This is a genomic window from Vreelandella sp. EE27 (assembly GCF_968206495.1).
Window position 1 is genome coordinate 1742704 of record NZ_OZ309109.1, and the last position, 57274, is coordinate 1799977.

At 58.2% G+C, this 57274-nt stretch carries 49 protein-coding genes and 9 pseudogenes (2 of these 58 running past the window's edge); 27 read left to right on the forward strand and 31 right to left on the reverse strand.

Annotated elements, in window-relative coordinates; all coding sequences use genetic code 11:
- The 7 genes from lepA to acpS all read left to right on the forward strand — a co-directional run.
- Positions 1-198 carry the end of a translation elongation factor 4 gene (gene lepA, locus ACWHVV_RS08400; RefSeq protein ID WP_447528648.1) on the forward strand. The gene continues 1617 nt to the left of window position 1, outside the view, so only the last 198 of its 1815 coding nucleotides appear in the window; the start codon falls outside the window, past its left edge; its stop codon occupies positions 196-198.
- Positions 199-213: 15 nt separating this feature from the next.
- A complete protein-coding gene (gene lepB, locus ACWHVV_RS08405; protein ID WP_447928926.1) occupies positions 214-1017 on the forward strand; it encodes a signal peptidase I in 804 nt (267 codons plus the stop codon).
- Between the two features lie 40 nt (positions 1018-1057).
- Positions 1058-1753 (forward strand): ribonuclease III, encoded by a 696-nt coding sequence (rnc, locus tag ACWHVV_RS08410; protein WP_447928927.1) that lies wholly within the window; start codon positions 1058-1060, stop codon positions 1751-1753.
- Positions 1750-2649: a GTPase Era gene (gene era, locus ACWHVV_RS08415; RefSeq protein WP_447928928.1), complete on the forward strand. Its 900-nt coding sequence runs from the start codon at positions 1750-1752 to the stop codon at positions 2647-2649. The genes rnc and era overlap by 4 nt, the downstream gene beginning before the upstream one ends.
- Before the next feature lie 11 nt (positions 2650-2660).
- Positions 2661-3353, forward strand: a complete 693-nt coding sequence (gene recO, locus ACWHVV_RS08420; RefSeq protein WP_447928929.1) for a DNA repair protein RecO — start codon at positions 2661-2663, stop codon at positions 3351-3353.
- Positions 3354-3461: 108 nt separating this feature from the next.
- On the forward strand, positions 3462-4295 hold the full coding sequence (gene pdxJ, locus ACWHVV_RS08425) for a pyridoxine 5'-phosphate synthase (RefSeq protein ID WP_447928930.1): 834 nt from the start codon (positions 3462-3464) through the stop codon (positions 4293-4295).
- 3 nt (positions 4296-4298) lie between these two features.
- Positions 4299-4676 (forward strand): holo-ACP synthase, encoded by a 378-nt coding sequence (gene acpS, locus ACWHVV_RS08430; RefSeq protein ID WP_447928931.1) that lies wholly within the window; start codon positions 4299-4301, stop codon positions 4674-4676.
- Here the strand turns inward: acpS and ACWHVV_RS08435 are convergent.
- A complete protein-coding gene (locus ACWHVV_RS08435; RefSeq protein WP_447928932.1) occupies positions 4673-7387 on the reverse strand; it encodes an ATP-binding protein in 2715 nt (904 codons plus the stop codon). The genes acpS and ACWHVV_RS08435 overlap by 4 nt on opposite strands.
- Positions 7388-7477: 90 nt before the next feature.
- Between ACWHVV_RS08435 and cysM the strand changes: the two genes are divergently transcribed.
- From cysM to rluF, 6 genes are all read left to right on the forward strand, one after another.
- Positions 7478-8374: a cysteine synthase CysM gene (cysM, locus tag ACWHVV_RS08440; protein WP_447929129.1), complete on the forward strand. Its 897-nt coding sequence runs from the start codon at positions 7478-7480 to the stop codon at positions 8372-8374.
- A gap of 62 nt (positions 8375-8436) precedes the next feature.
- Entirely contained in the window at positions 8437-9855 is a 1419-nt protein-coding gene (locus ACWHVV_RS08445; protein ID WP_447928933.1) for a TRAM domain-containing protein, read from the forward strand.
- A 66-nt stretch (positions 9856-9921) separates the two neighbouring features.
- Positions 9922-12195, forward strand: coding sequence for a GTP diphosphokinase (gene relA, locus ACWHVV_RS08450; RefSeq protein ID WP_447928934.1), 2274 nt, complete (start codon positions 9922-9924; stop codon positions 12193-12195).
- The gene (gene mazG, locus ACWHVV_RS08455) at positions 12195-13022 is read left to right on the forward strand and encodes a nucleoside triphosphate pyrophosphohydrolase (protein ID WP_447929130.1); all 828 of its coding nucleotides are present in this window, start codon (positions 12195-12197) and stop codon (positions 13020-13022) included. The genes relA and mazG overlap by 1 nt, the downstream gene beginning before the upstream one ends.
- 150 nt (positions 13023-13172) lie before the next feature.
- Positions 13173-15821: a phosphoenolpyruvate carboxylase gene (gene ppc, locus ACWHVV_RS08460; RefSeq protein WP_447928935.1), complete on the forward strand. Its 2649-nt coding sequence runs from the start codon at positions 13173-13175 to the stop codon at positions 15819-15821.
- Between the two features lie 73 nt (positions 15822-15894).
- Complete coding sequence (rluF, locus tag ACWHVV_RS08465; RefSeq protein WP_447928936.1) at positions 15895-16995, forward strand: 23S rRNA pseudouridine(2604) synthase RluF; 1101 nt, start codon at positions 15895-15897, stop codon at positions 16993-16995.
- 3 nt (positions 16996-16998) lie between these two features.
- On the opposite strand, the gene ACWHVV_RS08470 is transcribed toward rluF, so the two are convergent.
- Genes ACWHVV_RS08470 through ACWHVV_RS08480 form a run of 3 tightly spaced genes read right to left on the reverse strand, consistent with a single transcriptional unit; the run spans position 16999 to position 19330 of the window.
- Positions 16999-17667, reverse strand: a complete 669-nt coding sequence (locus tag ACWHVV_RS08470; RefSeq protein WP_447928937.1) for an anthranilate synthase component II — start codon at positions 17665-17667, stop codon at positions 16999-17001.
- The gene (locus tag ACWHVV_RS08475) at positions 17664-19058 is read right to left on the reverse strand and encodes an anthranilate synthase component I family protein (RefSeq protein WP_447928938.1); all 1395 of its coding nucleotides are present in this window, start codon (positions 19056-19058) and stop codon (positions 17664-17666) included. Before ACWHVV_RS08475 ends, ACWHVV_RS08470 begins: the two co-directional genes overlap by 4 nt.
- On the reverse strand, positions 19055-19330 hold the full coding sequence (locus ACWHVV_RS08480; RefSeq protein ID WP_447928939.1) for a Trp family transcriptional regulator: 276 nt from the start codon (positions 19328-19330) through the stop codon (positions 19055-19057). Before ACWHVV_RS08480 ends, ACWHVV_RS08475 begins: the two co-directional genes overlap by 4 nt.
- Before the next feature lie 146 nt (positions 19331-19476).
- Here ACWHVV_RS08480 and ACWHVV_RS08485 point away from each other — a divergent pair, with 146 nt between their 5' ends.
- The 3 genes from ACWHVV_RS08485 to ACWHVV_RS08495 all read left to right on the forward strand — a co-directional run bounded on the left by ACWHVV_RS08485 (position 19477) and on the right by ACWHVV_RS08495 (position 23757).
- The gene (locus ACWHVV_RS08485) at positions 19477-21372 is read left to right on the forward strand and encodes a monovalent cation:proton antiporter-2 (CPA2) family protein (protein ID WP_447928940.1); all 1896 of its coding nucleotides are present in this window, start codon (positions 19477-19479) and stop codon (positions 21370-21372) included.
- Between the two features lie 183 nt (positions 21373-21555).
- Positions 21556-22959: a tetratricopeptide repeat protein gene (locus ACWHVV_RS08490; RefSeq protein ID WP_447928941.1), complete on the forward strand. Its 1404-nt coding sequence runs from the start codon at positions 21556-21558 to the stop codon at positions 22957-22959.
- A gap of 42 nt (positions 22960-23001) precedes the next feature.
- Entirely contained in the window at positions 23002-23757 is a 756-nt protein-coding gene (locus ACWHVV_RS08495; RefSeq protein ID WP_447928942.1) for a hypothetical protein, read from the forward strand.
- Between the two features lie 47 nt (positions 23758-23804).
- Here ACWHVV_RS08495 and ACWHVV_RS08500 read toward each other — a convergent pair whose 3' ends face one another.
- Positions 23805-24278, reverse strand: a complete 474-nt coding sequence (locus tag ACWHVV_RS08500; RefSeq protein WP_447928943.1) for a DUF2569 family protein — start codon at positions 24276-24278, stop codon at positions 23805-23807.
- Between the two features lie 147 nt (positions 24279-24425).
- Positions 24426-25322 (reverse strand): LysR family transcriptional regulator, encoded by an 897-nt coding sequence (locus ACWHVV_RS08505; RefSeq protein ID WP_447928944.1) that lies wholly within the window; start codon positions 25320-25322, stop codon positions 24426-24428.
- Between the two features lie 132 nt (positions 25323-25454).
- Between ACWHVV_RS08505 and aceE the strand changes: the two genes are divergently transcribed.
- The 3 genes from aceE (at position 25455) to ACWHVV_RS08520 (ending at position 29474) form a co-directional block, all read left to right on the forward strand.
- Positions 25455-28127, forward strand: coding sequence for a pyruvate dehydrogenase (acetyl-transferring), homodimeric type (gene aceE / locus ACWHVV_RS08510; RefSeq protein ID WP_447928945.1), 2673 nt, complete (start codon positions 25455-25457; stop codon positions 28125-28127).
- Positions 28128-28179: 52 nt separating this feature from the next.
- Complete coding sequence (locus ACWHVV_RS08515; protein ID WP_447928946.1) at positions 28180-28371, forward strand: E3 binding domain-containing protein; 192 nt, start codon at positions 28180-28182, stop codon at positions 28369-28371.
- Between the two features lie 389 nt (positions 28372-28760).
- Positions 28761-29474 carry a glutathione S-transferase family protein gene (locus tag ACWHVV_RS08520; protein WP_447928947.1) on the forward strand — a complete coding sequence of 238 codons (714 nt, stop codon included), beginning with the start codon at positions 28761-28763 and terminating at the stop codon, positions 29472-29474.
- A 126-nt stretch (positions 29475-29600) separates the two neighbouring features.
- Here ACWHVV_RS08520 and ACWHVV_RS08525 read toward each other — a convergent pair whose 3' ends face one another.
- From ACWHVV_RS08525 to ACWHVV_RS08540, 4 genes and pseudogenes are all read right to left on the reverse strand, one after another.
- Positions 29601-30035, reverse strand: coding sequence for a tetratricopeptide repeat protein (locus tag ACWHVV_RS08525; protein ID WP_447928948.1), 435 nt, complete (start codon positions 30033-30035; stop codon positions 29601-29603).
- 287 nt (positions 30036-30322) lie between these two features.
- Positions 30323-30706 carry a hypothetical protein gene (locus tag ACWHVV_RS08530; RefSeq protein ID WP_447928949.1) on the reverse strand — a complete coding sequence of 128 codons (384 nt, stop codon included), beginning with the start codon at positions 30704-30706 and terminating at the stop codon, positions 30323-30325.
- 42 nt (positions 30707-30748) lie between these two features.
- A pseudogene (locus tag ACWHVV_RS08535) lies at positions 30749-31066 on the reverse strand (IS30 family transposase); the annotation flags it as partial.
- A gap of 66 nt (positions 31067-31132) precedes the next feature.
- Positions 31133-31261 (reverse strand): annotated as a pseudogene (locus tag ACWHVV_RS08540) (transposase); the annotation flags it as partial.
- Between the two features lie 168 nt (positions 31262-31429).
- Here ACWHVV_RS08540 and ACWHVV_RS08545 point away from each other — a divergent pair.
- From ACWHVV_RS08545 to ACWHVV_RS08570, 6 genes and pseudogenes are all read left to right on the forward strand, one after another.
- Positions 31430-32188, forward strand: a complete 759-nt coding sequence (locus ACWHVV_RS08545; RefSeq protein WP_447928950.1) for a PoNe immunity protein domain-containing protein — start codon at positions 31430-31432, stop codon at positions 32186-32188.
- The gene (locus ACWHVV_RS08550; protein WP_447928951.1) at positions 32185-33000 is read left to right on the forward strand and encodes a PoNe immunity protein domain-containing protein; all 816 of its coding nucleotides are present in this window, start codon (positions 32185-32187) and stop codon (positions 32998-33000) included. The genes ACWHVV_RS08545 and ACWHVV_RS08550 overlap by 4 nt, the downstream gene beginning before the upstream one ends.
- 310 nt (positions 33001-33310) lie before the next feature.
- Positions 33311-33718 carry a DUF2169 domain-containing protein gene (locus tag ACWHVV_RS08555; protein ID WP_447928952.1) on the forward strand — a complete coding sequence of 136 codons (408 nt, stop codon included), beginning with the start codon at positions 33311-33313 and terminating at the stop codon, positions 33716-33718.
- On the forward strand, positions 33708-35108 hold the full coding sequence (locus tag ACWHVV_RS08560) for a polymorphic toxin type 50 domain-containing protein (RefSeq protein WP_447928953.1): 1401 nt from the start codon (positions 33708-33710) through the stop codon (positions 35106-35108). The genes ACWHVV_RS08555 and ACWHVV_RS08560 overlap by 11 nt, the downstream gene beginning before the upstream one ends.
- Positions 35109-35115: 7 nt before the next feature.
- Positions 35116-35421, forward strand: coding sequence for a hypothetical protein (locus ACWHVV_RS08565; RefSeq protein ID WP_447928954.1), 306 nt, complete (start codon positions 35116-35118; stop codon positions 35419-35421).
- Positions 35422-35585: 164 nt separating this feature from the next.
- Positions 35586-35771 (forward strand): annotated as a pseudogene (locus tag ACWHVV_RS08570) (IS481 family transposase); the annotation flags it as partial.
- A gap of 14 nt (positions 35772-35785) precedes the next feature.
- On the opposite strand, the gene ACWHVV_RS08575 reads toward ACWHVV_RS08570, so the two are convergent.
- The 4 genes and pseudogenes from ACWHVV_RS08575 to ACWHVV_RS08590 all read right to left on the reverse strand — a co-directional run.
- On the reverse strand, positions 35786-35929 hold the full coding sequence (locus ACWHVV_RS08575) for a hypothetical protein (RefSeq protein WP_447928955.1): 144 nt from the start codon (positions 35927-35929) through the stop codon (positions 35786-35788).
- A 33-nt stretch (positions 35930-35962) separates the two neighbouring features.
- Entirely contained in the window at positions 35963-36472 is a 510-nt protein-coding gene (locus ACWHVV_RS08580) for a hypothetical protein (RefSeq protein ID WP_447928956.1), read from the reverse strand.
- 306 nt (positions 36473-36778) lie between these two features.
- Entirely contained in the window at positions 36779-37036 is a 258-nt protein-coding gene (locus ACWHVV_RS08585; protein WP_447928957.1) for a hypothetical protein, read from the reverse strand.
- Positions 37037-37085: 49 nt separating this feature from the next.
- Positions 37086-37307, reverse strand: a pseudogene (locus ACWHVV_RS08590) (type VI secretion system tip protein VgrG); the annotation flags it as partial.
- Here ACWHVV_RS08590 and ACWHVV_RS08595 point away from each other — a divergent pair.
- Positions 37304-37447 (forward strand): annotated as a pseudogene (locus ACWHVV_RS08595) (IS256 family transposase); the annotation flags it as partial. The pseudogenes ACWHVV_RS08590 and ACWHVV_RS08595 sit on opposite strands and share 4 nt — an antisense overlap.
- A gap of 129 nt (positions 37448-37576) precedes the next feature.
- On the opposite strand, the gene ACWHVV_RS08600 reads toward ACWHVV_RS08595, so the two are convergent.
- The 4 genes and pseudogenes from ACWHVV_RS08600 to ACWHVV_RS08615 form a co-directional block, all read right to left on the reverse strand.
- The gene (locus ACWHVV_RS08600; protein ID WP_447928958.1) at positions 37577-38203 is read right to left on the reverse strand and encodes a DUF4272 domain-containing protein; all 627 of its coding nucleotides are present in this window, start codon (positions 38201-38203) and stop codon (positions 37577-37579) included.
- Positions 38200-39675 (reverse strand): hypothetical protein, encoded by a 1476-nt coding sequence (locus tag ACWHVV_RS08605; protein WP_447928959.1) that lies wholly within the window; start codon positions 39673-39675, stop codon positions 38200-38202. Before ACWHVV_RS08605 ends, ACWHVV_RS08600 begins: the two co-directional genes overlap by 4 nt.
- Positions 39665-40831: a DUF2169 family type VI secretion system accessory protein gene (locus tag ACWHVV_RS08610; RefSeq protein ID WP_447928960.1), complete on the reverse strand. Its 1167-nt coding sequence runs from the start codon at positions 40829-40831 to the stop codon at positions 39665-39667. The genes ACWHVV_RS08605 and ACWHVV_RS08610 overlap by 11 nt, the downstream gene beginning before the upstream one ends.
- 1 nt (position 40832) lies before the next feature.
- Positions 40833-41678, reverse strand: a pseudogene (locus ACWHVV_RS08615) (bacteriophage T4 gp5 trimerisation domain-containing protein); the annotation flags it as partial.
- Between the two features lie 10 nt (positions 41679-41688).
- On the opposite strand from ACWHVV_RS08615, the pseudogene ACWHVV_RS08620 reads away from it, so the two are divergent.
- Positions 41689-41831 (forward strand): annotated as a pseudogene (locus ACWHVV_RS08620) (IS256 family transposase); the annotation flags it as partial.
- Positions 41832-41917: 86 nt separating this feature from the next.
- Here the strand turns inward: ACWHVV_RS08620 and ACWHVV_RS08625 are convergent.
- From ACWHVV_RS08625 to ACWHVV_RS08685, 13 genes and pseudogenes are all read right to left on the reverse strand, one after another.
- Positions 41918-42397, reverse strand: a complete 480-nt coding sequence (locus tag ACWHVV_RS08625; protein ID WP_447928961.1) for an SMI1/KNR4 family protein — start codon at positions 42395-42397, stop codon at positions 41918-41920.
- Positions 42398-42479: 82 nt separating this feature from the next.
- Positions 42480-42794: pseudogene (locus ACWHVV_RS08630) on the reverse strand (bacteriophage T4 gp5 trimerisation domain-containing protein); the annotation flags it as partial.
- 140 nt (positions 42795-42934) lie between these two features.
- On the reverse strand, positions 42935-43414 hold the full coding sequence (locus ACWHVV_RS08635) for an SMI1/KNR4 family protein (protein ID WP_447895917.1): 480 nt from the start codon (positions 43412-43414) through the stop codon (positions 42935-42937).
- Between the two features lie 12 nt (positions 43415-43426).
- Positions 43427-45109 (reverse strand): HNH endonuclease, encoded by a 1683-nt coding sequence (locus ACWHVV_RS08640; protein ID WP_447928962.1) that lies wholly within the window; start codon positions 45107-45109, stop codon positions 43427-43429.
- Positions 45106-46257, reverse strand: a complete 1152-nt coding sequence (locus tag ACWHVV_RS08645; protein WP_447928963.1) for a DUF2169 family type VI secretion system accessory protein — start codon at positions 46255-46257, stop codon at positions 45106-45108. The genes ACWHVV_RS08640 and ACWHVV_RS08645 overlap by 4 nt, the downstream gene beginning before the upstream one ends.
- A 1-nt stretch (position 46258) precedes the next feature.
- Positions 46259-48454 (reverse strand): type VI secretion system tip protein TssI/VgrG, encoded by a 2196-nt coding sequence (gene tssI, locus ACWHVV_RS08650; RefSeq protein ID WP_447928964.1) that lies wholly within the window; start codon positions 48452-48454, stop codon positions 46259-46261.
- Between the two features lie 144 nt (positions 48455-48598).
- Positions 48599-49186, reverse strand: coding sequence for a hypothetical protein (locus ACWHVV_RS08655; RefSeq protein WP_447528675.1), 588 nt, complete (start codon positions 49184-49186; stop codon positions 48599-48601).
- Positions 49187-49381: 195 nt separating this feature from the next.
- Positions 49382-51091: pseudogene (locus tag ACWHVV_RS08660) on the reverse strand (AMP-binding protein).
- A gap of 35 nt (positions 51092-51126) precedes the next feature.
- Complete coding sequence (locus tag ACWHVV_RS08665) at positions 51127-52032, reverse strand: hydroxymethylglutaryl-CoA lyase (protein WP_447928965.1); 906 nt, start codon at positions 52030-52032, stop codon at positions 51127-51129.
- A complete protein-coding gene (locus ACWHVV_RS08670) occupies positions 52029-54077 on the reverse strand; it encodes an ATP-binding protein (protein WP_447928966.1) in 2049 nt (682 codons plus the stop codon). Before ACWHVV_RS08670 ends, ACWHVV_RS08665 begins: the two co-directional genes overlap by 4 nt.
- A gap of 15 nt (positions 54078-54092) precedes the next feature.
- Positions 54093-54899, reverse strand: a complete 807-nt coding sequence (locus ACWHVV_RS08675) for an enoyl-CoA hydratase/isomerase family protein (protein WP_447928967.1) — start codon at positions 54897-54899, stop codon at positions 54093-54095.
- Positions 54900-54903: 4 nt separating this feature from the next.
- Positions 54904-56511, reverse strand: a complete 1608-nt coding sequence (locus ACWHVV_RS08680) for a carboxyl transferase domain-containing protein (RefSeq protein ID WP_447928968.1) — start codon at positions 56509-56511, stop codon at positions 54904-54906.
- A gap of 10 nt (positions 56512-56521) precedes the next feature.
- Positions 56522-57274, reverse strand: the 3' portion of a protein-coding gene (locus ACWHVV_RS08685; RefSeq protein ID WP_447928969.1) for an isovaleryl-CoA dehydrogenase. The gene runs 417 nt beyond the window's last position; 753 of the gene's 1170 nt are visible here — the last part of the coding sequence; the start codon falls outside the window, past its right edge; the stop codon is at positions 56522-56524.

The following is a 57274-nucleotide window of genomic DNA, read 5'->3' on the forward strand; positions in this document are numbered from 1 at the left end:
ATTGGGGGGCAGGTCGTGGCGCGCTCGACGGTCAAGGCTCTGCGCAAGAACGTGACCGCCAAATGTTACGGCGGCGACGTGAGTCGTAAGAAAAAGCTATTGGAAAAACAGAAGGCCGGTAAGAAACGGATGAAGCAGGTGGGGCGTGTCGAAATTCCCCAGGATGCCTTCCTTGCTGTGCTCAAGGTCAACGACTAGGAAGACGACACCCTCATGGATTTTTCACTACTACTGGTACTGGCCGTCGTAATTACCGGGGTCATCTATTTACTCGATGCCCTGTGGTTTCGCTCGCGACGCAAAAAGCGGGTGGTCAATGCCGAGCAAGCCGCAGACGATGGGCTGGACCCCGCTACCCGCGAGAAGCTCGAAAAAGAGCCCTGGCCCATCGACTACGCGCGCTCGCTTTTTCCCGTGCTGCTGGTCGTGCTGGTGGTAAGAAGCTTTATTGTTGAGCCCTTTCAAATACCGTCGGGCTCCATGCGGCCCACCCTGGAAGTGGGCGATTTCATTTTGGTCAATAAATTCGCTTACGGGCTGCGCCTGCCGGTCGTCCACGAGCGCTTTGTCGAAATCGGCGAGCCCGAGCGCGGCGAGGTGATGGTGTTTCGCTTTCCCGACGAACCCTCGGTGAATTTCATCAAGCGCGTCGTCGGGCTGCCAGGCGACCGTGTTCGCTACGAAGGCAAGCAGCTTTACATCAACGGCGAGCCGGTGGCCAAGACGCTCGTCGAAGAGGGGCCCAGCGCATCGCCCCAGCAGCTCCTATTAGAAGAGCGGCTGGGACGCATGAGCCACGCCATTTATAACAACCCCCGCGATCCGGGTCCGCAAATGGGTGAAGTGATCGTGCCCGAAGGCGAGTACTTCATGATGGGGGATAACCGGGACCAGTCCAACGATAGCCGCTATTGGGGTTTCGTACCGGAAGAGAACATCGTCGGCCGCGCGTTTGCCGTGTGGATGCACTGGGACGGCGGTTTACCCAGTTTCTCAAGCGTAAGGCGGATCGAATGAGTGGGACCACCCAGGTTAACGTCGAAGACGTAGGAGCATCGTGAGTAATTCCTTGAACGCTTTTTGCCGACGGATCGGCTACACCTTTAGCGATGACATGCTGCTGGAGCTAGCCATGACCCACCGAAGTTATGGTGGGCGTAACAACGAGCGCCTGGAATTTCTGGGCGACTCCATCGTGAACTTCGTCATCGCCGAGGCGCTGTTTCAGCGCTTTCCCCAGGCGCGCGAAGGCCAGCTTTCTCGCCTGCGCGCGCGGCTGGTAAAAGGCCAGACCCTGGCCGAGCTTGCCCGTGAAATGGCCTTTGGCGAGTGTTTGCGTTTGGGGTCCGGCGAGATGAAAAGCGGCGGACACCGGCGCGAGTCGATTCTGGCCGACGCGGTCGAAGCAGTGATTGGCGCGATCTATCTGGACGCCGGTATGGAGGCGGTGCGCGAGCGCGTAATGGCCTGGTACTCGGACCGTTTGGAAAGTACCTCGCTACAGGACACCCAGAAAGACCCGAAAACTCGTCTACAAGAGTTTTTGCAGTCGCGTCAGGCGGCGCTTCCGCGTTATGAAGTCGTTTCCGTCAAAGGCGAAGCCCACGCTCAGACCTTTACCGTCGAGTGCTATATCGATCTTTTAAACGAGCATACGACCGGTAAGGGCCCCAGCCGGCGCCACGCAGAGCAGCAAGCCGCCGAGCAAGCGCTCACCCATCTTGAAAAAAATCCTGGAGACCACGCGTCATGAGTCAAACCTGCGGCTTTGTGGCCATTGTTGGGCGGCCTAACGTAGGCAAATCGACCCTCATGAATCGCATACTGGGGCAGAAAGTGTCCATCACCTCGCGGCGCCCGCAAACCACGCGCCACCAGGTCATGGGCATCAAAACCGTCGATGAAACCCAGTTCATCTATGTCGACACGCCAGGCATGCACATCATGTCGAAGGATCGCAACAAGGCGATCAATCGCTTCATGAATCAGGCCGCCACCCAGGCACTGCGCGATGTGGACTGTGTGGTCTTCATCATCGACCGTACGCGTTGGTCTGACGAGGACCAGGCGGTGCTTGCGCGCCTCGAGCACGTCAAGGCGCCGGTGATCCTGGCGGTCAACAAGGTAGACCGCCTACAGGACAAGGCCTCGCTTCTGCCCTGGCTTAGTGAAGTCGGCGCGCGGCGCGACTTCGCCGCCGTCATTCCGATATCCGCCAAGCACGGCACCCAAGTGGATACCCTCGAGGAGGAGGTCGCCAAGTACCTGCCCGAGAGCATTCACTTTTTCCCGGACGATCAAATTACCGATCGAAGCCTGCGCTTCATGGCCGCGGAGCTGGTGCGCGAAAAAGTCATGCGCCAGTTGGGTGACGAACTGCCGTATCAGATGACCGTGGAGATCGAAGAGTTTCGCGAGACCGAGCGCATCACCCACATCAGCGCGTTGATTTTGGTCGAGCGCCAGGGCCAAAAGGTGATTTTGATCGGTGAGAACGGTGACCGGCTCAAGAGCATCGGCCGCGAGGCACGCCTGGACATGGAGCGCACCCTGGGGACCAAGGTCATGCTCAATCTGTGGGTGAAGGTCAAGCGCGGCTGGTCCGATGACGACCGCGCGCTGAAAAGCCTGGGGTACGATCTCGATTGAGTGCAGGCGCGATGGCCGAACCCGCCTTTTTGCTCCACCGGCGCGCGTACCGCGAAACGAGCGCCCTGGTGGATCTACTCACACTCAATCACGGGCGTATCCGGGCGGTGGCCCACGGCGGCCAGCGCCCGGGCTCTAAATCCCGCCAGCGGTTGCAGCCTTTTACGCCGCTATTCGTGGCCTGGCGTGGCGAGCGTGATCTCAAGCGGCTGACGCTAATGGAGTCGCGCGGGCATACCGCGCTATTGGCCGGGGAGGGGCTTCTGTGTGGGCTTTACGCCAACGAGATCGCCACTCGGCTATTGCCGCTGGAGCTGGCCGCCGAAGAAGTATTCGCCTTCTATAGCGCGCTGCTCGATGCGCTGCCTACCCCGGCGCGGCGTGGGCTGGCGCTGCGTCGCTTCGAGTGGTCGCTGTTGGAGGCGCTCGAAGCCACGCCGCGTTTCGTGACACCGGGTGGCGAGGCGCTGGACCCTCAAGGGCGCTATCGCTTCGATGCGCAAAGCCGCGCCTTCGTGCCCTTCGAGCAGGGCATCGAAGGGCGTGTGCTGCGCTATCTTGACCAGGGCGATTGGGAGCCCGAAGGCCTGGCCGGGGCGCTCAAAAAGGTGATGCGCGCCGCGCTCGCCCCGCACCTGGGCAGCAAGGCGCTGCGCTCGCGGGAGCTGATGCTCGATTTGGCTCGCCGCCGGGCGCGGGTTTAACCCGGCTACCTTTCGCCATCAATCGCCATTGAACGCTTTCAACATTTTGTTAATAGATAGCCGCTCAGCGCGGCTATCGAAACGAACGACCTCGCACTGGAGAGCGCTATGCACCCACCGCGGATTTTACTCGGTGTCAATATCGACCACATCGCCACGCTACGCCAGGCTCGGGGGACGCGCTACCCCGATCCAGTACAGGCTGCACTGCTTGCCGAAGAGGCCGGGGCGGATGGCATCACCGTGCACCTGCGCGAAGACCGCCGCCACATTCAGCCCCGTGACGTGCGCCTGCTTGCCGAGGTGCTCAATACGCGTATGAACCTCGAGATGGCGGTGACCGAGGAGATGCTCGCGCTTGCCGAAGAGCTGCGCCCGGCCCACGTTTGCCTGGTGCCGGAGAAGCGCGAAGAGCTAACCACCGAAGGCGGGCTCGACGTGGCGGGGAATTTCGAGCAGGTCCAGGCCGCCTGCCAGCGCCTGGGTGAGGCCGGTTGCGACGTGTCGCTATTCATCGACCCGGATAGCGCGCAGATCGACGCCGCTCACCGCGCCGGTGCGCCGACCATCGAGCTTCATACCGGGGCCTTTGCCGAGGCGGTAATGGGCTCGCAGGCGGCCAATGACGAATACGCGCGCTTGAACGCGGCCGCGGTGCAGGCGGTATCGCTTGGGCTCGTCGTCAACGCCGGCCACGGCCTTCACTACCACAACGCCGAAGCCATCGCGGCGCTGCCCGGCGTCAACGAGCTCAATATTGGCCACGCGATCATCGCGCGGGCGCTGTTCGTGGGCTTGAAAGAGGCGGTCGCCGAAATGAAGCGGCTGATCATCGCCGGCCAGGAGGCCGGGCTGATGGCCGCGCTGGATAGCCACGATCACGAACATGAGCACGCCCATGATCATGACCACGACCATGAAAACGGCTGCTGCGGACACTAGGCCGTGATTGTCGGTATCGGGTCGGACATCGCTCGGGTCGCGCGCTTTGAAACGGCGATCGAGCGTCACGGCGAACGTTTCGCCGCACGTATTCTGGGCACGGACGAACACGCCCGCTGGTTGGAAAAAAACCGCCCGGTGGCGTACCTCGCCAAGCGCTTTGCCGCAAAGGAGGCGTTCGTCAAGGCGCTGGGGCTGGGGCTTCGCGCCGGCATGCAGTGGCGCGACATCCAGGTGCTCAACGACGCCCTGGGCAAGCCCGCGCTTACGCTAAGTGGCGAAGCGCAGCGGCTTTTCGAGCAAAGCGGCGCGCAAACGGCGCATATCACGTTAAGCGATGAGGCCGAGTATGCGCTGGCGTTCGTGGTGCTGGAGCGCTAGCCCGGCGTGTCGCGATACCTCATGAGCGTATCGATCGCGCTTAAAAACGCCTGCACCGACGTTGCGAGGGCGGCGCTGCTTGTCGTTTCCTGAGTCGCCAGGTGATCGCGCAGTGCGCTTTCAAGCGCGTCCGCCGCTTCGCCAAGCGCCGGCGTGCCGCAGTAGCGGCACGCGCCATTCAAGGCATGTGCCTCCTCTAAAAGCGCCGCGTCATCTTGTTGGGCGAGCGCTTCTTCAATACGCGTTTTGGCCGCGGGCAGGCTCTCGATCAGACGCATCAGCTGGGTAACGGCCAGCGCCTCGCTGCCCCCGGCCAAACGTTTACCCCGGGCCAGGTCGACCGCGAGCGGCGCTGTTGAATGGTCATCGGCCGGCGCGTGCCCGGCGCTTTGCAGCGCCGACTGGCTTGTGTCTTCCAGGGTCATGTCTAAAAAGCGCTCGAATAGCCGGTGCAGCGCGGCCTCGTCGACGGGTTTGACCAGTACGTCGTCAAAGCCCTGGGCTAACCAGCGCTGGCGCTTTGCATCCGGGGCCTGGGCGGTCACCGCGATGATCGGACAGCGTGACCAGGCGCCTTTCAAGCGTCTCAAGGCGTGGGTGGTTTCGACGCCGTCCATGCCTGGCATACGAATATCCATTAGCACCAGATCGAAGGGCGCCGCCTGGGCGTATTCAAGCGCTTGCTTACCGCTAGCCGCCAGGGTGATGTGTATCCGCTCGCTCTCTAAAATGGCCTTGAGCAGCGCCCGGTTGGGGGCGTTATCGTCGACGATGAGTACGTCCAGCGCCTGGCGCTCGGCCGGCGGCTCAACCGCCAGGGGCGGCACCGTGGGCGGGTCGAGCAAATGCGCCAGTGCGTTGATCATTCGCTGGCGGGTAATCGGCTTGCTGACGATATCGCCGCCGTAGGGCATGTGCCAGGTCGTGGTATCCGGCGGCGGGCCGAGGGCGAGTATCAGCGTGGGGCACTTTGCCTGCTCGATCACCGCTTGCCAGTAGGCCTGGCGCTCGTCGATGAAGTCGGCAGGGCCCAAAGCGAGTATCAAAAGCGCTTCGTCACCGGCATCGACAAACGAGACCGGCTGCGCGCCCCAGTTCAAAAGCCAGTTCTCCAGCGCAAAGCGGCTAAGGCGGTGGGGCTCGTGTAGACGCACGGCTTTGTGGTTCAAATCGAGCGGGGGAACTTGCGCTGTCGCGGCATGCGCCTGCAGCGCCAGGGTGAACGTAAAGCACGCGCCCTGGCCCTGGGCGCTTTCCACGCCTATTTCGCCGCCCATGCGCTGGACCAGCTGGCGGCATATACTAAGCCCCAGGCCGCTGCCGCCGTACTCCCGGGAGTGGCTGGGCGATGCCTGGGTAAAGGCGTCGAAAAGCCCTTGCTGCTGCTCGTCGTTCAACCCGATGCCGGTATCGGTCACGCTGATGGCGAGCACGACGTGCTGACCCTCTTGGCGCTCGAGGCTGGCGCGCACGATGATTTCACCTTCGCAGGTAAATTTCAGGGCGTTACTGATCAAATTGTTGAGGACCTGCTGGATTCTCAGCGGGTCACCGCAAAGCGGCGTGGGAATATCGTCGTAGGCAAGCCCCACCAGGTGAAGCTCTTTACGCTGCGCCTCCGGGGCGTTCAGGCCGATCGCTTCGTCCACTACGCTTGCGATATCGAGCTCGCGCTCTTCCAGGGTCAACTGGTCGGCTTCCAGTTTGGAGAAGTCGAGCACGTCGTTGACCAGCACCATGAGGTTTTCGCAGGCACAGTGAACCTGGCCAAGCCACTCCTGTTGGCGCGTATCCAGCGGCGAGCGGCTCAGCAGGCGGCAAAACCCGATAATACCGTTGAGCGGGGTACGGATTTCGTGGCTCATGTTGGCGAGAAATTCCGACTTGGCCGCGTTGGCCTTGAGGGCGCTACGGTGGGCCAGGTCGAGCTTGATACTCTGCTCCTCGACGGTTTCTATCGATTCGTAGAGCTCCTGAGTGGCCTGTTCGATCTGGCTTTGCATATCGCGGCTATAGTGCTGAAGATGCTCGCCCAGCACGTTGATGTTTTTTCCCAATTCGTTGAACTCGCTCACCTCGTGCATGGCCAGCGTGCGGCCGTAGTCGCCGTGGGAAAGCCGGTAAAGCGCCTGGTTGGCGCGCTCCAACGGTCGGATGATCGAGCGGCTGATCGAAAGCGCGGCGGAGAGCAGCAAAAGCCCCAGTAAAATGGCGCCAAAGCTTAGGGTAGCGATCAGTTTGTAGCGCTCCAGCGTCAGCGCCCGGGTGTTGACCTCGGCTTCGAGCCAGCGGCCGCTCCCCGAGTCCCCGCCGGTTTCGGGTCCGGCGTAGGCGGTTAGCGGCATCTGCAAACGCCAAACGTCCTGGTCTTGATTGAGACGCGTAGTGCGAGGCACGTTCAAGCGCTGGGCGGCGGGCATCGGGCGGCCAAGCATCAGCACCCGATTGCCTTGCTCGTCGTAAAGCGATAGCGCGCGCAGGTTTTTGTACTCCATCAACTGGCGCGACAGGCGCTCCAGGCGCGGCTCGTCCCCTTCGGCCATGGCATCGTTCAAGTCCGGCGCGAGTATTTCGCTGGCACTCACTAAACGCTCGGTGAAAACGCGTTGCTGAGTCGTACCGTTTTGAAGCACCAAAAAGACCGCCATGGCGGCATAAACCAGTAGCGGAATGCCCAATAGGGCCAGCAGCAAGCGTGTATTCAAGGACATGTAAGAAACTCATTGATTCGATGGGTTGCCTGTCCAGCCACAGGCAGCCCCGATATAATGCCGTATAAAGGTGACGATAAGGAACGCATGATGGACTATCCCACGCTTGAAGATGTAATTGGCAATACCCCGCTGGTGCGTTTGACGCGTATCAGCGCCGGGCGCAACAACACGCTGCTGGCCAAACTCGAGGGCAATAACCCGGCGGGGTCGGTAAAAGACCGCCCGGCACTTTCGATGCTCGCCGAGGCCGAAGCCCGCGGAGAGATCGCCCCGGGAGATACGCTGATCGAGGCAACCTCGGGCAATACCGGCATTGCGCTGGCCATGGCGGCGGCCATCAAGGGTTATAATATGGTGCTGGTCATGCCCGAAAACGCCTCCAGCGAGCGCAAGCAGGCCATGGCCGCTTACGGGGCCACGCTGATTTCGGCCAGCCAAAAGGGCGGCATGGAAGAGGCCCGGGATATCGCCGATGAAATGATCGCCAAGGGTGAAGGCAAGCCGCTCAATCAGTTTGCCAACGCGGACAACCCGCTGGCCCACTACCGAACCACCGGGCCGGAGCTTTGGCAGCAAACCGGTGGCGAGATCACTCACTTCGTAAGCTCCATGGGCACGACCGGCACCATCATGGGCGTATCACGCTATCTAAAAGAGCAAAATAGCGCGATCGAGATCGTCGGCCTGCAGCCGGAAGACGGCGCCAGTATCGCCGGTATTCGCCGCTGGCCCGAGGCGTACCTGCCGGCCATTTTCGAAGCCCCCCGGGTGGATACCGTGTTGGATATCGGCCAGCAAGAGGCGGAAGAACATATGCGCCGGCTGGCGCGGGAAGAAGGCATTCTGGCCGGGGTCTCCTCCGGGGGAAGCCTTGCCGGGGCGCTGCGCATCGCCGAGCAGGTCGAGAACGCGGTGATCGTCTTCATCGTCTGCGACCGGGGCGACCGTTACCTGTCCACGGGGCTTTATGCGCCCGCGCAGTAGCGCTTGGCTTAAGTAAATGTGTAAGGATTCTCTGTTTTTGAAAACCGTTTTGGATAACCAACATGCTGGGTAAAAAGCGGCCACCGCGGCCCAAGTCGGGCCACTCCGGGCTTGCCCGCACGCCACCGGGCGCCCCGACCAAAGGCGCCGAGGGTAACACCTTGATCATCGACCGGCTGGCCCACGATGGGCGCGGTATCGCCCATAGCGCGGCGGGCAAGACCGTGTTCGTCGACAAGGCGCTGCCCGGGGAAGAGGTCGAAGCGGCCGTGCATATCGAGCGTAAGCGCTTTGACGAGGCGCACATAAAGCAGCGCCTTACCAGCGCCGAGAGCCGGGTGACCCCGCCGTGCCCCTATTACGAGCGGTGCGGCGGGTGTGATCTTCAGCACTTGAATCTGGCCGCCCAGCGCGAACACAAGCGCCAGGTGGTCAAAGAGCTCTTCGCCCGCCAGGGGATCGAGCTTGCCCGTATCGACGCGCTCGACGGCTCTTCTGAGCACTACCGGCGCCGGGCACGGCTCGGCGTGCGGCTGGATTCACAGGATAACGTGCTGCTGGGGTTTCGCGCGGCGGGCAGTCATCGGCTGGTGAGTATCGATCATTGCCATGTGCTCGTACCCGAGCTTTCTGCGCTGATCGCCCCGCTCAAGGCATTGCTGGAAACCCTCGGCGCCCCCAAGCAGGTCGGCCATATCGAGCTCATCAAGCCGGCCGGCAAGCCGGTCCTGCTGGTTCGCCAGTTAAAGGCCAACGTCCATGACGCCCAATCGTGGCAGGCCTTCGCCAGCGAACAGGGCATCAATGTAGGCGCCTGGGTAGGCCGCGAAGAGCCGGAGCTCGAGTGGTATGGCGAGCCCCCCACCCTCGAGGACACGCTGAGCCTGCCCGCTGGATTAAAGTCGCCAGATGCGCCCGCGCGCCTGGCGCTGGGCTTCAGCCCCGGCGATTTTTTGCAGGTCAACGCCGAGGTCAACCAGCAAATGATCGACCGGGTGATCGAGTGGCTGACACCGACGCTGGCATCATCAGCCGCGCCACGTGTGCTTGATCTCTTCGCGGGGATCGGTAACTTTAGTTTGCCCCTGGCACTTGCCGGTGCTCGGGTGCTCGCCGCCGAGGGCAGTGCCGCGATGGTCCAACGTATCGCGACCAACGCCGAGCGGTATCGGCTCGATATCGCCGCCCGGCAGGTGGATTTGAGTCAGCCCGCGCGTCTTGGCGAACTTTTCGACGTGGGCGAGGCGATCGACGCCGTGGTGCTCGACCCGCCCCGGGGCGGCGCCGAGGCCATTTGCCACGCCCTGGGCGAGCGCCGAGTCGCACAGGTGGCCTATATCGCCTGCGACCCGGCAACATTGGCGCGGGATGCGGCGACGCTTTTGCAAAAGGGCTATCGGATCACCGACGTCACCGTAGCGGACATGTTCCCGCATACTGCCCATATCGAGACGCTGGTGCTGTTCGAATACGCAGGCTAAGCCACCGTTGGCGCTTTCCCTAAACGCGGGGTAAAGCGCCGTTAGTTGAAAGGATGAGTCATTGCCATGGTGAAAGTGCGTGAAGACCAGCCGCTGACGCAAGGCGGCAAGGTGGATATAGAGCAGTGGTTGACGCGCTTGAAAGAGAGCGTGCGCCTGCCGGAACCCGAGCGGCTGGTCGAAGCCTGCGAGCTTGCCGAAGTGCTCGAGCGCCAGGCACCGCAAACGCACCGCGTGTGGCTCTCGCCAGGCACCAATTTTCGCATGGGCCTGGAGATGGCGGATATTCTGGCGGACTTGAAGCTCGACCAGGCCACGCTGGAAGCGGCGGTGCTGTACCGCTCGGTGCGCGAAGGGCTGGTGAGCCTGGAGGCGATTACCAAGCGCTTTGGTGAAGAGGTCGCCACGCTGATCGACGGCGTGCTGCAAATGGCCGCCATTAGCTATCCGTTGGCTTCTCACCAGGCCATGAGCCAGCACAACCAGCAGGAGAACCTGCGTAAGATGCTGGTCAACATGGTCAGCGACGTGCGCGTGGCGCTCATCAAGATCGCCGAGCGCACCTGCGCGCTGCGCCAGGTCAAGGATGCGCCCCGGGACAAGTGCCTGCAGGTGGCCCGTGAAGTCGCCGATATCTACGCGCCGCTGGCGCACCGCTTAGGCATCGGTCAAATCAAGTGGGAGCTCGAGGATCTCTCGTTTCGCTACCTTCATGAAAACGACTATAAAACCATCGCCAAATTGCTGGCCGAAAAGCGCCTGGACCGCGACCGCTATATTCAGGACGTGGTTCAAACGCTCGAGTCGTTGATGCGCGCGCAGAATATCAACCGCTTCGATGTCAAAGGTCGCGCCAAGCATATCTACTCGATCTGGCGCAAAATGAAGCGCAAGCACATCGATTTCTCCCAGGTCCACGACGTGCGGGCGGTGCGCATTCTGGTGCCTGCGGTGACGGACTGCTACACCGTGCTGGGTATCGTCCACTCGCGCTGGCACCACGTATCCAACGAGTTCGACGACTATATCGCCAACCCCAAAAAGAACGGCTATCAGTCGCTGCACACCGCGGTCGTGGGCCCGGAAAACAAGGTGCTCGAAATTCAGATCCGCACCTTTAGCATGCACGACGAAGCCGAGCTTGGCGTGTGCGCTCACTGGCGTTACAAGGGCCACGACACCAACGCCAAAAGCGGCAGCTACGAAGAGAAGATCGCCTGGCTTAGGCAGGTGCTCGAGTGGCAGGACGAAGTGGGCGGCTTTGGTGATCTGCGCGAGGGGCTTTTGAGCGATGTCGCCCCGGACCGCATCTACGTCTTCACACCGGATGGCCACGTAATCGATTTACCCCGTGTGGCCACGCCGATCGATTTCGCCTATCGGGTGCATACCGAGATCGGCCATCTATGCCGCGGCGCGAAAATCAACGGGCGGATCGTACCGCTCAACTACAAGTTGAAAACCGGCCAGCAGGTCGAGATTCTGACCGCCACCAAGGGTGGGCCTAGCCGCGATTGGCTCAATCCGAGTCTTGGCTACGTACGCACCTCCCGCGCGCGGGCCAAGATTCAGGCCTGGTTCAAACACCAGGCGCGGGACCAGAATTTGGAAGAGGGCCGCGCGCTGTTCGAGCGCGAGATGAAGCGCTTGGACGTCGACGGCCTGAACCTTCAAAAGCTCGCTGAAGCGGTTAACTACCAAAACGCCGACGACATGTACGCAGCCCTTGGCGCCGGCGACCTGCGTATTGGCCAGGTGCTCCACCAGGCGCAGCAGCTGTTCGGGGAAAGCGACGATCAGGAGCAGCTGGAAAGGCTTTTGGCCAAGCCGCGCCGCCAGCCCAGCAAGGCCGTGCAAAGCGATATCACGGTGCTTGGGGTGGGTAATCTCAAGACCAGCATGGCGAACTGCTGTAATCCGGTGCCCGGCGAGCCGATCCTCGGTTTCATCACCCAGGGGCGGGGGGTCACCATTCACCGCCAGGAGTGCTCCAACGTGCTGCAACTGCGCATGGAAGAGCCCCAGCGCATCATCGAGGTAGAGTGGGGCGAGCGCGCCCATACCCGCTATCCGGTGGCCATCGAGATTCAAGCCTGGGACCGCTCGGGGCTTCTGCGCGACGTGACCGGCCTACTGGGCAACGAAAAGGTCAACGTGCTGTCGGTCAATACCCTGACCGATACCGACGAGGGCATAGCCCGGCTGCGTATTACCCTGGAAGTCGACGGCCTTGAAACCCTGGGGCGGCTTTTCTCTCGCATCCAGCAGCTTCCCAACGTGACCGAAGTGCGCCGGCTGCGCGACGCGGACCCGGAAAAATCCGCGAAAGGGGGCCTATGATGCGCTATGACCTGAATGATTTGCTCGCCCTGATGCGCGTGCTGCGCGACCCGGATCAAGGCTGCCCCTGGGATATCGAGCAACATTGGCAAAGCATCGTGCCACACACCATCGAAGAGGCCTACGAAGTAGCCGATGTCATCGAGCGTCAGGCGTATGAGGAGCTTCCCGGTGAGCTTGGCGACTTGCTTTTCCAGGTCGTCTACTACGCCCAGTTCGGCGCCGAGGAGCAGCGTTTCGATTTTTACGACGTCGTCGATGTGCTCACCACCAAGATGATTCGCCGCCACCCCCACGTGTTCCCGGAAGGCACGCTGGCCTCGCGCCGCTCGCCCGGTGTCAGCGCCAAAGAGGTCGAACAGCGCCAGGTAAAGAGCCGCTGGGAGTCGCTAAAAGCCGACGAGTGCGCCGGGCGCCCGGCAAGCACCGCCTCGGTGCTGGACGATATTCCGCTGGCGCTGCCTGCGCTCAACCGCGCCAACAAGCTCTCCAAGCGCGCCGCCCGGGTGGGGTTCGACTGGCCGGATACCCGCGGCGTCATCGAAAAAATCCGCGAAGAGCTCGACGAGGTCGAACAGGCTCTCGATGAAAACGATCGCGAGCACGCCCAAGAGGAGGTCGGCGATTTGCTCTTTGCCACGGCCAACCTGGCCCGCGCGCTGGGCTTTGACCCGGAAGCGTGCCTGCGCGGCACCAACGCCAAGTTCGAGCGGCGCTTTCGCTATGTCGAACGTGCGCTGAGTGCCGAGCAGCGCCCGACAGGTAGCGCCACCCTGGAAGAGATGGAGCACCACTGGCAGGCCGCCAAACGACAAGAGACCGAATAGACGCCGTCGTTTGAGAGAAACGGTTTCAGTAAAACGGTTTAAATAAAGCAGTCCTTCAAAATAGTCCATCAAGCTATCAAAACAGTTCATTAAAACAGGCCGGGCGAAACGAACCAGGCTTAAAAACAACGAATTCCAAGGAGGTCAGGTATGAGTCATGATTTACACGAGTCCCTGCGGGAGAACGTACGTATTTTGGGTGACAGCCTGGGCCGCACCATTGCCGACGATCTGGGCCAGCCGTTCGTCGATAAAATCGAGACGATCCGCGCCCACGCCAAACAGGGCCGCCAGGGCGATACGCTTCAGCAGCGTGCGCTGATCGAGTATCTACGCGAGCTGCCCGAGCGCGATCTTCTGCCGGTGACCCGGGCGTTCAACCAGTTCTTGAACCTGGCCAATATTGCCGAGCAGCACTACCGGGCGCGCTTTCGCCGGGTCGAAGACTACAAGCCCGGCATGCAGCCCGCGCTCGGCGAGCTCTTGAACCGTGCTCGCGAGGCCGGCAACTCGCCGCGCTCGCTGGTCGAAACGCTTGCCAACATGCGCGTCGAGCTGGTGCTGACCGCTCATCCCACCGAAGTCATTCGCCGCACGCTGATTCAAAAGTACGACGCCATCGACGACTGCCTGACCGCTATCGAAAGCGCCGATGACTACCCGGAACGCGGCGAGCGCGCCCGCGGGCGCCTGAACGAGCTGATCAGCCAGGCCTGGCACACGGACGAGATTCGCCACGAGCGCCCCACGCCGGTGGACGAGGCCAAGTGGGGCTTTGCGGTGATCGAAAACTCGCTTTGGCAGGCGGTGCCGGATTTTCACCGCGACCTGGATAACCTGCTGCTGGAGAGCGCCGGCGAGCGCCTGCCGCTGGACGCCGCGCCGATCCGTTACGCTTCCTGGATGGGCGGCGACCGCGACGGCAACCCGAACGTCACCGCCCGGGTCACCCGTGAGGTGTTGCTGCTGGGCCGCTGGATGGCCGCCGATCTGTACCTGCGTGATCTGGAGCAGCTCAAGACCGAACTCTCCATGTGGAAGGCCAATAGCGCCCTGAAAGCCGAAGTTGGCGAGGCCACCGAGCCCTACCGCGAGCTTTTGAAACGGCTTCTGACCCGGGTCGAGGCGACCCGGGACTGGGCGAAGGCCGAACTCGACGGGCAGAACTTCGATGGCGGCCCGATCATCGAAACGCGTGATCAGCTCTACGCGCCGCTTTTGGCCTGCTATCGCTCGCTGTGCGATGTGGGCCTGGACACCATCGCCAACGGCGCGCTGCTCGATACCCTGCGCCGGGTGGCAGTGTTCGGCGTCACGCTCACCAAGCTGGATTTGCGCCAGGAAGCGAGCCGCCACGCCCAGCTCATGGAGGAGCTGACCAGCGAGCTGGGGCTTGGCCACTACCAGCAGTGGGACGAAGCCGACCGCCAGGCGTTCCTGCTCGAGGAGCTCGCCTCCAACCGGCCCTTGATTCCCCGGCGTTGGGAGTGCTCGGCGGAGTCGCGCGAGGTGATCGATACCTTCAAGGTGATCGCAAGCGAGCACGCCGAGGCGCTGGGCACCTACATCATTTCCATGGCCGCCGAGCCTTCGGACGTGTTGACCGTGGCGCTGCTCATGAAGGAGGTCGGCGGGCGGGTGACGCTGCCCATCGCGCCGCTTTTCGAGACGCTCAACGACCTGGATAACGCCGCCGGGGCGATCGACAAACTGCTGGCGCTGCCTGGCTACCGGGCGCTGGTGAAGGACCGCCAGGAGGTGATGATCGGCTACTCGGACTCCGCCAAGGACGCCGGTCAACTCGCGGCTGCCTGGGCGCAGTACCGCGCCCAGGAGTCTTTGGTCGAGGTGTGTAAGCGCCACGGCGTGGATTTGACGCTGTTTCACGGCCGCGGCGGCACCGTAGGCCGTGGCGGCGGTCCGGCCCACGCGGCGATTCTCTCCCAGCCGCCCGGGTCGGTGAACGGAAGCCTGCGCGTGACCGAGCAGGGCGAGATGATCCGCTTCAAGTTCGGTCAGCCGGATATTGCCCTTCGCTCCATGGAGATCTACGCCTGCGCGGTGCTCGAGGCCACGCTCTTGCCGCCGCCGGCCCCGGAACCCAAGTGGCGCGAGGAGATGGACAAGCTGGCGAGCGTCGCCCACGCCGGTTATGTGGGGGTGGTGCGCGAAGATCCGGATTTCGTCCCCTATTTTCGTGCGGTGACCCCGGAAGGGGCGTTGGGTCGGCTGCCGCTGGGTTCACGGCCGACCAAGCGCCGCCAGGACGGCGGCGTGGAAACTTTGCGCGCGATTCCCTGGATATTCGCCTGGACCCAGATTCGTTTGATGCTGCCGGCCTGGCTGGGTAGCGGCGAAGCCTTTACCGAACGCCTGGCCCAGCCTGGTGGGCGCGAAGTGCTTCAGGAAATGCGCAACCAGTGGCCGTTTTTTGGTACCTACCTGGACATGCTGGAGATGCTGCTGGCGAAGGCGGATGTCGCCATTGCCGCCTACTACGAGCACCGGCTGGTCGACGAGCCCTCGCTCAAGGCGCTGGGCAAAAAGCTCAGAGAGCGTTTCGAGCGTTTGGAAGTCGCCGTGCTGGATATCGCGGGTCAAGAGGCGCTGTTGGAAAACACGCCCTTGATCCGCCAGGCGATCGACGTGCGCAATCCCTACATCGACCCGCTGCACGGCTTACAGGCCGAGCTTTTGCAACGTAACCGGGACGCTGACGGGGCGATCAGCGCCGATCTATCCCGCGCCCTGATGGTGACCATGGCGGGTATCGCCGCGGGGCTGCGCAACACCGGCTAGACGCTACGCAAAAGCCTTCTTGCCGCCGCCTTCGGGTGGCGGCGTTTCATTTTTAACGCAATTCAGGCGTGCTATGTCGCTTAAAAAATCGACCCGAATCAACAAGTACATCAGCGAGAGCGGGCTTTGCTCGCGCCGTGAGGCCGACCGCTTCGTCGAACAGGGCAACGTATGGCTCAACGGGCGCCGCGCGACGACCGGCGATCAAGTGGTGGCGGGGGATCGGGTCAAGGTCAACGGCCAGGAGATCGAACCCCAGGAGGAAGAGGACCTGGTGCTGATCGCGCTCAACAAGCCGGTGGGCATCGTCAGCACCACCGAGTCGAGCGAAAAGGACAACATCGTGGACTTCGTCCAGCACGGCGTGCGTATCTTTCCCATTGGGCGCCTCGATAAGGACTCCCAGGGGCTGATCTTTCTGACCAACAATGGCGATCTGGTCAACAAGATCCTGCGCGCCAACAACCAACACGAAAAAGAGTACGTGGTCACGGTGAATAAGCCGGTGACCGACGACTTCATCGAAGGTATGCAAAAGGGCGTGCCGATTCTTGGCCAGGTCACCAAAAAGTGCAAAGTGGAGCGCCTGACCAAATTCAGCTTCAACATTACCCTGGTGCAGGGCCTCAACCGCCAGATTCGCCGCATGTGCGAATACTTTGGGTTCGAGGTCACCGAGCTCGTGCGTACGCGGATCATGAACGTCTCGCTCAAGGGGCTGGCCACCGGCGACTGGCGCGATTTAACACCCAAAGAGATCGACACGTTAAGCGAGCTCATCAAGGACTCGGACCCGACCCCCGATGCGCCCAAAAAGCCGCGCGCGCCCAAGGGCGGGGCGCAAAAGCCCCAAGCCAATAAAGGCGCCGGAGGCGGGCAGGGCGCGGGAAGAAGTGCGGGTAGCAATACGGCTAAAGGTGCCGGCAAGCCTGGCGGTAAAGCCGCCCCTCCGACCGGCAAGCGCAAAGAGGCGAAAGCCGGCGCCAGGGGCGGCAAGCCCCAGGGCGCGGGTAAAGCCGCCGCCGGGGCCAAAGGCAAGCCCGCGGGCCGCGGCAAGCCGGTCAAAGCCGGTGGCGCGGGTAAGGCCGGGGCCAAGGGGGCATCCACCGGTAAACCGGCGGGCAAGGCGCCGGGGCGGGGCAAGGCGGGCAAGCCCGGCCCACGGCGCAAGTAAGGCTTACTGGTAAGGGGCGAACAGAAAGTTGCCGATCAGCTCCTTGCCGCCTTCGGTGGCGAAGGATTCCGGGTGAAACTGGATACCGTGAATAGGGTAGTCGCGGTGTTTGACGCCCATCAGCTCGAACTCCCCCGCGGCCTGCCAGCGCGCGCGCTCGGCGAAGCTCTCCGCGCCTAGCCCGCCTACCGTCGCGGTTACGTCCAGGCATTCCGGCAGCGAGGCCGCATCCGCAATCAGCGAGTGGTAACGCATCACCTCGAGCTGGTCCGGCACGCCGTTGAAGACCGAGCGGTGGTTGTGGTTAATCGGGCTAATCTTGCCGTGCATGGGCAGCGGCGCCTTGATCACCTGACCGCCGAATACATGCACGATACCTTGCATGCCCAAACACACGCCCAGCAGCGGCGTGGTCGTGCCGAGTTTCTCGATTACATCAAAGCAGACCCCGAAGTAGCGCGGGTCATCCGGCGAGCCGGGCCCGGGGGAAATGATGATGCGGTCCGCCTCGAGCGCCTTTACCTCTTCGAAATCGATCTGGTCGTTGCGCTTGACCAGAATCTCGAAGCGTTCGATGGCGCCCCGGTTTTTCTCGACGCTTAAAATCTCACCAATGAACTGATACAGGTTGTAGGTGAAAGAGTCGTAGTTATCGATGATCAGCACCTTCATGCGGGGCTCTCCGTCTTCATAAAGGGGGCCAGGGCTTTGCGCGTGCCGGCGAATTTCCGGCGGATCTCTTCGTACTCGTCCTCGGCGTTGGAGTCGAACACGTTGCCGCCACAGGTTTGCACATAGGCGCGCTCGCCGTTGACGAATACGGTACGAATGGGAATCGCGAAGGTGCAGTCGCCGTTGAAGGAGAACTGGCCCACCGCGCCGCCGTAGGGCCCACGCCCGTCGACTTCCAGCTCGTCGATGATTTTCATCGCCTCGATCTTGGGCGCCCCGGTGAGCGTGCCGGCGGGGAAGTTGCTGGCAAGGGCGGTGAACATATCCTCGTTTTGGTCGATGATGCCGACGATCTCGCTGGAGATATGCTGCACGTGGCTAAAGCGCTTGATGTCCATCAGGCTTCGCACCTTGACCGTGCCGAACTGGGCGACCCGGCCGATGTCGTTGCGGTGCAGGTCGACGATCATATTGTGCTCGGCGATCTCCTTGGGGTCGTTCAAAAGCGTGCGGGCAAGCTGAGTGTCTTCCTGCTCGGTCTTGCCCCGGGTGGTCGTGCCGGCCAACGGGAAGGTCTCCATTTCGCCCTGGCGCAGGCGAAATAGAAGCTCCGGGCTTGCACCGATCAGGCGCTGCTCGCCGAATTTGACGTAGTACATCTGCGGCGACGGGTTGATGCGGCGAAGCTCGCCGTAAAGCGCCAGGGTGTCACCTTCGACCTTGAAGCGCTTTTTAAAGCCGACCTCACACTGAAAGATCTTGCCGTCGATGATGTCCTGCTTCACTTTAGCGACCGCCTGGGCGTGCTCGGCCTGGCTCATGGTGTCGCCCTGGGCGGTAATTTTCAGCGCCCCCGGGGTCACGTCGTCGGTGTCGATCAGGTTTTGAAGAAACTCGAAGCGGCTATGGTCATAGTAGAAGTAGGTGACCTCGCCGGTCATCTTATCGAGAATCAACCCGTCTTTATAAAGGCCGAAGCGAAAGGTATCGAAGTCCTCGCTTGCCTTGAGGGAGAGCGAGGGCTCGAAATACTGCATGGCGTCGTAGCCAAGATAGCCGGAAAGGCCGCCGGCGTACTTGCGCGAAATAATGTTTTGCGGCATTAGTGAGCGTAAAAGCTCATAAGGGTTGTCGCTTGGGTAGGCGTTGGTCTCGCCGTCCCGGTGCTCGATGGTGAGCGTTTGGCCGTTGGCGTAAACCAGGTACTCCGGGTCGAAGCCGATGATGGAGTGGCGCGCCATGTGGCTATCTTCGCCGAGGGATTCGAGCATGTAGCAATTATCGAAAGCGCGTTCGATTTTCTGAAACAGCGCGAAGAAATCGCAGTCGGCGGCAAGCGTCACGTAGTGGGGCTTGCGCGGCAGGCTAAACGGGGTCGGGCCGGCACTCATGGGGTATCCTTGTGGGCAGCGGTAGCGGGTAAAAATGCCTTGGCGCCGCGCGAAACCGTCGCGATGCCAACGCCCAGGGTTTCGGCGATTTTACGGTGCGCCACTCCCTCGTCGAGGAGCTTAAAAATTTGTAGCCGTTTACTGATTTCCTGATATTCTGAAGGCGTTAGCAGGCTATCTAATGCGCTATCCATCGCCTGTGCCGAGTCAACATCGAGCAAGTAGCGCACGAGCTGCGCCCTGTAATCATCTTCCGGTACGTTTTTGGACACGATGCAAACGCCTCATTAATCATTCAATCATTATGTACTAGCGTACTAGTACATAATGATTGAACCCTCATTGTCAAGCCGTGTTCTAAAGCGCGCTTTTACACACTGCATTACACGTCATCGCGTCAACCCCCATCGAGAGATCAATGACCCAGTACTTCATTCAGGCTTTTATCTATTTATTGGCGGCCGTCATCGCCGTACCGTTGGCCAAGCGTTTCGGGCTGGGCTCGGTACTGGGGTATTTGGTGGCCGGCGTTGCGATCGGCCCAATCCTTGGGCTGGTGGGGCAAGAAACCGATACCATTCAGCACTTCGCCGAGTTCGGCGTGGTGATGATGCTGTTTCTGGTCGGGATGGAGCTAGACCCTAAAAGCCTCTGGGCGATGCGCGTGCGCCTTTTGGGCCTGGGTGGGCTGCAGGTGGTGTTGAGCGCTGCCGCGGCTACCGCCATTGGCGTGTGGTTAGGCGCGGCCTGGCAAACCTCGCTTGCGGTGGGGTTGGTGCTGGCGCTTTCGTCCACGGCGATCGTGTTGCAAACGCTCAATGAGAAGGGCCTTGCCGCCACCGAAGGCGGGCGCAGTGCCTTCTCCATTTTGTTGTTCCAGGATATGGCGGTGATTCCCATTCTGGCGTTGATTCCGCTGCTGGCGATGCCCGGTATCGACTCGAGCGGCGGCCAGGCAAGCCACGAAAGCTTCGATCTCGTCTCGCACCTGCCGGGTTGGGCCCACGCGCTCGTGGTCATCGCCGCGGTGGGAATGGTGATTGGCGCGGGTTACTACCTGATGCCGCTGCTGTTTCGCTACGTGGTGAAGTCCAACCTGCGAGAGATATTCACCGCCAGCGCTCTGATGTTGGTGATCGGTATCGCCGCGTTGATGGGGCTGGTCAATCTCTCCCCGGCACTCGGCGCGTTTTTGGCCGGGGTCGTACTGGCCAATAGCGAGTTCAAGCACGAGCTCGAGGCCAATATCGAGCCCTTCAAGGGGCTGCTGCTCGGGCTTTTCTTTATCACCGTGGGGGCGGGGATCAATTTTGAGGTGCTGATCGAGCAGTGGCCGGCGGTTATCCTGCTGGGCCTGGGCGTCATGGCGGTGAAGGGCGCGCTTTTGATAAGCCTGGCCTACGTGTTCCACATTCGTGGCAGCAACGGCTGGCTCTTGACCCTGAGCCTGGCCCAGGCCGGCGAGTTCGGCTTCGTATTGTTGACCTATACCCGCCAAAATAGCGTGATCGGCCAAGAACTTGCCGAGCTTTTGTCGCTGGTCGTGGCGTTCACCATGTTCTTGACGCCGCTTCTGTTTATCGCTTTCGACAAGCTCGTGGTGCCGCGTTACCTGGAAAGTAAAACCCAGCCCGAGGCCGAAGAGTTCGACGAGCAGTCGCCGGTCATCGTCGCCGGGGCCGGGCGCTTTGGCCAAATCGTTTGCCGGCTTTTAAGGGCCAGCAACGTGCCCTTGGTCGCGCTCGATCTCGAACTCAATCAAATCGAAAACGCCCGGCGCATCAACATCAAAAGCTATTTCGGCGACGCCAGCCGCGGTGATCTGCTGGCGCGGGCAGGGGTCGAAAAAGCCCGTCTGTTGGTGGTGGCCATCGACGATCTCGATCGCGCGGTGCACACCGTGGAGCACGTCAAACGCTACTACCCGAACGTGTGGGTGCTGGCCCGCGCCTATGACCGGGGCCACGGCTACCGCCTGCGCGAGGCCGGGGCCGATGACGTCGTCAGCGAAACCTATCATTCGGCGCTCGAGCTTGGCAGCCACGCGCTGACGGCCCTGGGCGTTCATCCGCTGCGCGCCAAGCAGATGGCCTGGTCCTTCGTGCAAAACGAAGACGCCCACGACGCCGAACTATTCAACGCCTGGCAGGAAATCGAAGGAGGCCAGCGGTTTAGCCGCCGCTACGGCGAGCTCTTCATGCGCCTGGAAGAAGCGCTGAGCCAGGCCATGGACGAGCAGGAAAACGAGCCGCAGAAAGAGGATGTTCCGGTGTGGACAGCGCCGCTGGAAGAGTCGGATTCCAGGGGTCGATAGCAACGAGTTAGTTACGCGAACGAAGGCGCTTAAACCGTTCGCGATAAACTTTTTATGCCAGGAAACGCACTTCGCCGGATATCTAGCGCGAAGTGTTTTTTTGTTCATTGTTTCAAAAGAGGAATGGCGATCATATAAGGAGTCTGTAATAATTAAAATTTAATTAGACTCGGATCGCCTTGCATGTTTAGTCGTTTATCTATCGCTGCAGTAACTCTGAATCTTCTCCTGATTGCCAGCCCGAGCTGGAGCCAGGTCGAGGATAACGCGGCTACTCCTCCTATTGAAAACTCCTCGAGTGTCGATATCGAGCAACTTTTTGCCCAAGCTAAACAGGGTGACGCGTGGTCACAATACGAACTCGGAAGCAGCTACCGTTACGGTACGAATGTCGAACAGAATAGCCGGGAAGCGTTGAAGTGGCTTCGCCTATCGGCCAAGCAGGACCAGCCCGATGCCCAGTTCATGCTGGCGGGTATGTACTATACGGGGCTGGGTGTCGAAAGAAGTTTCAGTAAAGCGGCCGAACTCTATCACTTGGCCGCTGAGCACGAGATCCCCGATGCTCTATATAATCTGGGTGTGATGTATCGCGACGGTGAAGGTGTCATACAGGATTATGATCGAGCCGTTCAATGGTTCGAAGACGCCGCAGCGCTTGGCGTAGTGGACGCTTATAGTAACCTGGGGTGGCTTTACTACAACGGCAACGGGGTTGAGCCAAGTGTCAGCGAGGCCTTGAAGCTGTTCACCCAAGCGGCTGAGCTAGGTCATGCGGGGGCCCAATATCAGTTGGGCTACATGTACGATGACGGCGAGGGCACGCCCGTTGACCCAGACGCGGCCACCGACTGGTTCCGCCGCGCTGCCGAACAGAATCACCTCGATGCCCAGTTCGAATTGGGCTACCACTATGATATCGGAAGAGGCGTTGCCCAGAATAGCCTTCAGGCACTTGAATGGTACCGCCCGGCAGCCGAACAAGGTCACAGCGTCGCCCAGTTCAATATCGGAATACTTTACCGCGACGGTGCCGAAGGCATCGCACAGGATAGCGAAGCCGCTGCCGAGTGGTTCAGACTCGCAGCGGAACAAGGCGATGGCGATGCGCAGTTTGAGCTCGGGCTGATGGCCGACCTTGCCGCTCATCCTGAAGAGGCCCAGCGCTGGTACCAGCTTGGGGCCGATCAAGGGCATATCGACTCCCAGTACAATCTCGCTGAACTCTACCGACGCTACCCAGGCCTTGAACAAGATGGACAGACCGCCGAGTACTGGTTCCGTCTGGCTGCCGAGCAAGGCGATAGCGACGCACAGACCACACTGGGCGTGATGTACCAGACCGGTCAAGGCGTGCCGCGCAATCGCGTGTTGGCCCTGCAGTGGTTTCATCTTGCGGCCGTCCAAGGCAACGCTATTGCTCAATACAATCTAGGCAGCATGTATGTGCAAGGAGACAGCATCCCGGTGAGCTATGGCGATGCCGTTTACTGGCTCAATCAGGCAGCCCAGCAGGGAAGTAAGAACGCCCAGCTGGTATTAACACTGCTCTATATCGAGTCGTTAGCAGAGGCCGCTCAGCCGTAAACGCCTTTTCTCTTTTATATGAACCAGTCACGAGTAAACACGATGCGCGTAGTCATAGCATGCATTCTTTTTATATTGGGGGCGCTGTTCACCGTCGCGTCTTCTGGTGGTTACGCTAACCGGGAAGGGTTGATTGTTGATGCTTTGTTTTCCGCGCTGGTGATACCCGCCTTTATTGCCCTGTTGTGCTGTCTTCCCAAAGCGGGCAGACACCGAAAGCGCTTTTTTAACGCCTACAATGTGTCACTGCTCATTATCATTGTCTTTCAGGTAAAAGATCTGCCCATTGGCGAAAGCGCGACGCGAGAAACGCCCAAACCTCCCTCGACATCGCCTGATGCTTTTGCTACTGCGCCGCCAACTGCCACTGACGTTAACACTATTACCAGCGATAACTTCAGCATCAAGATGCCCGATACTTGGGCGCTTGATACCCATGAGGGCAGCTATATCGTTAGGGCCATCAGCTCTTCACAGAACCTGGTGATGTACCTCAACCATGAGCCCGCGGAGCCTTCCTTTACTCTCGATAATTATGCGCGAACCATCGAGCATAAATTTCTGAGCACCCATCCCGATGTCCTTTTCTCCTCGCCCATCGCTCACTGCAGTGCGCAGAACACTGCATGTTTGTATCAGATATTCAATGTCGCCGAAAACGAACCTACTACCTACGTGTGGGCCTCACTCGATGGCCCAGAGGGCCACTATCAGGTCATGGCATCGGTACTGACAAGTGAATGGGAGACCTATGCTGACGAAGTTTTTAATGCCTTGGCATCTTTCGAGCTCCGTTAAACGAATGCCCTGGAAAGGCACACTATTCGAGCACTCAAGCCGTGTCCTTATCGCCAATAGGTATTCGCGACACGCTTTGAACGCAAAAAGTAAAGCGTCCAGAGCGTACTCCATAAAACGGCGATCGCGCCTCTATTCAGGCTTTGGCCGACAAAAACATCCCGGGCTTCCGGCGGAAAGTAGACCATGACCGGCGCCAATAAAAACAAGACCAACCCAGGCCCGACCAGCCATATCAGCACAACGACGATATTGCGGGCGATGCGTCTGTCGCTTGCATAAAGAAGCCACACCATCGCGACATTGAAAATGACGATCATCGCTATCGTATAAGGCAAGGTGTTCCAGAACATCATGAACCAGTCGTATTGCTTGGCCATATCTTCAAGGCTTCGATGTAGCTCGAGCATTTTGGATACGCCATAAAAAGGCAATATGATGCAGATACACCATGTATAAAACATCAGCCATCCGCCCATTCCCACAGGCTTGTCTGGATAAGGCAACTCTCTTTCCGACATGCTTTACTCACTATTCGATATCCTGAGCCTAAATTAAATTTATTCGATGAGGTTTTCAAGCTTATAAAGTGAACAAGAGAGCTATTGGAGATACTCGCGTCTTTTATTCTCGTGGTTGGTTCAAGCTCAGAATCAAGCCTCTACCTATCAGCCCAGCTGTTGGGTCAGCGCATTGGCAATCTCCTCGACCAGCCACTTGGACCGGTAATTGATGGAGCGGTTGGGGTAGATCGCCACGATCTCCAGCGGCGCCGGGGTATGATCCAGCGGGATCTCGACCAGCTCACCGGTGGCGAGGTGCTGTTCGCAGAAGACCCGGGGAATGATGGCGTAGCCGACCCCCTTCATGGCACCGGCGATCAGCATCTGACTGCTGTCGACCTTGTAGCGCGACTCGATGCTCAGGTGAAAAAGTGCGCCATTCTTGCCAATAAAGTGCCAGGGGTTTTGCTCGAGTGCCAATAGGGTCGATATACAAGGCAAACCTGGAAGTTCCTGAACCTTTTCCGGTATGCCATGACTTTTTATAAGCGCTGGCGAGGCGACAACGACACTTTCAAGTTTAACGAGTTTGCGCATGATTAAACTACTGTCTTCGAAGTTGCCTCGATGATAGGCAATCGAGATATCGATATCTCTTCTTACCGGATCCAGTGGAGCCATGCTGGTAATGCATTCGATGGAGACATTGGGATGCACTAGTGCAAATTCGGCCAGTATCTCGTTAAGCCATTTGACACCAAACTCGGAAGGTATCGCCAGCGTGATCTTTCCGGATAAGTAACCTTGTTCCGACTTTATCTCGTTTTCGACCTCATCGAGCTCGGCAATGAGGGAGGCGGCTTTTTGATAAATACTTTTGCCTTCCTCGGTCAAGCGTAGGTGCCGGGTGCTACGAAGTATCAGCTGTTTTCCCAGCTGGTTCTCCAACTGGGTGAGCTGCCTGGCCACCGTCGAATTGGGGATGCCCAGCGCCTTCGATGCCGCCGTGATCGACCCTTGATCGGCCACGACGACGAAAATTTTTAGATAATTTAAGTTCATTTCACCAGATCTGGGAAAGTGTTTTTCACAAAGTAATGTTGTGTACTACTAAAGTCAATATTAAGGTTTTTGTATTGCTTTATAGGGCTTTTAAACACCACCCGCCCGTGTTTTATGTCATTCGAGGTTTTTATGAAAGATACTGTCGAGGTAGATAAAAACGAAACACAGGAATGGCTGGATGCATTAGCATCGGTAGTCGATAGAGAAGGTGAAAATAGAGCCAGGTATCTCTTTAATACTTTGCACTCTTATTCAGAAGCGCAGGGTTTGAATATCGCGCGAACGTTCAATACCGCACACCGTAATACTATTGATGTCAGCCATCAGCCCGACTACCCGGGTAATCCAGCTATCGAGCGCAAGCTTCGCGCCGCCATTCGCTGGAACAGTATCGCCATGGTCGTTCGCGCCAATGCGAAGGACAAGAGTATTGGTGGTCATCTGGCAAGCTATATGTCCAGTTGCACGCTTTACGAGGTAGGGTTCAATCACTTCTTCAAGGGCCCTGGCCAGCACTGCGCGGGCGACCTGGTCTATTTTCAGGGGCATATTTCACCCGGTATTTACGCCAGAAGTTTTCTAGAAGGGCGTTTGAGCGAGAGTCAGCTGGATCACTTTCGTCGGGAAGTCGATGGCGGCGGGCTGCCATCCTACCCACACCCTTACCTCATGCCGGACTACTGGCAGTTTTCGACGGTGTCGATGGGGCTGGGCCCCATACAGGCGATCTATCAGGCGCGTCTGATGAAGTACCTGCATAACCGAGACCTTAAACCCCTGGGTGAGCGCAAGGTATGGGCTTTTTTGGGTGATGGTGAATGCGATGAGGTCGAGACGCTTGGCGCGTTGAACCTGGCAAGCCGTGAGAAGCTCGACAATCTCATCTTCGTGATCAACTGCAATCTGCAGCGCCTGGACGGTCCGGTACGCGGCAACGATCGTGTCATGGAGGAACTCGAAAGCTCGTTTCTGGGTAGCCACTGGAACGTGATCAAGGTCGTTTGGGGTAGCGCCTGGGATGCACTGCTCGAAAACGACCACGACGGCCGGCTGCAGCGGCTGATGAACGAGACTGTCGACGGCGAGTATCAGAACTTCAAGGCCCAGGGCGGGGCGTATACCCGCGAGCGCTTTTTCGGTAAGGACGCTGAGCTGCTCGAACGGGTCGAGCACCTTTCGGATCAGGACATCGAAAACCTGGCCCGCGGCGGCCACGATCCTTCAAAAATTTACGCCGCCTATCAAAAAGCCGTCAAAAGCACCAACGGCAAGCCTACCGTGATTCTCGCGCATACCGTCAAAGGGTATGGCATGGGCAGCGAACACGGCGAGGCCGACATGGAAGCGCACAACATCAAGACCATGGAGCTTCAGGGGCTCAAGCGCCTGCGTGATCGTTTCGAGATCCCGATCAGCGACGAGCAGCTTCAAAACGGCTCGGTCCCTTATTACCGGTTTGATGACGACTCCCCGGAAATGGAGTACCTGCACGCCCGGCGCAAACTGCTCGGCGGGTATCTGCCCTCACGTAATACCGATTACGAGACACTGGCGATCCCGGCACTCGACGACAAGATGTTTGCGGCTCAGCTCAAGGGTACGGGCGAACGTAAGATTTCGTCCACGATGGCCTTCGTTCGGGTTTTGACCGGGCTTACCAAGCATAAGGCGCTTGGCGAGCGGGTCGTGCCCATCATCCCCGACGAGGCGCGCACCTTTGGTATGGAAGGCATGTTTCGCCAACTGGGCATTTACGCCGCAAACGGGCAGCAATACGAGCCCGTCGATGCGGGGCAGATCATGTACTACCGGGAGGATATCAAGGGGCAGATTCTCGAGGAGGGCATTACCGAAGCCGGGGCGATGGCGTCCTGGATGGCGGCGGCCACGTCTCACGCCAACCACGGCAAGATGCTGATCCCGTTTTATATCTACTACGCGATGTTCGGTTTTCAACGTATCGGGGACCTTGCCTGGGCCGCCGGCGACATGCTGACGCGAGGCTTCATGGTCGGCGGCACCGCCGGGCGTACCACCATCAACGGTGAAGGCCTCCAGCACCAGGATGGCCATAGCCACCTGATGGCCTCGGCCATTCCCAACTGCCGCACCTATGACCCCACCTACGCCTATGAAATCGCCGTCATCGTACAGCACGGCTTGAAGGAAATGTACGAACACCACAAGGAGTGTTTCTACTACCTGACGATCATGAACGAAAACTACGCCCACCCGGCCATGCCCGAAGGCGCCCAGGAGGGCATCGTTCGGGGCATGTACCTGCTGCGCGAAGGCGAGGCCGACCCCAAACCCCGCGTTCAGCTATTGGGCTCGGGCACCATACTGCGCGAGGCCGAAGCCGCACAGGAGTTACTGCTCGATTTTGGCGTAGCCGCGGATGTCTGGAGCGTGACCAGTTTCAACGAACTGCGCCGCGAAGCGCTCGAGTACGACCGGCAGCGTTTCATGAAGCCGAAAGCGTCGCATGAAAAACCCTGGCTCACGCAGTCGCTCGAAAAACGCTCAGGCCCCGTCATCGCGGCCACGGATTACATGAAGCTTTACGCCGACCAGGTGCGCGCCTGGGTGCCGAGGGATTACTACGTGCTGGGCACCGATGGCTTCGGCCGTTCCGACAGCCGCGAAAAACTGCGCGCGTTCTTCGAGGTCGATCGCTACCACATTGCCTGGATGGCCCTCGTGGCACTTTGCGAGCAAGGAGAGGTCAGCGCCGACATTGTCGTAAAGGCCATGCAGCGCTTTCATATCGACCCTTCCAGGTTATCTCCGCTGGTCAGCTAAGCGGGCGTCATCATTCGCTAAAACGATACTCGAGTAGAGGAAGGAGAAGACCTTGAACAATGACACCACAAAAGCGACCGGCGACCGAGTCCACGCGACGCCTACTGTACGAATGCTGGCGCGTACGCTGGGGGTAGACCTCGCCGAAGTCGCACCCAGCGGCCCGAAAGAGCGCGTCGTCAAGGAGGATGTCAACGCCTTCGTTCGGCAAGTCATGAGCGAGCGAAGAGGGAAGGCTGAGTAGGCATTTTGAGGTTGGCGTTAAATGGGCGCGTCGGTGTCGATGCGCCTTTGACCGTCATAAAAGTTGCTGCGGGCTAATTTCTGATTTTGAGCTCCCTGGTTCTCCAGGGTTATTTTCGTATGCTAGGGTTAACTGGAACGCTCATTGAGCGCTGGATACAAGAAGCACTACCTTGATAGAAACGCCACTGGGACGACAGATACAAACCAATGACGCGAAGGAGACGACCATTCCTGGCGCCTTCGCTTGCGGTGATGTTGCCCGTGTCCCGCACTCTGTGTCGCTTGCCGTAGCGGATGGGTCATGGGCCGGCATCCAGCTTCATCGTTCGCTTGTTTGGCCCGAGCATTGAGCTACAGCGGGCAATGTTTAACTGGGAAGAATAGTTCATGAAACTTTACGAACTAGACTGGGCACTTTATCCGCGCCGCATCGGCATCTACCTGGCGGAGAAGGGCATTACAGATATCGAGCGCGTTGCTCTTGATGCGATGGCCCCTGAAACCGCTTCGCAGCTGAGCTCGATCAGCTTCTTCAGAACCGTCCCCGTTCTGGAAACGCAGGATGGCCACAAAATCCGGACCTCGATCGCGATCCTTGAATACCTCGAAGAGCAGTATCCAGAGCCCAATCTGATCGGCCAGACGGCGCTCGCGCGTGCGCGGACACGGGAAGCCACGGACATTGCCGGAGGCTGCACTGCAGTTGGCATCTGGGCCCACAAAGGCAGTCCAGTATTCACCGGGAGTGAAGACCAGCACGCCACTGCGGCGCGTTATGCTGCAAAGGCCTATTTGAAGGAGTTGGAACGCCTCGACCTTGTCCTCGATGAGTCCGGAGGGCCCTTCCTCACTGGGGCGGATATCAGCATCACAGACTGCATAGCGATGACGACAGTCCAGTTCGCAGCGGACGGCTATGGCGTTGCACTCCCCGCCAGGCTTGGTCGCCTGAGCGAATGGTATGCGCTTATGCAGCAGAGGCCGAGCGCGGTTTGCCCAGCCTATCCAGAGCCGTTTCTGGAGCGTGCCTACGGACTTCCGAGTCATGGGCTCGGTTGGTCATTCGATGATCCAGGATGGAACACCGCTGCTCCGGCCTAAGCCCCATCCAAATGTCGCCAAGAGCCGACCACGGCAAACCATTCGGATCGGGGCCCCGGGGCCCTTCAATAGCGTTGCATTTGGAACTTGAGACCGCCCGCTATACTTATTACTTGAATTCAGAAATCAAATTTTCGCCACAGTCTTCAGAAATAAAAAGTACTTTTCATCTTCAAGAGAAAATATTTCTTCCCCGCCCCCCATATATGCACGGATAAGCTCATCACTAGCTTTTTCCTTTATATTTAACTCGTAAAGTACTTGACCATATCTAAGGTGCAAGAAGGGATTGCCAATTGCCCTAGGGCACGTCATTGCATACTCTAATGCCTCACGTGCAGAGGTATTATAACCTGCTAAAAAGCAAGAATCTGCAATTGCTGCGAGTACCCATGTAGTAGCCTCCCAATCATTTTTAGGTTCGGGAATTAAAGACCACGCCTTATTATACTCAGCAATGGCTTCTTCATAACGTTGAGTTGAAACAAGCTGATCACCAAGAGCGCACCAAGCATTGATAGCCTGGTGTAGTTGTGCATCCAGTTCTAAGTTCGACTGCATCAAGATTCACCTCTTTAATATCGAAAAGTCAGGTGTAATAGGCGGTTGGTGCTTTTAACCCAGTCATGCATCATCTGAGAGGTTAATTGACCTCAACTGCAATTCATAATTATCAGTATTGAGCATAAATTGACACTCCTCTGGAGATTTAGGTTCAAAAGGACGCCCAGTATCATTCCACCAAGTGGCTGAATCGACTTTGTGAACCATGTCAATATTAGCACCAATATATGTCGTTGAGACGTGATGTACTTTTTATTCATATACGACGATTTATACGCAGTCACTTATGCATCCAGGTTCCCTAGATGTAATTTAGGAAAATTTGAATCAATTACTACTTCGCCCCAATCTCCCTTTAGGTGGTAACAGCCTTCGGATGACAATTCAAATGAGTCGATATTTCCATAATCTTCAATTCCATCTGCATCAGTAAACGATTGCCTACTTCTGTCTAACCACTTGATACTTTTCAGTCCTTGGAACACTAATTTTCCATTCTTGTAAGAATATTGTTCATTTTTTTTGGGAGAAGTATACATTGGGTGCTCTGATGTTAGTACAACATCAATTGTGAATGAAATTTCGTTCTTGGCCTCTTCAATTCTCAATACAAAGCTATCTTCCAAGTAGATATATTTAAACTCTTCCCATTCGTAGTATTTGCTCATAACTATCCTATAGGTCGGCGGTCTCAAGTTCCAAGTGCAACACTATTGAATAGTGCTCGGATCGGCGACCGATTTCTTGAGCGCCTCGGCGTAGACTTCCAGCGGCGTGCGCCAGTCCAGTGTCTTGCGTGGCCGTGTATTCAGTGAGTCGGCGATCGCGTCGAGCTCTTCCTGGCTGTAGACCGACAGGTCCGTGCCCTTCGGCAGGTACTGCCTCAACAGTCTATTGGTGTTCTCATTGGAGCCCCGCTGCCATGGGCTATGCGGGTCAGCAAAGTAGATCGCTGTCCCCGTCTTCTGGGTGATCTCGGCGTGCTTCACCATTTCCCGGCCCTGGTCGTAGGTCATGGACAGGCGCAGGTGACCCTCTCCCCGATAACCGAGCATCCAGACTTGGAAAATCAGGCCTGTTGGCTGGTGAACCCAACGTCGGAGGGCGCTTTCTCCGACACCCAACGAGGTACAAGCCTGGGGATAGCTATACCCTTGATCCAGTACCAGGCTGGCAGCGTCTTGTTTAAATTCAGGCGAAAAAGTACGTCGTTTCCTGGCCATTAGACACCTCGCTTATGGTGGCAATATTACCACCTACGTTGGTGTCCGGTTTTATTGGACCACTACAATTGTTAGATTGTTAGATTGTTAGATTGTTAGATTGTTAGATGAGAATACCAGGATGATAGGTGACGCCCAAGGCTTTTAAAGTATTAGGGAGATATACGCATGCTACGTGAGAAGAGCCTGAATATAGACAGTCTCAATAATTATATTGCCCATAGGGATACCACTATCGCACGAGATAAGCGCGAACTTATTGCCCCGGACGAGTTACCAGCGACCGGAAAGGTAATGGGAGCGTCCATGCTTTTTTCGAGTATTATGGAATACCTCATCGCCCGTTATTCGCGGGGGGATGATTTGACCGTTATTCGAGATAGCCTACCGGAGTTACTCGAACAGCGCGAAAATCTGCTTTACTATAGCGATGCATTATCTGAAGAACAGCAAGAGAACAGGTTGATGTACGAGCGTTTGAGCGATGGGGCTTATATTGAGTACATCCGATGGTTAACCATGGCTGTCTGTTTGGAAGTCCAAGAAGCGCATATTAGACGCGCCCTAGAACTGATCGATAACGTTGGGGTTGATGCACTTCTTGACCGAATTGCCATCGCCTTGGGAGATAGTGAACGTTCGGTAGCTACAGAGCTGCTCTACCCCAAACCCTATGGCCCTCTCTATGAGGCACTGGATGCGCCCACTGACCAACAGGGCAAATTGATCCAAAAATTTCTCGATGGCTATGCCAATACCGTCAGAAAGTGGGGAATCTCTATCATCCGTGAGAAAGGATGGAAAAACCATCCCGGCGATTGGTGCTTCGAAGCCGCTTTGGTAGTGAAACTCTTCAACATCGACGACACTGCCTTTCGCGATCATCCGCTCTACCCGGCCGCCCTGATTCATGGAGACCCGGCATGACCCCTGAAACCCTGATACGCGATACTCGCCGGTCACCGATCTACTTTACGTCACTGCTCAGCGAACTGGCACTGGGCCTGCAGGGCGAGCCGACCGATCCCGTCAACCGTCTGCCGGACGACCGTGTCCGCAGTGCTTGGCAACTGTTCGAAGGGTCGCTTTACCGCCTGATCGCACGCTACTCCCAAGGGGCTGCGGTGGGTAGCCTCAAGTGGGACCTGGACGAGGTACTACGCCGACGCGAACAACTGGCCGAGTATGGCGACAAGCTGCCGGAACGCCAGCAGGTCATGCGTCGTTCGCTGGAACATTTCGATCCACGCTTCATGACCTTCGATACGTATCTTTACCACCTCTGGTGGTGGTCGCTGGCCGTTTGCATTGGTGTCAGCGATATGTATCGACAGCGCATGCTGGCCGTGACTGGTAATACAGGTCAGGATGCTCTTTTCGACCAGTTGGCGGTAACACTTGGCGCCACCGACCGGCCCATGGCCGATTCGCTCTGCTACCCGGAACTTCACGCGCCGTTACTCAAGATTACCGGGCTGTCGCAGACGCATCGTCCTTCTTATCTCCAGTCCTTTCTGAATAACTGGTATGCACACTGCGAGCCAGCCGCGTGGTACGACAACCATCTCATGGAGGAGGATGAGTGCGAGGAACTGGCCGACTTTTATGTCGGCTATTGGTGCTTCGAAGCCGCTCTGATGGTGGCGCTCTACGAAATCGACGACACAAGTTTTCGTAATCACCCGTATTATCCGGCTGACTTGGCACGCCATTATCGTGCATCGCGGAAGAATGTTTAATGTTGCTATCTGGTGTACAGGCTCTTCGTCGCTTCACATTAAGTAGAACGCATTCAGCCGGCGGCCTGCTGGTCCGCCGCCGGGATCAGTCATGATGACGCACTGCGACTTGTTCCAGCAGTCACGTACACATGGTCGACCTGCCTAACGCGGGCGTGTTACTCCTGTTTCGCGCCATCCTGCACACTCTCAGCCGGCAAGGCCAAGTGGCTTTCTTGCCGCAGTGAATACAAGTGCTTAGCCAAGGTATTGGACCGATTGTTCCTTGGTGAGAGCCGCGAGTGAGCAACTAGGGCACGTTTGATGAAACGTGGAAAACCGAGCGTCCCCCTACTGGCCAGCGGTTTTCGATTATCGGTTCCATCACAGCGCCCCGGCCGACCTGGTCACGCAGGGCTATCTGCGCCGTGACGAACCCGTCGTGCTGACCAACTGTTTACCGAACAGCACCGAGATTATCGAAAACGACCGATTTCGCTTTTTGCACCGCACACGCCTGCCGGGCATCGCCCTGCAGGCATTGACCGAGCACGCCAGCGGCGAGCGAGGGTTGACACCCCTGGAGCTGGATACGGTCAGTATCTATTTGGACGAGCAGAAACTGGCCCTTACCTGGCGGGTGCTCTTCCCGCTGGAGGATCCGCTCAGGAAGGTACGGATCAGGCGCATACCACTGGCAGTGACCTCATCCACTGGAGGGGCACGTCATGTCAGATGAGAGCAACATGCCACCAGACGAGCAGCAGCGGGCCCCCAATGCCCAGGCTCGCCACGCTGGTAATGCGGAGGCCCGATGGATAGCGTTGACCAGCTTTCCTGATTTTTGTCGGGTGGGCGACAAAATCATTGGCTTCGACTCCTCGGCACCGCTTGGCAACCCGGTGAACTACTCCCCTAACGTGATCACCGCCGGGCAGCGTACTTACCGGGTTGGCGATCTGAGTCAGGGAACGCAAGGAAATGACGGTTCAGGGGTGGAGTCCGGCACTTCCCAGGGCAGCGGCCATGTACTGTTCCTGACCGGGCAAAATAACGTGCGCGCCAATGGCCAGCCGGTAGTGATCGATGGCAGCGAGGCCATGATCAACTGTAATGCCGCAGGCATCGGCGGGGCCAAGGGCTATGTCCATACGAACACGCAAGTAGTCAATAGCCAGCCCGACGCAACCGATGAACCGCTGAGCGAGGCCGAAGAATTACAGCAACAGGCCGAGGCTCACCTGCACCGTCTGGATGAACTCAGCGAGGCGCTGAATGAAAACCCAAACGGCAAGACCGCCGCCCAGGCCGAAGCGCTCTACGCGGAGGTACAGCAACTAGGCAGCGAGACCCGGGCTCAACAAGAAGCCGCCATGGAGGCCTATCAAGCGGGTCATCTCAACGACATCGAGTTGGTGCAAAGCCTTACTTTGGTTGATGAAGCCGCCAATCGTGCGTTCGACATGGAAAATGGAGAAGCCAAGCGGCAAGCACAATTCACCTCGGATGTTGGGCGCAATACAAGGCAGATAGGTGATTTCGCAGCAGAGGTGCTTTTGACGCCATACGGGATGGCGAAAGATGCCTGGGAGTTCAGTCGGCAGGTTTTTAATGGGCACTACGCGGCGGCTGCAGGGGTGGCGGCGGCAGGGCTCTTATCAGTCATTCCTGGGGTAAGGTGGTTTCGGAAAAGAAAAAAAGTTGACGATCTTCCCAAGAAAAACGATGGTACCAGTTCGGAAACACCCTCCAACTCACGGGAGCCTGGTTCGGACAACGATGGGATGCGGGTGGAGCAAAAGCCGAATAATATTACAAGTAATAGGCTGCCAGTCCCAAGCAACTTACCAAAAAACATTCATCTTGGCCAACAGGGTAAGCATATACCAGAACACAATAATTTTACTCCTGGACGTTCGCCGTTATCTGAGGATATAAATCCTCAACAACTCCTTGATAATGTACATGATGGAACACATCCCATCATTAGAATGACTCCTAGAGACCAGCCTGTGGTTGACTTTGGTAGAACCATCGGTCAATTTGAAAATAGCAACACCCAGTTTGGAATAATTCACCACGGAAAGCATGGTGCGCATATCGTGCCTGCAAACCCAGTGCAATTTTGAGGTTTTTATGAAGCTACCAGAATGGTTAGTCTTATGGACTTGGCAGTCTCTGATTGGAGAAATATATCCAGAAATTAGAGCGATCGCTTTGCGCTTCGATGCCGATAAAAATTTACTCATACGATACTATTTGGAAAGAGAGCAGAAAGAGTATGATATAGAATCTGTAGAGAATGTTATAACAAATATATTGGCTCACACCTCATCAAATGAACAAATTATAAAAATTGAAAAAGAAATTTTATTTTCAGAAAATAAATTAGCGGATTTGGATATATTGGATGGCTTTATTTATGCAAGACGAGAGTACTAAGTGGCTATGCAAAAGTTATTGAGTAATCAGTGCCGTAACCATTGCATACATTTTCGACCGCTTCACAAAGCTTCTGTAGGGTTCCCGATGATCAAATCGCCTATAGAAGTTATCCTCTGTTAGCCGCCAGGGAGCTTCTGCAACGATTCATCCGGGGCAGGTTCATGGACATCAAGCTTCATAAACAAGCCACGACCACCCCAAAGGTTCGTGCTGAAATCCAGTCAGCGCCTTCCAGCATCAGCAACGGCGAGCTGGCTCGCCAGTACAGCGTCGCCACCGCGACCATTCGGCGCTGGCGGTGCCGGGAGGATGTCCAGGACCGATCTCATACGCGGCACAACCTGCTGGATAAAAGTTATTATCAATAAAGAGATTTCCTTTTGGGCTGATAAAAAAACTCACCTTCAACATCATCAATTTCAACGTTAACTTGAATCTTATTCCACTTATTAGGCACAAAGAGCGCGGCCTCTTGAACGGCATTTATTTGTATGTCAATACTCATTATCCCACCTGATAGGTTAGGTGTTACACCTGCTCATTGAAACCGACCAGACTTTACTAAAAGATTTGATTCTTCTACATATGAGAATCGAAGCTCTTCAAACGTAGCATCCCACTCACCAACCCCATGATAAGCTTTGATAGCTTTTTCTAACCGAACAGGCGCTACCCCTTTCCGATAGCGTAGTTTATCAAGAACATCTCTCGTCACTTGTTTTCGACTCTTTCTATCGAATGATTCTGCAACTGCTCCTCCGGGCTCTTCCACTTTATAGATCGGCTGAAGAATTTTGGATGTATCACAGTCGCGCCTGATAATCGGCCAATGTCCATGCCATATCTTCGCATCCAGTGATGATGAGGCGATAACTGGTGTCAGTTGATCCAGTTCAATTTCAATTACATCGGTCGTGCTGTCGAATTTTTCTTTAAAAATTAAAATATAAAATTCGCTTTTCCATTTTTCCGCGACAACTCCTAGACAAAAAAAGTCTTTATCTAGATAAATAGAAAATAAATCGCCTTTGTTTGCCACAATATTCATATATTTAAGGCCTCGACCTAGGTTCTGGCAGCCCGAGTTCTGCTCTACGCGCAGCTCCAACGGGATCCTTTAAATTAGAGACAAGTGGAGATTTTCGAGCCGCAACTCCACCAGTTAGCTCTTGAATAAAATTATGTTCTAAAACATCCCGTTCGACGCCAGGCTCAGCTCGTCCGATAACTTCGAACTCAAAATCCGCATCAGGATTTGCTCTTGCATGCTCACTTTGTCTTTGGACGAAGCGTGCTTCGTTTTTTGCTTGACCACCATACGGCACGACTTCTCCTGCGCGATCTGTACATGCATTTACACCTCGGTGCCCAGCTTGCCAAACAGGACGTCGCGGTCATCGCGAATCCACTGCGCAAACGGGTTGGCGCTATCGCCTGCCAGTTCGGTCTGAAAGCGAATGGGGCGCTGTTGCGACGCCATTTGCAGCGGCCAGCCGTCGCCGGTGAAGCGGTAAGTAGCGCGCACCGTCAGCACGTCATATTCTTGATCACCCGGCCCCAGTTTACGAAACAGCGCATGGGGAAACGGCGTGGGGTTGGTTACATTGGCCATATCACCACCCCGGGGTATTGCCGTCTTTGACCATGGGGTCGTTCATCGGGTCGCTCTCGGCGGCGTCTTCCTCGCTGCCGGGGGTGTGCAGCCAGATCTGCTCCTCGTCGGCCTCGTCTTCAAAGCGCAGTTCTTTGAAGCCCTCGGCCTCGTGGCTCTGGGTGCGCAGCACGGTACGGGTCTTGTTGGCCGGCAGCGGGTAGGGCGGAATGTTCGAGGCGTGGTAGGTGCGCCCGGTGACCAGCGGCTGGTCCGGGTCAATTTCCAGAAACTAGCCTGCTCAAGCTCCTTGATGCCGGTATACTCAAGGCCCAAGAGCGTTGGACGCATCCTGTCTAGAATTGAAACCCGACGCTGTCTCAAGTGGCGATTCATGTTCTCAACCGCCTGAAGGATAACATCAATTTGTAGTGGCCAAGCTGACACAGAGTTTTGAACACCCTCAAGTGGGTCGATGCCGACAATCCTTTGGCTCACCCCCCCCATTCAGCACTTTGATAAATGAAGCGGGCTTATTACATAGGTTCGGGCGGGAAGTAGTTATGTATCAAGGGCTATGTCATCCCAGCCTTCATTAGAAATAATCCATTCTAACGCTCGACGACGCTCCCGAACGACTAATGGTGGAACTTTTCCAGGAGCAGGTATACCTCTCAACTCTGCGTCCCTAATTGCCCAATGTAAGCAGTATACAAGATCTAAAGCTGCAACAATCTCCTCGGCACCCCTTACTCTTGCAAGATCCTTAAAATAGGTCGACGGGGTTCCCGTATTCAAATCAGGAAAAAGAGCAATAAAGTCATCTGAGCATGAGTCAGAAAAGTCTAGTTTATTATGATGGTTAGTCACCCATGTTGTTGCCCATAGAGCTTCTACCTGCCACTGAAAAAAGGATGCTCTTTGATCGAATGGATCATCTAAGTATCGAAACTCAGAATGTGAAAGACCATCATAAAGTCCTTCTTTTTTTAACCATTTTTTTGCTTTTTCCCTTGAGAAACCATAAGAACAAGCTACGCAAGCATATAAACAAAGTGTTCGCTTAACTATTTCATTCTTGGATCGTAAATTCGCTATTGGATCCAATAGCGGTAAATTGGAGTTAATCGGATAACCCAAATTTTCAGCAGCTTTTTCACTAGATTGCCGTATCTCTCTTAAATTCATTTACTTCCTCCAAAGTGACGACCAAAGCCGCCTTGTCGATTTGGCCCCGGATGTAGCACATCTTGAAGCAAAGGGTTTCTGTGTTCAGTTCGTCGAAGAAGTTGCATTACTCTTGGGTTTTCGAACGGATGATGCCATTCAGTTCCAGGTGGATTACGCAGAGCCGCCCCCGATCCAGACTGCATATGGCGAAGAACATCTGTACCAAGAATATCATCTGTCATTTGACGAAATTGACTATCTGTTAGCAGATCGGCGTAACGACTATTGGCCGAACTTCGGTGAGCGGGACGACTAGTACCACTGATCGGCATCTCTGATAAAACTTCATAGTTATTAAAGTTGGTGCGTGTTTCCTTGGTATTCAGTTCTCCCGAACTACTACCTCCCATGTTAGTCGAATTTTGCTCCACCCGCAGCCCATTATTATCCTGAATAGGGTTTTGCTGGTTGTTTGGAGTATTACTAGCTTGATTAGCCGTGCCTCGTTCAATCCCCTCTGATTTCTTGAATCTGCCAAGCACTTTGTTAGCAGCAGAGCCAAGAGCACGCCCAATAGGCGAAGCCTCCAGTAACACAGGCACAGCAGCTTGCCCATATTGGCCTGATCTGACACCGTCTCCCACTTCCTCAAGCAGCTGTGCCGCCCCTATAATAGGGTTAAAACCAATGATAAAGTCAATTGCTGTGCCTTTAGTATTAGCACGCCCAACTTGCCGTACAGCGTTTTCTTGCAAATCTAGAACATTGATGGCAGCTTCATTAGTGTCTTCCATCAAATCATGTAGTTCATCCCCGGTAAGGCTGCCGTTGTGATAAGCCTCTCTTGCCGCCTCCATCTGACGTTGCACGCTTTGGTCAAGCGCTTCTACTTGTGTTTGCAATATCTGCGCTTCAGCAGCGGTTTTACCAGTGGGGTTTTCATTCAAGGCGTCACGTAGTTCGTCTGCATGCTCCAAGTTGGCTTGGGCCTGTTGCTGTAATTGCTCGGCAACGCTGAGTGGCTCGCTAGTTGCTTCGGGCTGGCTATTGACTACTTGCGTGTTCGTATGGACATAGCCCTTGGCCCCGCCGATGCCTGCGGCATTACAGTTGATCATGGCCTCGCTGCCATCGATCACTACCGGCTGGCCATTGGCGCGCACGTTATCCTGCCCGGTTAGGAACAGTACATGGCCTCTGCCCTGGGAAGTGCCGGACTCCACCCCTGAACCGTCATTTCCTTGCGTTCCCTGACTCAGATCGCCAACCCGGTAAGTACGCTGCCCGGCGGTGATCACGTTAGGGGAGTAGTTCACCGGGTTGCCAAGCGGTGCCGAGGAGTCGAAGCCAATGATTTTGTCGCCCACCTGACAAAAATCAGGAAAGCTGGTCAACGCTATCCATCGGGCCTCCGCATTACCAGCGTGGCGAGCCTGGGTATGGCGGGCCCGCTGCTGTTCGTCTGGTGGCATGTTGCTCTCATCTGACATGACGTGTCCCTCCAGTGGATGAGGTCACTGCCAGTGGTATGCGCCTAATCCGTACCTTCCTGAGCGGATCCTCCAGCGGGAAGAGCACCCGCCAGGTAAGGGCCAGTTCCTGCTCGTCCAAATAGATACTGACCGTATCCAGCTCCAGGGATGTCAACCCTCGCTCGCCGCTGGCGTGCTCGGTCAATGCCTGCAGGGCGATGCCCGGCAGGCGTGTGCGGTGCAAAAAGCGAAATCGGTCGTTTTCGATAATCTCGGTGCTGTTCGGTAAACAGTTGGTCAGCACGACGGGTTCGTCACCGCGCAGATAGTCCTGTGTGACGAGGTCTTCGGGGGCACTGTGATGAAACCGATAATCGAAGTCCTCGGGCCAATAGGGGTAGCGCTGCGTTCGCCACGCTTCGTCCAGCGTGCCCTGATAGCCAACCCGGGGCGCCCACCAGGGGGCGATAGGGCCATATCCCATGGGGGCGGGCCGGTCGAAAGGGGAGGTGATCAGCGAGCCGGGCGCCACCAGCTGCGGTGCTGGTAGGTGCGTAACGGTATCGAGTTGCTCTTTTAACGGGCGCACTAGCGCCCTTGGCAGGCGCTTGTAATCGCTTCGCGAAGGCAGCCAGCCTCGGCCCACTGGGTTTTCGGGGTGATAAAGTGTCTTGTCGACGGGGTGGGTCATTTCGTCGTCAAGCGGCGAAATAAAGTGGCCGCCGAAGGCGTAACGGTAGTCCAGGGGCAGCTCGCTGACGAGGCCCGGATCCGTAAGGTGCCAGCCACCCAGCAGGCGCCATTGAAAATCGCGTGGGCCATAAACGAACAGTTCTTTTAAAAGTGGGCCCACTTTGAGACCCACCTTCCAGCCCGTGCGCGGCTGACTTGTCGGTGAACGCAGGGTCCCGTGCACGTGCACGTCGGTGCCCAGCTTGCCGAACAGCACATCACGGTCATCCGTAATCCACTGAGTAAAGGGATTTGTCGGGTCACCGGCCAGCTCGGTTTGCCAGCGAATGGGGCGCTGCTGGGGTGTTTGAAAAAGCGGCCAGCCGTCGCCGGTGAAGCGGTAAGTAGCGCGCACCGTCAATACGTCATACTCCCGATCCCCCGGCCCCAGCTTGCGAAACAGCGCGTGAGGAAACGGCGTGGGGTTGGTTACATTGGCCATGTCACCACCCCGGGGTATTGCCGTCTTTGACCATGGGGTCGTTCATCGGGTCGCTCTCGGCCTCGTCTTCCTTGCTGCCGGGGGCGGGCTGGGCGGTGCCGGTATTGAGCAGCACGTCGTCGGGGCCGTCGACATGTACCCTGGTGCCCGCCTTGACGTGAATCTCCCCCGCGTCGAGGTAGATCGACTCTTCCGTGAGTACCAGGCGGCTGTTACCTACCTGAAGCGTCAGCTGGTTGCCCGCTTTCAGGGTCACGTTGCGCCCGGCGTTCACGGAGTGGTTGAAGCCGACCTGGGTGCTCTGATTGACGCCGACGACGGTGTTCATCAACGCGCCGACGTTCAGGCTGTAGCCCAGGCCGACGTTCTCCATGCGCCCCAGCCCGACGTTTTGCAGGTAGGCCTTGCCGACGGTTTCGGTCTTGTTCTTGCCCACCTTGGTCGACCAGTGTTTGCCGATGCGGTCGGTCTCGTTGCCGTCGACAGTTTTTTTGCGGTTCTTGTGAACGGTATGGGTTTCGTTACCGTCGACGGTATGTATTTCGTTGCGATGAACGAGGTGGGTTTCGTCGCGGTCGATGTCGGTGGTGCGGTCGCGGAAGACGTGCAGGGTGTTGTCGCGCTTGATCTCTTCGCTACGATCGTTGAGGGTCAGCAGGTCCAGATCCTTCTGAGCGTGCAGCCAGATCTGCTCCTCGTCGGCCTCGTCCTCGAAGCGTAGTTCGTTGAAGCCCTCGGCCTTGTGGCTCTGGGTGCGCAGCACGGTACGGGTCTTGTTGGCCGGCAGCGGGTAGGGCGGAATATTCGCGGCGTGGTAGGTGCGCCCGGTCACCAGCGGCTGATCCGGTCAACTTCCAAAAACTAGCCTGCTCAACCCCCTTTATGCCGGTATACTCAAAGCGTCTGAGCGCTGGACGCATCCCGTGCAAAACTGGAACTTGACGCTGTCACAGATGGCCATTCACTTCCCAAGCGCTTGGAATACCATCTCACCCTATAAGGCTGGCTGAGACCAAGTTTTGAACGCTCCCGATAGGCTGCCTGTTCATTCAGGCTAAATCCACATGAAACGACGAAGAGTCAAGATCATTCATCACCCTCATACAAGGCATCTAAAAAATAACTAAAGGCATTGGATACCTTTACGATGCTTTCGGGTAATATACTATTATTCGGATCAAAAGGAGTTTTGTCTTCAAACTCATGTTCTTTATAAAAAACCTCTCCATAAGAGTCATTCCGCAAAGATAGTAGAAAAAAGTTTCCACCATGAGTATTTGCAATAAAGATAAGACCAGCTGGTATGTTATCACCAATTTCTTTCATCTTATGAAGAATATCATTCGCAGGCTTTACATTCAGCCCATAAAACTTCTTGATTTCATCACCTGGCAGCTTTAACTTCTCAGCCTCAAAATCAATATAACTTTCTAATGGAACACCTCCATTATATTTTAACAAAAAGCTCTTATACGCTTCGGGCAATATATAACCTAGCTGACTTTCAGCCTTGACCAAATCTTCAGAAGCTAATCCCTTACCTGTGGCAGTCATATAACTTAGCATTTCAAACTCCTATTAACGAGACGCCGAGGCACTACCTCTATGAGTAAAGCTTCATGTACTGATTCATCAACATGCTGCATTGCAGGGTGTTGTCACGCTTGATCTCTTCGGTGCGGTGGTTAAGGGTCAGCAGGTCCAGATCCTTCTGGGCGTGCAGCCAGATCTGCTCCTCGTCGGCCTCGTCCTCGAAGCGCAGTTCGTTGAAGCCGTCGGCCTTGTGGCTCTGGGTGCGCAGCACGGTACGGGTCTTGTTGGCCGGCAGCGGGTAGGGCGGAAAGTTCGAGGCGTGGTAGGTGCGCCCGGTGACCAGCGGCTGGTCCGGGTCGCCTTCCAGAAACGAGACGATCACCTCGTGGCCGATGCGCGGAATGGCCAAGGTTGTGTAGCCGCTGCCCGCCCTATGTCGGTATATTCAAGGCTTCTGAGCACTGGATGCGTCCCGCGCAAAGCTGGAAATTGACGCTGTCAAAGAGTTTTGAACACCCTCGACTTAGGTGCTGCACTTAATTAGTTACATTCAGTAACTTGAGACTGCCATCATTCATCACCGTCATAAAGACAAGCTAGAAAATCATCAAAATTATTGGAAACTTTTACAATGCTTTCAGGCAATATCTTGTTTTTTGGATCAAAAGAAGAGCTGTCTTCAAACTCATGATCTTTATAAAAAACCTCTCCATAAGAGTCATCTCTTAATGAAAGCAAGAAATAATTTCCGCCAGAAGTATCAGCGATAAAGATAAGCCCTTCTGGAAGCTGATACCCAATTAATTTCATTTTATGAATAATGTCATCACATGGCTTCACATCTAAACCATAAAATACGTTAACCATATCACCTAGAAGCTTTAGTTTCTCACCATTAAAATCAATGCAACTCTCTGTAGGTTCTCCTCCATTATATTTTAAAAGAAATTTTCTGTAAGGTTCAGAAAAAACATAGCCAAGCTCACTTTCAGCTTCTTCCAAAGCTTTCTGGCTTAGCTCTTTTCCCATGCCGTTCATTTCAGTTAGCATAATCAACTCCTGTTAGCGAGATGCCGAAGCACCTCCTTTATGGGTAAAAATTGCGTGTATATCTTTATCAACAAGTTGCATTGTAGATTCATCGCCATGGTGATGCCAAGTGTAACCTCTTGACGGTTTATCTGGCCACTGTCCTTCTCTGGATCCTCTTGAACGACGACTTATACCATGTGTTTCGTTAACATAATTGTCGCCTTTTTGCTTTGAGACCTCATTCCAAGCTTTAGAAAAATCACCTCCTTCTGGTGGATTTATTTTCGATTCGGGCAGACCTCTCATCTCTGGTATAGTTACATTTTCTTTTGAGTAATTAGAAAAGTCCGGGTATCGATGACCATCCGGTGGGCCTGGCTTGTATGATACTTCAACATCAATGTTACCCATGCTTGACGTTTCCATTCCAGGCTTTCCATAAATTATCGTGTCAGTGGCTTCATTATATTTAACCGAGCCGCCGTTTTCTTTCCATCTTGCGAACTCTGGAGCATTCGGCCCAGCATTAGTACGCAAGATTCCATTCTTGTCACGAAACCGACCTTGAGAATCCAACTGAACATCTGTAGCAGTAGTTCTATTATTGGAATTTTCTGAATCATCGTCTCTTTTTCTTCTAGTTGAGGGTTGCTCTACATTTAAACCTTGATCGGGGGTTCGCGGCGGTGTCTCTGGCGTACGCCGAGCCACACTGCCCAGCTCGCCCGCCGCCCTGGCCCCACCGGCACCTTTCGTACCCCATAGCTCGAGTGCGACCGTAACGGTCGCCATTTCTAACGCGCCAAAGAAGCCGTTACGCTCTTCGGCTTCCTGCCAGGCATTGACCAGGGTGTCCTTGGCGCCATCCCATGCCTCACCTGTCTCTTGCCAAGCGTCGTTGTAACGCGCCGTACGCGCTTCGTCACCCGTGGCCCAGCCCGCTACGCCATCCGCCACTTCGAACAGATTGGGGCCCGAGAGTGTACTGAGTCCTTCGTAGCCCGTTTGGGCGCCTCGTACGATTTGTTCGCGAGCGGCGGTCGTGGTGGCTGCATCACTGGTGAAGGGAAGGGCCTCCCACATGTTTTGACCAGCGGCCGTGGCATCCTCCCACCAATCGCGTACAACACGTTCCCCTTCTTCGCCTGGCGTATACTCACCGCGGCCGCCACCTGCTGCTTCGGCCCGGCTTTCGACCCTCTGCTCGGCGGTCACCAGGTAGCCCCGTGCGCCGCCGGTGCCGGACGCATCACAGTTGATCCGACATGGACTGCCGTGGCGCGCAATGGGCAGGCCGTTGGCCTTCACGTTCGACTGCCCCCCGGTGATCAGCACGTGGCCGCTGCCCAGCGAGGTACCGGAGACCACGTGCTGCCCGGCATCGCCCTGGACTCCCTGAAACAGGTCGCCCTCACGGTAGAGCTCGCTCCCCGCGGCCACCACGTCGGGGGAGTAGCGAACCGGGTTGCCCAGCGTGGCCGTGGAGTCAAAACCCACTACACGGTCGCCCACCTGACAAAAGTCCGGCTCACTGCAGGCGGCGAGATACGTATGGCTCCCCAGGCCGACGTGTAGCGTTTGACCGCTCAGCGGTGTCGTGGAAGGCGGCGGGGGGGGGGCCGGCGGCGTGTCTTCCTCGTCAACTGGCGGATATCGTTTCGCCACGACGGTCATGGTTTCAAGTCGTTCCGGTTCCATGAAATCGTCGCTCATGCGCGCCTCCGAGTGGGCATCGGGGAAGCCGCCACCAGGACGCGGCGTACGGGGTCCTCCGGCGAGAACAGCGCCCGCCATGTCAGGGTCAGCTCCCGCGTATCCAGGTCGATGCCAACCGTATCCAGGGCCAGCGCCGTCACGGTTCGCTTGCCACTGCGCTGTTCGGCGAGGGCCTTGATGGTCAATCCCGGAAGGCGGGTCCGGTGACAGTAGAAGCCGCCGCCTTTCCCAACAGTGGGCATCCACTGGCTGCCGAGCAGGCAGTTGGTCAGCAGCACCTCTTCATCTCCCTGCAGATAGTCAGGTGTGATCAGGTCGGGGTGGGCGCTTTGGTAAAAACGCGAGTTGAAATCCGTGGGCCAATAGGGATAGCGTTCGGCCAGCCACTGATCATCCAGGGTGCCCTGGTAATCCACCCGCGGCTGCCACCAGCGCGCGATAGGGCCCCAACCCGCCGGGGGGAGTCGGTCCAGCGGGGAGCGGATCGGGAAGTCGGCCGCTTCCAGTTGGGGCGCTGGCAGCTCGGTCATGCCCTCCAGTGCCTGTCGAAGCGAACGGGCCGCCTCCCTTGGCAGACGTCGATAGTCTTCTCGGGAGGGAAGCCAGCCGCGCCCGACAGGATTATCGGGATAATAAAGAGGGAAGGGAGCCTGGTTGGACGTCTCAGGCGCTGCCGCCCCCTCGTAGTAGCCACCAAAGGCGTAGCGGTAATCCAGCGGTACCTCATTCACCGGTTCGGCGGAGGTGATCCGCCAGCCGCCCAGAAGCCGCCACTCGAAGCTACGCGGGCCATATGCCATCAGAAGCTGACTGATCGCCCCGACTTTCATGCCGACCCGCCAGCCGTGGCTGGGAGCACCCGAGGGGGAGCGCAGCGTACCGCTGACGTGAATATCCGTGGAGGGTTTACCCACCACCACGTCGCTGTCATGGAGGATCAGGCGATTTTCGCTACCTTCCGGGCCGCCTGCGTAGGTTTCCTGCCAGCGGATGGGGTGTTGAGTTCCCGCCAGCGCCAGGGGCTGTTGATCGCGAGTAAAACGGAAGGTACCCCGCACGGCCAGCACTTCATACTCCAGATCCCCCGGCCCCAACTTGCGAAACAGCGCATGGGGGAAGGCCGTCGAATTAGTCACATTGGCCATGTCACCACCCCATTGTATCGCCGTCTTTGACCATCGGGTCGCTCTCGGCGTCGTCTTCCTTGCTGCCGGGGGCGGGCTGGGCGGTGCCGGTATTGAGCAGCACGTCGTCGGGGCCGTCGACATGTACCCTGGTGCCCGCCTTGACGTGAATCTCCCCCGCGTCGAGGTAGATCGACTCCTCCGTGAGTACCAGGCGGCTGTTACCCACCTGAAGCGTCAGCTGGTTGCCCGCTTTCAGGGTGATATTGCGCCCCACGTTCAGGGAGTGGTGCATGCCCACCTGGGTGGTGTGGCTAAGGCCGACCACGGTGTTCATCAGGGCGCCCACGTTCAGGCTGTAGCCCAGGCCCACGTTCTCCATGCGCCCCAGGCCGACGTTTTGCAGGTAGGCCTTGCCCACGGTCTCGGTCTTGTTCTTGCCCACCTTGGTCGACCAGTGCTTGCCGATGCGGTCGGTCTCGTTGCCGTCGACGGTTTTCTTGCGGTTCTTGTGAACGGTATGCGTTTCGTTACCGTCGACGGTATGCACTTCGTTGCGATGAACAAGGTGGGTTTCGTCGCGGTCGATGTCGGTGGTCCGGTCGCGGAAGACGTGCAGGGTGTTGTCGCGCTTGATCTCTTCGCTACGGTCGTTGAGGGTCAGCAGGTCCAGATCCTTCTGGGCGTGCAGCCAGATCTGCTCCTCGTCGGCCTCGTCTTCAAAGCGCAGTTCGTTGAAGCCCTCGGCCTTGTGGCTCTGGGTGCGCAGCACGGTACGGGTCTTGTTGGCCGGCAGCGGGTAGGGCGGAATATTCGCGGCGTGGTAGGTGCGCCCGGTCACCAGCGGCTGGTCCGGGTCGCCTTCCAGAAACGAGACGATGACTTCGTGGCCGATGCGGGGGATCGCCATGGTGCCGTAGCCGCTACCGGCCCAGCCCTGAGAGACACGCACCCAGCAACTGGCGGTCTCGTTAGGTTCGGCGTAGCGGTCCCAGGGGAATTGCACCTTGACCCGGCCGTGTTCGTCGCAGTGAATCTCTTCGCCTTCCGGGCCCACCACGAAAGCGACCTGGGGACCATCCACCCGCGGTTTGGGGTTGGGCGTGGGCCGCCAGGTCTGCGTTCTAGGCATGATGACCACGTTGTTATGGTAACGCGTCATCTGCTCGCTGGTTTGCTCGGCGGTGGCGCTGCCCCGCGCCATGCCATCTTCCTCGAGCGCCTGGGGCTGCTCACCATGATGTACGGCAGAGACGACCTGCCAGTCGTCGTTGAAACTGGCGACATCGTGGTCGGTCAAGGTAAAACAAACGCCTGGCGCGAGTTCCGGTAGATCGCTTTCGGCTTCGGCAGTGGTGGCATCGGCGCGAAGCGCGTCCAGCCGATGACGCGAGAAGGGCTTGCCCGAGGCATCTTGCTTGTAGCGGCCGGGGTAGTCGAAGTGCTCGTAGTCTCCCCGCTGAGCGTGACCGCCCAGGCCTGACGCCGTTTGCTCGTGAAACTGCGCGTAGCCGGGGGTCTTGAAGCTGTAATCCTTGAGCGCCGCCGAGGCCGGGCGTACCCGGCTCACTTGGCGAAGCTTGCGTAGGTGTCGCTTGGGAGAAGTGCCGCCTGCCCGCGCGTGATAGCTGCGCTCACCGATACTGGTCAGCGTCGTCGTATCGTCGGCGAATACCAGCCGGTGAGCGCCACCCTCCGTATTCTCGAATTCATGAAAATAGAAGCAGCCCTCTTCGGCGGCCAAGCGCTCGACAAAGTCCAGGTCGGTTTCACGGTACTGAACGAGAAACTCTCGCGGCGGTGGAGTGCGCGTCGTAGCAAAGCCGATATCGGTAATACTGCGCTCACCGGCAAGCGTATTGATCGCGCTGTGGGGGTCGGTCTGCTGGAAGATGCGGGAATTCTGGCGCAGCGATAGCCGCCATAGGGCCGGGCGAATCTCGACATGGTAAAAGGTGCGGCGGTGCCCGCTATCGCCCCGGCCAAATTCACTGACGATACCGTGAATGCGCCGCAGTGGTTCGCCATCCTGCCAAATCGTCAAGGTGGCGATTTGGTCAAGGCAGTCGGCAGGGGATAAATCATGAGCGCGGCTGGCGAACTCAACGGCCAGCTCGAAAGGTTGGGAGAGCGTTTCCCGGTGGGTAAAACGTACAACCGCTATATCGCTTGCCCCGGCCAGGGTCAAGGTAAACTGCAGCCCCGTTCTGTCCGCCATGGTGTCACTCTCCTGAACCGTATGTTGCTTATAGGAAAGGCCAGGTTAGCGAGTGAGCGGTAAAAAAACAATTATTATCAGCTACGTAGCGGCAATGGCTTACATCAAAGTAAGAAATGTCTTACAAAAGCTAAGTATCAATCGTTAAAACGGGATATGAATCGAGGCGCTAAGCTGATTCAAATGGCTAAGCGTGGGGGCGTCGATGCGTTCGTATTCCAGTCGGCTGACCAGACGTTTGACGGTCATGGTGGCGCCAAAGCCTTGCAGCATGGCGGTGCCGCTTTCATCGCCTTCGAGCTCGGTTTCGCCACGCCACTCGGTTAGCCCGGATTTCGCGTAAACGCTGAACGCGCCCATGCGAAGGCCCGCCACCAGGGCGCCGCCCAGTGCCAGGGTATCCTGAACGAGCGGGGCGACGCTGGAGGTCGTGAAGACTTCCTCGCTTTCGCGGTAGGCGATTTCCGCGCCGATATCGACGCGCGGTAAGTTGCCCGGGCTGAAGCCGGCCGTGAGCCGAAAGCCGGAGGTGTAGCTGTCGATGCTGTTGAGATTGCTGCCTTCGAGCACCACGCCGTTGCCCAGCGACATCATTTCGCTGTCCGGGGCGGTGTAGGCTTTGGGGAGTACGTCGGTATTCAGGTAGCTGCTTTCGCTTGCAAGGCAGAGCAAGGGAAAAGAGCTGCCGAGAACACTACATAGAAGGGTGCTTGCCAAGCGGTTGGTTGGCATCGTTGTTATCCTTTTATAAAAGCCAAGTCCCCCAAGCCTAGCAACAAGCGTGGGGCTCGACCACGTTAATTGCGCGATTCATCAAACTTTCAAACGGTTTTTTGCCCATCTTATTGAAACGCTTGCAACCTCCATGAGGGCCGGCCCGCCACTTAACGTGCAAGGCGTAGCCGGCGGTCAGCGAGCGCGGCGCATTTAAGAGAGCGTCGCTCGGTCGAGGCCGAGCTCGAACGTCGAGATTTCGCGCATTTTGAATTTCTGAATCTTGCCCGTGACCGTCATGGGGAATTCATCGACGAACTTGAAGTAGCGCGGAATCTTGAAGTGGGTGATTTTATCCTTACAAAACGCGCGTAGCTCTTCGCCGGTGGTCTCATCCTGGTGGGGGTCGAGGCGAATCTAGGCGACCAGCTCCTCGCCGTACTTTTCATCCGGCACGCCGGTGACCTGTACATCCAGCACCGCCGGGTGGGTGTAAAGAAACTCCTCGACCTCGCGCGGGTAGACGTTCTCGCCGCCGCGAATCACCATGTCCTTGATACGCCCGACGATTTGCAGATAGCCGTCCTCGTCCATGGTGGCCAAATCGCCGGTGTGCATCCAGCCGGCGCGGTCGAGGGCATCCGCAGTGGCCTTCTCGTTATTCCAGTACTCGAGCATCACGCTATAGCCGCGGGTACAGAGCTCGCCGATTTCACCCCGGGCAAGCACGGCGCCGCTACCGGGGTCGATGACTTTGCTCTCCAGGTGCGGCTGGGTGCGCCCCACGGTGGAGACACGCTTTTCAATGGTGTCATTGGCGCCGGTCTGCGCCGAGACCGGGCTCGTTTCGGTCATCCCGTAGGCGATCTGCACGCCCTTCATGTTCATCTTCTCGATCACCTGGGTCATCACCGCCGCCGGGCAGATAGAGCCCGCCATGATGCCGGTGCGCAGCCCGGAGAAATCCGTGTTGGGGAAGTCTTCGTGCTCGAGCTCGGCGAGAAACATGGTGGGCACCCCGTAAAGCGCGGTGGCGCGCTGCTGGTGAACCGCCTTGAGCACCTGACCGGGCTCGAAGGCCTCGCTTGGGTAAATCATCGCCGCACCGTGGGTCATGCAGCCCAGGTTGCCCATCACCATGCCAAAGCAGTGATAAAGCGGCACCGGAATCACCAGCCGGTCTTCACTGGTAAAGCCCATGCTTTCCGCCACGAAGAAGCCGTTGTTGAGGATATTGTGGTGCGAAAGGGTGGCGCCCTTGGGAAAACCGGTAGTGCCGGAGGTGTACTGAATGTTGATCGGGTCGTCGAACGAGAGCGTTGCCTGAAGTGCTTCGAGTTCGGCCTGGTCGGTTTGTGCCGCCTGCTCCAGCATATCGACCCAGCGCCACATCCCCGCGTGCTGCTCGGTACTTAGGTTGATGACGCACTCGAGCGAGGGCAGCGTAGCGGAGGCAAGCTTGCCCGGGGCGCACTCGTCAAGCTCCGGGGCAAGCTCAAACAGCATGGCGCGGTAGTCGGCGCTTTTGAAACTATCCGCGCAGATCAAAAAGCGCGCGCCGGACTGGTTCAAGGCGTACTCGAGTTCCTGGGTGCGGTAGGCCGGGTTGATGTTGACCAGAATCGCGCCGATCTTAGCGGTGGCGAACTGGGTCAGCGTCCACTGGGCACAGTTAGGCGCCCAAATGCCCACACGGTCGCCGCGCTGTATCCCCAGGGCCAGCAGCGCCCGGGCGCAGCGGGTCACCTCTTCATGAAGCGCTCGGTAGCTCCAATGGATGTTCTGGTGCAGCACGATCAGCGCATCGTTATCCGGATACTGCGCGGCAATTTGATCGAATTTGTCGCCAATGGTCATGCCTAAAAGCGGCTTATCGGCGGTGCCGCTCGAGTAGCTGGGAAGAGGGGGTACGTTGAGCGCCATGGAGTCTCTCCGTCTCTGGTTGTTGTGATCTCGATTTAGTTGACCCTACTCCGGGCCTGGGCCACTTTGGAGCCGGGCGGGCGGCCGAGTTCTCGGGTAATCCAGACACCGGTGTCGATCACCTCATTCAGATCGATGCCGGTTTCGATGCCTAAGCCTTCGAGCAAATAGAGAACGTCTTCGGTGGCTACGTTGCCGGAAGCCCCCTTGGCGTAGGGGCAGCCACCAAGGCCCCCGGTAGAGGCGTCGATCACACGCACACCTTCCTCCAGCACCGCGTACAGGTTGGCGATCGCCATGCCGTAGGTGTCGTGAAAGTGCGCGGCCAGGTATTCGATGGGCATCTCGCGGGCGACCGTTCGAATCATCCGCTTGGCGGCCAGGGGCGTGCCCACGCCGATAGTGTCGCCAAGCGATATTTCAAAACAGCCCATCGCGTAAAGCGCGCGGGCAACTTCGGCGACTTTCTCCGCGGCGATGGCGCCCTCGTAAGGGCAGCCCAGTACGCAGGAGACGTAACCACGCACCCGCACGCCCTCGGCTTTAGCGCGCGTTAGAACCGGGGCGAAGCGTTCGAGCGACTCGCTAATCGAGCAGTTGATGTTTTTTTGCGAAAACGTCTCGGAGGCCGCGGCGAACACCGCGACTTCCTTGACGCCGGCGCTCAGCGCATTCTCTAGCCCCTTGAGATTGGGGGTCAGCGCCGAGTAGGTGACGCCGGGCGCACGCGCGATGCCCTGCATCACCTCCAACGCATCGCCCATTTGCGGCACCCACCTGGGCGAAACGAAACTGGCGGCCTCGATGTGTGTAAGCCCGGCGCGGGCCAGGCGCTCGATCAGCGCGATTTTGATGTGAGTGGGCACCCGCGCGCCGGGCTCGTTTTGAAGCCCGTCCCGCGGGGCCATTTCGACCAGCCGAACGCGAGCGGGAAGCGTCATGGCGAATCTCCTTCTTCCAGCGGCGCGAAGTCGAGCAGCACGTCGCCCTGGCCGACGCTTTCGCCCGGGGCGAAGTGAAACGCCTCGACCTGGCCATTCGCCGGGGCGCTGAGCGTGTGCTCCATTTTCATCGCCTCCATCACCATCAGCGGCATGCCTTTCTCGACCGGCTTGCCGGGCTCGACCAGGTGCGCCACCACCGTGCCGTGCATAGGCGCGGTAAAAGTGGCGGCCACTTCTCGCGCGGCGTGATTCAGCGCATCCAGGCGCTGCCAGGTCAGGCGTGTCTCGCCTTGTGGGTCGACCATCACGAGCGTGTCGCCGTCGCGCTGTACCTGAAAGCGGCGCCGGTGGCCGTTGAGCGTGATCGCAACGCTGTCGCCGGAAAGCGTGGTTAGGCTTGCCTTGAAGCGCTGACCCTGCACGCTTAGCTGCCACTCGGGCGCATTGGGTTCGCGGGTGGCCTCGACCACGCTGGCATCCGCCTCCATGCCGGTGGTTGCCAGGGCAATACGTACTTTATGGGGGGCGTTCAGGCGAAAACCGTCAGCCCGGTCCCAGGGCGTTTGCGCGTCGCGCGTTGCTGCATCGCGCTGGTTTAGCGTGTTCAAGGCGATCAGCGCACCGCGCGCGAAAGTCTCGGCGGTGATCGCTTGCTCGTCGAAAAGGTCATTCCCGTGGCGTTCGATAAAGCCCGTGTCGAGTTCCTGCGCCTTGAAGGCGGGGTGGCTGGCCAGGCGTTGCAGGAATGCCCGGTTGGTCACCACGCCTTGAACGTCCAGCGCGGCCAGCGCCCGGTTGAGTGTGGCCAAGGCCGCCTCGCGGTGGGGGCCGTGAACGATCAGCTTGGCAAGCATCGGGTCGTAATGCATCGAGACCACATCGCCACTTTCCACGCCGCTGTCCAATCGTACCTGGGCGGCGTTGAGGTCCGCACCTTCCAAATCGAGCGCAAAGCGGGTGAGGGTGCCGGTGGCGGGCAAAAAGTCGTTGGCCGGGTCTTCGGCGTAAAGGCGTGCCTCGAAACTGTGCCCGCTAATGGTGAGTTCGTTTTGCCCGCACGGTAGCGGCTCACCCATGGCGATACGCAGCTGCCACTCGACCAGATCCTGGCCGGTGATCATTTCGGTGACCGGATGTTCGACCTGCAGCCGGGTGTTCATCTCCATGAAGTAGAAGGCGCCGTTTGAATCGAGCAGAAACTCGACGGTGCCCGCGCCCACGTAGCCGATCTCCTGGGCGGCGCGCACGGCGGCGTTGCCCATCGCCTCGCGAAGCTCGCGGGTCATGCCCGGGGCGGGGGCCTCTTCGAGCACCTTTTGGTGGCGGCGCTGCACGCTGCAGTCGCGCTCGAACAGATATACGCCATTGCCCTGAGCGTCGCAAAATACCTGCACTTCCACGTGGCGCGGCTTGACCAGGTACTTCTCGATCAGCATACGCGCGTCCCCGAACGACGCCTTCGATTCGCGCCGGCAGCCCTCGAGCGCAGCCTGAAACGCCTCGCCGCTTTCCACTACGCGCATGCCCTTGCCGCCGCCGCCGGCGCTTGCCTTGAGCATTACCGGGTAGCCGATCTTGTCCGCCTCTTCTCGCAGGTAGCGGTCATCCTGATCATCGCCGTGATAGCCCGGCACCAGCGGCACCTCGGCTTTGGCCATCCGCGCCTTGGCGGCGGCTTTATCGCCCATCGCCTCGATCGCCGACGCCGGCGGGCCGACGAAGACCAGGCCGGCCTCATCGAGCGCGGCGACAAAGGCGCTGTTCTCGGAGAGAAACCCGTAGCCCGGGTGAACGGCGCCGGCGCCGCTACGCCTGGCCGCGTCGATCACCGCCTCGATGTTTAGGTAGCTTTCCCGGGCGGCGGCGGGGCCAATGTGAATCGCCTCGTCGGCTTCGCGCACGTGGCGGGCGTGGGCGTCGGCGTCGGAGTAGACCGCCACGGTTTTCAATCCCATCCGGCGGGCGGTGCGCATCACCCGGCAGGCGATTTCGCCCCGGTTGGCCACCAGTAGCGTGTCGAACGTGGTAAGAGTTGCGCTCATAAGGACTCCGCGGCTTTATTCTTGTGGTTCATCCAAAGGCTTCCAGGGCGGTGGGCGCTTGTCGAAAAAGCTCGTAAGCCCTTCCTGGCCCTCGCGGCTAACGCGAAGCTCGGCAATGACCTGGCAGGTGGCCTCCCGGGTGGCGTCACTGTCCGGCGCTTGGCCGACCGTCTCGAGCAGCGACTTGGTCGCGCGCTGCGCCTGGGGCGAGCCCGCCAATAGCGTCTGCGTCATCGTCGCCACTGCTTCATCCAGCGCCTCGATCTCGACGACCCGATGGGCCAGCCCCAACGCGAGCGCGGTGGGGGCATCGATCACCTCCGCCGTTAACGCGTAGCGGCGCATCTGCCGGGCGCCGATAGCACGCTGAACGTAAGGGCTGATGACCGCCGGCGACAGGCCGATCTTGACCTCGGAGAGGCAGAATTTGGCGGCACTCGAGGCCACGACCACATCGCAGCAGGCGGCAAGCCCCACAGCGCCGCCGAACGCCGCACCCTGAACCCGACAGAGCGTCGGGCAGGGTAGGGTATCGAGGCGGTGCATCAGCTCGGAAAGCCTGCGCGAATCCGCCAGGTTATCCTCCCGGCTGTACTCGACCATGCGCTTCATCCAGTTCAGATCGGCGCCGGCGGAGAAGCTCTTGCCCTCGGAGGCCAGCACCAGCACGCGAACCTCGCCTCGCTCGATCGGCGCGATCAGCGCCTTTAGATGGTCGGTCAGCTCCAAAATCAGGTGATCGTCGAAGGCGTTATGGACCTCGGGTCGCTCAAGGCGAAGGGTGGCCACGTGGCGATCGAACGTCAGTGTCGAATGGCTCATGGCATCACATCCTGAACACGCCAAAGCGCGTCTCTTCGATCTCGGCGTTCATCGCGGCGGCCAAGGAAAGCCCCAGCACGTCGCGGGTTTGCAGCGGGTCGATGACGCCGTCGTCCCAAAGCCGGGCGCTGGCGTAATTCGGGTGGCCCTGGTGCTCGTATTGCGCGCGGGTGGGCGCCTTGAACGCCTCTTCGTCCTCCGCGCTCCACGGGCGCCCGTCGCGCTGGAACTGCTCGCGCTTGACCTGAGCAAGCACGCCGGCGGCCTGCTCGCCGCCCATCACCGAAATGCGCGCGTTGGGCCACATGAACAAGAGATTCGGCTCGAACGCCCGCCCGCACATGCCGTAGTTGCCGGCGCCGAAGCTTCCGCCGATCAGCACGGTGAACTTGGGCACCTTCGCGCAGGCCACGGCGGTGACGAGCTTGGCGCCGTGCTTGGCGATGCCTTCGTGCTCGTATTTGGAGCCGACCATGAAACCGGTGATGTTTTGCAGAAACACCAGCGGAATCTTGCGCTGGGCGCAGAGTTCGATGAAGTGCGCGCCTTTCACCGCGGATTCGGAAAAGAGCACGCCGTTGTTGGCAACGACCCCCACCGGGTGGCCATGGATATGGGCAAACCCGGTGACCAGGGTGTCGCCGTAGTAGCGTTTGAACTCGTCGAAATCCGAGCCGTCGACGATGCGCCCAATCACTTCGCGCACGTCGAACGGCTTCTTCAAATCCGTACCCACGATGCCGTAAAGCTCCGCCGGGTCGAGTTTGGGCGGCTCGGGGGCTTTCATGGCAAGCGCACCGCGCTTTTGCCAGTTGAGCCGCGCAATGCAGTTGCGCGCCAGTTGCAGCGCGTGCATGTCGTTTTCGGCGTAATGATCCGCCACGCCGCTTATGCGCGTGTGCACGTCGGCACCGCCCAGGGCTTCGGCGCTGATGCTTTCGCCGGTGGCGGCCTTGACCAGCGGCGGGCCACCCAGAAAGATCGTGCCCTGTTCACGCACGATGATCGACTCGTCCGCCATCGCCGGCACGTAGGCCCCGCCCGCGGTGCAGGAGCCCATGACCACGGCGATCTGGGGAATGCCCTCGGCGGAGAGCGTGGCCTGGTTGTAGAAGATGCGCCCGAAGTGGTCACGGTCCGGGAAGACCTCGTCCTGGCGGGGCAAAAACGCACCGCCGGAATCGACCAGGTAGATACAGGGCAGGCGGTGCTTGCGGGCGATCTCCTGGGCGCGCAGGTGCTTTTTGACCGTAAGCGGGAAGTAGGTGCCACCCTTGACCGTGGCGTCGTTGGCGACGATCACGCACTCCACGCCCTTCACCCGGCCGATGCCGGTGACGACCCCCGCCGCGGGCACCTCGGACTCGTAAACCTCGAAGGCGGCCAGCGCCGAGAACTCCAGAAAGGGCGCGCCCTCGTCGACGAGATGGTCGATGCGGTCGCGCACGAAGAGCTTGCCGCGGCTTTCGTGGCGCTCGCGGGCGCTTTGCCCGCCGCCCTCGGCAATAGCGGCGGTTAACTCGCGCAGTTTCGAAACCTCTGCTCGCATCGCCGCTTCGTTGCTCTGGAACAGCTCGCTACGCGTATTGACCTGGGTGTCGATGCTACTCATGGCGCACTCCTCAGCGGCTCTCGGTAAAGAGTTCACGGCCGATCAGCATGCGGCGTATTTCACTGGTGCCCGCGCCGATCTCGTAGAGCTTGGCGTCGCGCAAAAGCCGCCCGGTGGGGTATTCGTTGATATAACCGTTGCCCCCGAGCAGTTGAATGGCATCGAGCGCCACTTGGGTGGCCTTTTCGGCGCAGTAGAGAATCACCCCGGCGGCGTCCTTGCGTGAGGTATGGCCGCGATCGCACGCCCCGGCCACGGCGTAGAGATACGCCCGGCAGGCGTTGAGCGTGGTGTACATGTCCGCCACCTTGCCCTGCACCAGTTGAAACTCGCCGATGGCCTGGTCGAACTGCTTGCGCTCGTGAATATAGGGCACGACCACGTCCAGGGCCGCCTGCATGATGCCGATGGGGCCGGCGGCCAGCACCGTGCGCTCATAATCGAGCCCGCTCATCAACACGTTCACGCCCTTGCCGACGTCGCCCAGCACGTTCTCGGCAGGCACTTCGCAGTTCTGAAACACCAGCTCGCAGGTGTTGGAGCCGCGCATACCCAGCTTGTCGAGCTTCTGCGCTGTGGAGAAACCCGGCATGCCTTTCTCGATCAAGAAGGTGGTGATGCCTTTCGAGCCGGCGTCCGGGTCGGTCTTGGCGTAGACCACCAGCACATCCGCGTCCGGGCCGTTGGTGATCCACATCTTGTTGCCATTCAAAACGTAGGTATCGCCTTTTTTCTCGGCGCGAAGCTTCATCGAGACCACATC

Coding starts and splice junctions, on each gene's coding strand:
- ACWHVV_RS08560 (WP_447928953.1), top strand. CDS start 33,708: ATGTCAGATGAGAGCAACATGCCACCAGACGAGCAGCAGCGGGCCCCC.
- ACWHVV_RS08635 (WP_447895917.1), bottom strand. CDS start 43,414: ATGCTAACTGAAATGAACGGCATGGGAAAAGAGCTAAGCCAGAAAGCT.
- ACWHVV_RS08655 (WP_447528675.1), bottom strand. CDS start 49,186: ATGCCAACCAACCGCTTGGCAAGCACCCTTCTATGTAGTGTTCTCGGC.
- ACWHVV_RS08445 (WP_447928933.1), top strand. CDS start 8,437: ATGCTGGGTAAAAAGCGGCCACCGCGGCCCAAGTCGGGCCACTCCGGG.
- ACWHVV_RS08520 (WP_447928947.1), top strand. CDS start 28,761: ATGAAACTTTACGAACTAGACTGGGCACTTTATCCGCGCCGCATCGGC.
- ACWHVV_RS08645 (WP_447928963.1), bottom strand. CDS start 46,257: ATGGCCAATGTGACTAATTCGACGGCCTTCCCCCATGCGCTGTTTCGC.
- ACWHVV_RS08600 (WP_447928958.1), bottom strand. CDS start 38,203: ATGAATTTAAGAGAGATACGGCAATCTAGTGAAAAAGCTGCTGAAAAT.
- relA (WP_447928934.1), top strand. CDS start 9,922: ATGGTGAAAGTGCGTGAAGACCAGCCGCTGACGCAAGGCGGCAAGGTG.
- ACWHVV_RS08675 (WP_447928967.1), bottom strand. CDS start 54,899: ATGAGCCATTCGACACTGACGTTCGATCGCCACGTGGCCACCCTTCGC.
- lepB (WP_447928926.1), top strand. CDS start 214: ATGGATTTTTCACTACTACTGGTACTGGCCGTCGTAATTACCGGGGTC.
- mazG (WP_447929130.1), top strand. CDS start 12,195: ATGCGCTATGACCTGAATGATTTGCTCGCCCTGATGCGCGTGCTGCGC.
- ACWHVV_RS08680 (WP_447928968.1), bottom strand. CDS start 56,511: ATGAGTAGCATCGACACCCAGGTCAATACGCGTAGCGAGCTGTTCCAG.
- ACWHVV_RS08545 (WP_447928950.1), top strand. CDS start 31,430: ATGCTACGTGAGAAGAGCCTGAATATAGACAGTCTCAATAATTATATT.
- era (WP_447928928.1), top strand. CDS start 1,750: ATGAGTCAAACCTGCGGCTTTGTGGCCATTGTTGGGCGGCCTAACGTA.
- ACWHVV_RS08490 (WP_447928941.1), top strand. CDS start 21,556: ATGTTTAGTCGTTTATCTATCGCTGCAGTAACTCTGAATCTTCTCCTG.
- ACWHVV_RS08550 (WP_447928951.1), top strand. CDS start 32,185: ATGACCCCTGAAACCCTGATACGCGATACTCGCCGGTCACCGATCTAC.
- ACWHVV_RS08530 (WP_447928949.1), bottom strand. CDS start 30,706: ATGAGCAAATACTACGAATGGGAAGAGTTTAAATATATCTACTTGGAA.
- ACWHVV_RS08640 (WP_447928962.1), bottom strand. CDS start 45,109: ATGAGCGACGATTTCATGGAACCGGAACGACTTGAAACCATGACCGTC.
- ppc (WP_447928935.1), top strand. CDS start 13,173: ATGAGTCATGATTTACACGAGTCCCTGCGGGAGAACGTACGTATTTTG.
- ACWHVV_RS08670 (WP_447928966.1), bottom strand. CDS start 54,077: ATGAGCGCAACTCTTACCACGTTCGACACGCTACTGGTGGCCAACCGG.
- ACWHVV_RS08475 (WP_447928938.1), bottom strand. CDS start 19,058: ATGAGTGCCGGCCCGACCCCGTTTAGCCTGCCGCGCAAGCCCCACTAC.
- ACWHVV_RS08505 (WP_447928944.1), bottom strand. CDS start 25,322: ATGAACTTAAATTATCTAAAAATTTTCGTCGTCGTGGCCGATCAAGGG.
- pdxJ (WP_447928930.1), top strand. CDS start 3,462: ATGCACCCACCGCGGATTTTACTCGGTGTCAATATCGACCACATCGCC.
- ACWHVV_RS08485 (WP_447928940.1), top strand. CDS start 19,477: ATGACCCAGTACTTCATTCAGGCTTTTATCTATTTATTGGCGGCCGTC.
- ACWHVV_RS08585 (WP_447928957.1), bottom strand. CDS start 37,036: ATGGCCAATGTAACCAACCCCACGCCGTTTCCCCATGCGCTGTTTCGT.
- ACWHVV_RS08605 (WP_447928959.1), bottom strand. CDS start 39,675: ATGTCAGATGAGAGCAACATGCCACCAGACGAACAGCAGCGGGCCCGC.
- ACWHVV_RS08625 (WP_447928961.1), bottom strand. CDS start 42,397: ATGCTAAGTTATATGACTGCCACAGGTAAGGGATTAGCTTCTGAAGAT.
- rluF (WP_447928936.1), top strand. CDS start 15,895: ATGTCGCTTAAAAAATCGACCCGAATCAACAAGTACATCAGCGAGAGC.
- aceE (WP_447928945.1), top strand. CDS start 25,455: ATGAAAGATACTGTCGAGGTAGATAAAAACGAAACACAGGAATGGCTG.
- ACWHVV_RS08525 (WP_447928948.1), bottom strand. CDS start 30,035: ATGCAGTCGAACTTAGAACTGGATGCACAACTACACCAGGCTATCAAT.
- ACWHVV_RS08580 (WP_447928956.1), bottom strand. CDS start 36,472: ATGAATATTGTGGCAAACAAAGGCGATTTATTTTCTATTTATCTAGAT.
- ACWHVV_RS08435 (WP_447928932.1), bottom strand. CDS start 7,387: ATGTCCTTGAATACACGCTTGCTGCTGGCCCTATTGGGCATTCCGCTA.
- ACWHVV_RS08665 (WP_447928965.1), bottom strand. CDS start 52,032: ATGACGCTTCCCGCTCGCGTTCGGCTGGTCGAAATGGCCCCGCGGGAC.
- ACWHVV_RS08565 (WP_447928954.1), top strand. CDS start 35,116: ATGAAGCTACCAGAATGGTTAGTCTTATGGACTTGGCAGTCTCTGATT.
- ACWHVV_RS08470 (WP_447928937.1), bottom strand. CDS start 17,667: ATGAAGGTGCTGATCATCGATAACTACGACTCTTTCACCTACAACCTG.
- ACWHVV_RS08500 (WP_447928943.1), bottom strand. CDS start 24,278: ATGTCGGAAAGAGAGTTGCCTTATCCAGACAAGCCTGTGGGAATGGGC.
- ACWHVV_RS08495 (WP_447928942.1), top strand. CDS start 23,002: ATGCGCGTAGTCATAGCATGCATTCTTTTTATATTGGGGGCGCTGTTC.
- ACWHVV_RS08575 (WP_447928955.1), bottom strand. CDS start 35,929: ATGAGTATTGACATACAAATAAATGCCGTTCAAGAGGCCGCGCTCTTT.
- recO (WP_447928929.1), top strand. CDS start 2,661: ATGGCCGAACCCGCCTTTTTGCTCCACCGGCGCGCGTACCGCGAAACG.
- tssI (WP_447928964.1), bottom strand. CDS start 48,454: ATGGCGGACAGAACGGGGCTGCAGTTTACCTTGACCCTGGCCGGGGCA.
- ACWHVV_RS08610 (WP_447928960.1), bottom strand. CDS start 40,831: ATGGCCAATGTAACCAACCCCACGCCGTTTCCTCACGCGCTGTTTCGC.
- cysM (WP_447929129.1), top strand. CDS start 7,478: ATGGACTATCCCACGCTTGAAGATGTAATTGGCAATACCCCGCTGGTG.